Source organism: Mycobacterium sp. 2YAF39, assembly GCF_052114565.1.
GTDB lineage: Bacteria > Actinomycetota > Actinomycetes > Mycobacteriales > Mycobacteriaceae > Mycobacterium.
Genome location: NZ_JBFREZ010000003.1, coordinates 687,789 through 737,128 on the forward strand (window position 1 = coordinate 687,789; position 49,340 = coordinate 737,128).

The following is a 49,340-nucleotide window of genomic DNA, read 5'->3' on the forward strand; positions in this document are numbered from 1 at the left end:
CGGCAGCTCCAGAACGATCACGTCGTCGTCCCGAAGCGCGCGCTCGGCCTCGTCGAGGCGGGTCCTGGCGTCGGTGACGCGGGCCGCGTTGACCCCGTCGATCCGGCCCGCCGACTCCTGCGCACTGCGCTTGCGCGCGCCCGCGATGATTTTCGGCAGCCCGGCATCCTTGACATTCCGGGCTGCCGTCGAGGATCGCCGGGCCGCGCGCTCGCGAGCCTGCTGCATCTCGCGCTTCTCGCGTTTGAGTTGCTGTTCGGCATTGCGGATATTGCTCTCCGCAACACGTTGGGCGTTGCCGAGTGCTTGCTCGTACATCGTGAAATTACCGCCGTAGAACAGCATTTCGCCGCGTTCGATGTCGCCGCCGGGGCGGCTCCGGCGGTGCAGCTCGGCGATGCGGTCCACCCGGTCGAGCAGCATCCGGTCGTGGCTGACCACCAGCAGGCATCCGGTGAAGTCGTCGAGCGTGTCGTACAGCTTGTGGCGCGCATCGGCATCGAGGTTGTTGGTCGGCTCGTCGAGCAGAAGCACGTCGGGTTGCGCGAGCAGCTGCGCGGCCAGTCCCACGGAGACGACCTCGCCGCCGGACAGCGAGCCGAGGCGCCGGTCGAGGTCGAGGTGGCCGAGGCCGAGCCGGTCGAGCTGGGCGTGACTGCGCTCCTCGACATCCCAGTCGTCACCGATGGCGGCGAATACGGCGTCATCGGCGTTCCCACCGGCCAGTGCATCGAGCGCGTCGACGACGGATGCGACGCCGAGCACTTCGGCGACCGTCTTGTCCGCGGCGAACGGCAGCGTCTGCGGCAGGTAGGCGATCGTGCCGTCGGCGCTGATCGATCCGCCGGTGGGCGTGCGCTCGCCGACGATCAACTGGAGCAGCGTGCTCTTGCCTGCGCCGTTGGGGGCAACCAGGCCGGTGCGCCCATCGCCGAGGGCGAAGGACAGATCGGTGAACAGCGTTGTGCCGTCGGGGAATGCGAACGACAAACTCGAACAGGTGATCAAAGACATGCGAGAGATCTCTCGATAACAGAAACGACTTTCGGACACCGGAGTCGTTGTCTCACCGCATGCTTCCAGCGTACGGATTCGGTCAACCGGTTAAATATCTCCGCAGCATGTCCGTGGCGGCAGTGATGGCCGTGGTGTCGACGCGCTCGTCGACGCGGTGGGCAAGGTTCGGGTCGCCTGGTCCGTAGTTCACCGCCGGGATGCCGAGCGCGGCGAATCGCGCGACGTCGGTCCAGCCGTACTTCGCACGCACCTGGCCCCCAGCGGCGTCCACGAGGGCCGCGGCGGCAGGTGCGGTCAGACCCGGCAGCGCGCCGTTCGCCGCGTCGGTCAACTCGATCTCGACATCGAGCCCGTCGAACACCTCGTGCACATGGGCGGTGGCCTCATCGACACTGCGGTCGGGTGCGAAGCGGAAGTTCACCGTCAGCGAGGCGGCGTCGGGAATCACGTTGCCCGCGATCCCACCGTCGATACGTACCGCCGACAACCCCTCGCGGTAGGTGCAGCCGTCGATGTCCACGCTGCGCGCCTGATAGGACGACAGCCGATCGAGCACGGCACCGAGCTTGTGGATTGCGTTGTCGCCCAACCAGGATCGCGCGGAGTGCGCCCGGGTGCCCGAGGCGCTGACGACGACGCGCAACGTGCCCTGACAGCCAGCCTCGATGTAGCCGCCTGAGGGCTCGCCGAGAATCGCGACATCAGCCTGCAGCCACTCGGGAAGTTCACGTTCGATGCGGCCGAGACCATTGGCGGCGGCCTCGATCTCCTCGCAGTCGTACATCACCAGCGTGATGTCGTGTCGCGGTTCGGCCACCGTCGCGGCCAGGTGCAGGAACACCGCGTCACCCGATTTCATATCCGAGGTCCCGCAGCCGTGCAGTTGGCCGTCGGCCAGGCGGCTCGGCACGTTGTCGGCAGCGGGAACGGTGTCGACGTGTCCGGCGAGCAGCACCCTCGACGGCCGACCCAGGTTGGTGCGCGCAAGCACGGCGTCGGCGTTGCGCACGATCTCGAATCCGCTGGTCTGATCGCGTAGGGCGGCTTCGATCTCATCGGCGATGCGCCGCTCGTTGCGCGATTCGCTTGGAATGTCCACCAGCGCCGCGGTCAGGGCGATCGGGTCGCCGTGCAAGTCCAGGCCCACTCCCCTGACGTTAGTCTGAGCGGCGTGACTTCTGCTGCAGGTATAGGCCTTGCGACCCTCACGGCCGACGGGACGGTCCTCGATACGTGGTTCCCGGCGCCGGAACTCGGTGCCGACGGAGAGTCGGGCACCGTACGGCTGTCGGTCGCCGAGATTCCCGAGGAACTGGGTGTGCTGACCGGACCCGACGAGGCCCGCGGCGTCGAGATCGTCGCTGTCCGCACGGTCATCTCGTCGCTGGACGACAAAGCCACCGACGCCTACGACGCATATCTGCGGCTGCACCTGTTGTCTCATCGGCTGGTGGCGCCGCACGGACTGAACGCCGACGGCTTCTTCGGCCTGTTGACCAATGTGGTCTGGACCAATCACGGGCCGTGCGCGGTCGAGGACTTCGAGTTCGTGCGGGCCCGGCTGCGCCGCCGCTCTCCGGTGACCGTGTACGGCGTTGACAAGTTCCCGCGGATGGTGGACTACGTGCTGCCCGCGGGGGTGCGCGTCGCCGACGCCGACCGCGTGCGCCTTGGCGCGCACCTGGCTACCGGCACCACCGTGATGCACGAGGGCTTCGTCAATTTCAATGCGGGCACACTGGGAAACTCGATGGTCGAAGGCCGTATCTCGGCAGGCGTGGTCGTCGGTGACGGTTCCGACGTCGGCGGCGGTGCGTCGATCATGGGGACGCTGTCCGGCGGTGGTACGGAGGTCATCTCGGTGGGCAAGCGCTGCCTGCTCGGCGCGAACGCCGGGCTCGGCATCTCATTGGGCGACGATTGCGTCGTCGAGGCAGGCCTGTATGTCACCGCAGGCACCAAGGTGGCCACCGCCGACGGTCAGACCGTCAAGGCTCGCGAGCTCTCGGGCGCGAACAACCTTCTCTTCCGGCGTAATTCGGTCACCGGCGCGGTCGAGGTCGTCAAGCGCGACGGCACCGGCATCACGCTCAACGAGGCACTGCACGCCAACTGACGTCAGACATCCTGCCGGGCAACCCAATCGGCGATGCCTGAGGCGCTGACGACGTGGTCGAGCGCGAGTTCGACTGCGCCGTGCAGCGGTCCGTCCTCACCATGGACGCCGTCCCGCACGGGCGGCGGCGCCGGCTTGCGGAACGCCATCAGTGCGTCGCGGTACGCATCGTCGAAGGCTTCCGGTGCAGCGGCCCTAAGCAGCACAGCCGCACCGCCCAGCGTGACGACGTCGGGATCGTGCAGGTTCACCAGGCCGCCGATACCTCGCCCGAGAGAGCCGGAGACGGCGTCCAGTGCGCGGCGCGTGCGTGCGTCGCGGCCGGGACGGTCGATGATCGCGTGCACGTAGCCGACCGCGTCCCCGGGTGGCGCGTCACCGAGATGACGGGCCAGGGCACGTCCGTCGATGGTCAGATCCCAGCAGCCGCGCGCCCCACACGGACAGACCAGATCCGGTTCGGCGAAGGGGATGTGGCCGTATTCGCCCGCCGCACCATGGGCCCCGGTCACGGGCTCGCCGTTCACCACCAGCGTTCCGCCGATACCCTGCGCGACGATCAGGTGAAGCGCGGTACCGGCGGAACGCGCCGCACCGGTCCGCGCCTCGGCCAGCCCGGCCAGCGTGGCGTCGTTGCCCACCTGCAAGCCGATGTCAGCACGGTCGGGAACCTTCGCCGTCAGCACCGAGAGATCGACGTCGTTCCATCCGCGAGAGGGGAACTGCCCCAGCCGGGCACCGCTGACCGGCCCCGCGACCGCTATTGAAATCGCCCTGAGCCGCTTGGTGTTTCGTCGATAGACGGCGCCGATCGCCTTGGCCACCTGCGCAAGGGCGGCGTCGGGATCATCCGCGTACCCGGACTCGGTGATGACGTCCGGTCGCCCATCGATTCCCGCCAGCGCCAGCCGCCAGTCACTCGCCCGCAGATCCACCGCGAGTACCAGCGGACCTTCGGGGTGGGGTCCGAGCATCGTCGTCGGACGACCGCGACCGTGAGCCGGCGCCGGTTCCTCGTCGAGCAACCGGACCCCGCGGAGCCGGGTGGCAAGCTCGGTGGCGTTGCCGCTGCCGATGCCGAGGCGGTGGGCGGCGGCGGTCCTGGTGATTCCCGGCTCGGATCGCACCACCGCGAGCAGCGCAGCGGCGCCCAGCCAGCGCGAGTGCGCCGACTGCCTCGGATCGTGAGCCATCAGCGGAAGTATCTCATTTTATTTGCTCGCCCTACGAGTATATTCTAGATCGCGTGACCCTGACCGCCGATCGTGCCGCCCCGCACGGGCTTCGCAGCCGCCTCCCCGGACTGCTTTCGCTCGCGACGGCCTCGTGCCTGGCGGTGACCACCGAGATGCTGCCGGTGGGCCTGTTGCCCGATATCGGTGCGACGTTCTCGAAGCCCGAGTCGGTCACGGGTCTGCTCGTCACCCTCTACGCGGTGATGGTGGCGACGCTTGCGGTGCCGTTGACCATCGCCACGACGCGGTTCAGCCGGCGTCCCCTGCTACTGGCGACCTTACTCGGCTACGTCGTGAGCAACGCCCTCGTCGCCGCCGCACCGACATTCGCCGTCGTGGCCGCCGGCCGTGCGATCGGCGGCCTCACACATGCGCTGTTCTTCTCCCTCACGATCGGATACGTCCCGCGTTTGGTCGCGCGCGCCGACGTCGGGCGTGCGCTCGCGATCGTGTCCGGCGGCGCATCGGCGGGATTCGTTCTCGGAATGCCTCTTTCGACCTCCGTCGGCACCGCTGCGGGGTGGCGGGTGTCCTTCGCGGTCCTGGCGGCGCTGTCCTGCCTGACGGTCGTAGCGGTATACAAGTTGCTGCCCCGGGTGGATCACGCCCCGCGCGAGGATCGCCGCGATAGAAGTGGCCGTCGTGCACTTGTCGCCGTCTCGGCATCGAATCTGCTGACGTTCCTCGGGCATTTCACGGCGTATACGTTCATCAGCGTGCTTCTGCTGTCCAGCGGAGTCCGCCCGGTATTGATCGGCCCGATTCTGTTGGCGTGCGGCGCCTGTGGGCTCATCGGCCTGTGGTGGGTCGGGCGCAACCTCGACCGCAGTCCACGTCGCACCGCGGCAGCCGCGTTGGGCGGTGTCATCGTCGCGGTCGTCGTGCTCGGCGTGTCATGGCCGACGCTCATCGCGGTGCTCGCCGCGACAGCGTTGTGGAGCGGGGCATTCGGCGGTATTCCATCGATCTACCAGGCGACCGCGGTGCGCACCCATGCACTGCCACCGGAACAGGCCGGAGCCTGGGTGAACGCCACGGCGAACGTCGGTATCGCCGGTGGGGCGGCGATCGGAGCGGCCCTGCTGCAGACCGTCGGCGTCACGTCGCTGCCCTGTGTCGCCGCGGTGCTGGTCGGGCTGGGGCTCGCGGTGGCACTTACGGCACGAAAAGCGTTCCCGCAGAGCCTTTGACGCTCCTCAGCCCGCAGCGTTCGGCTTCAGCGGCGGGCAGCGGCCCTGGCCGTCGACAGCGAGCTCGAAATGCCATGTCTCGTTCGCGTAGATCTGGCACAGCCCGAACTGCCTGCCGTTGGCGATGAGCCACTTGTCGGCCTCGACGGGTGCGATGTCCACGGCCCTGCCCTGGACGTGCATGGAGGCGTCGGGCGATGCGACGAACTGGCCGGCGATGTCCGCGCTGCCATAGGAACGGACCGCGTCGTCGAACAGCCTCTGCTGGAAACCCCTCGACCGCCACCCCGAGTTGATCCGGATGTCGATGCCCACGGCTTGCGCCTGCTTCGATGCGTCCTGGACCGCGGTGAGCAACGCCGGATCGAGCCATCCCACAATCGGATTGGAGGTGTCGAACGGCGAGAGCGTCGTCCCGTCCGGCAGAAACCCGCCGAAGGTGTCGACGGCTCCCGGACCGACGTCGGGCTGCGCGATGTCGGTCGGCGTAGCAGGCCCCGGCGGCTGGGCCGATGACACAGGCGAGCCACCAATCGCGATAACCAGTGTCAGCGCTGCCGCGGAAGCGCGCGATATCAATCGTCTGCGGCGAGGATGCAGAATTCGTTGCCCTCCGGATCGGCCAGCACTACCCAACTCTCGTCGCCACGCTGTCCGATGTCGACTCGGCGCGCACCCAGAGCCAGGACCCGGTCCACCTCGGCCTGCTGGTCGTCGGGCCGGAAGTCGAGGTGGATGCGGTTCTTGACCACCTTCTCGTCGGAAACGGCGATGAATATCCAGTTCACGCCCGCACCCGGCGGAGCCTGGAGCACGACGTCGCCGTCATCGTCCACATCGTGCGGCCAGCCCAGCACCTGCGACCACCAGCCACCCAACGCGGTGGCATCGCGGGCGTCGATACAGATCTCGTCGAACCTCAAAGTCATTTGGCCAGTTCCTTCTTCAGCACCTTGCCCATGGCATTGCGCGGAAGATTGTCCACCATCCGCACCTCCCGAGGCCGCTTGTGCACCGAAAGCTCTTGTGCGACATAGTCGATCAGCTCCTGCGGATCGGCGTCGCCGACGACGAACGCCACGATGCGCTGACCGAGATCGTCGTCGGGCATGCCGACCACCGCCGCTTCCGTGACGCCGGCGTGCCCCAGCAGTGCGGCCTCGATCTCACCGGCGCCGACGCGAAAGCCACCGGTCTTGATCAGGTCGACCGATTCACGGCCGACGATCTTGTGCATGTCGTCCTCGCCGATGACCGCGACGTCACCTGTGCGGTACCAGCCGTCGGCGTCGAGCACCTCAGCGGTGGCGTCCGGCCGGTTGAGGTAGCCGTCGAACAGGGTCGGGCCCCGAAGCTGAAGCTGGCCAATGGTTTCGCCGTCATGCGCCACGTCGGCTCCGGATTCGTCGCGCAGCCGTGTCTCGATTCCGGTCAAGGGCAGCCCCACCCATCCGGGACGGCGTTCGCCGTCGGCGCGCGTACTGAGGGTGATCAGGGATTCGGTGGATCCGTAGCGTTCGACGGGCGTGTGCCCGGTCAACTCGGCGAGGCGCTCGAACACGGGCACCGGCAGCGGGGCGCTTCCGGACACCAGCAGGCGTGCTGAGGTGAGCGCCTTCGCCGCGGCGGCGTTCTCGGTGATCCGTGACCACACCGTCGGAACAGCGAAATACAACGACCCGCCCGCGGCTGCATACGCGTCGGGCTTCGGTTTTCCCGTGTGCACGAACCGATTCCCGATACGCAACGACCCGAGCAGCCCGAGTATCAGACCGTGCACGTGATAGAGGGGCAGGCCGTGCACCAGGGTGTCCTCGGGCGTCCACTGCCAGGCCTGCGCCAGCGCGTCGATGTCCGCGGCGATCGCGCGCCTGCTCAGCACCACGCCCTTGGGGGGACCAGTGGTGCCGGAGGTGTAGATGATCAGGGCCGTCGCATCGGGGTGCGGCTCGGCGTAACGGTGCCAGGACCGCGCGTGCAGCCGCACGGGGATGTGCTGGAGACCGGCGGTGTCCGACGGTTTCTCCCCAAGCCACGCCTGCGCCCCTGAGTCGGTGAGGATGTGGGTCCGCTCGGCGGCGCCGACGTCGGCGGGCACCGGGACCACTGGCACGCCGGCGATCAGGCAGCCGGTCACCGCCATCACGGTCGCGGCGGTCGGTGTCGCGAGCACCGCGACCCGGTGCGCGCCCGCCACCCGCTCCGCGACCGAGGTCGCGGCGCCGACCAGGTCGCTGCGGCTCAGCACCGCACCGTCGATGCGCACCGCGTCGCCGATGTCGGCGCCGGCCGCCACCGTCGCGGGGTTCAGAGAGGACAGCAGCACGTTCGTGAGGATACTGGGCTGGTGGATTCGATCCAGACGGTTGCGTCGCGGGAGATCTACCGAAATCCCTGGTTCTCACTGCGCGAAGACGATATCCGGCGGCCAGACGGCAGCAACGGCATCTACACGGTCGTCGACAAACCGACGTATGCGCTGGTGATCGCCCAGGACGGCGATCGTTTCCACCTGGTCGAGCAGTTCCGCTACCCGCTGGGTCTGCGGCGATGGGAGTTCCCCCAGGGCACCGCGCCGGACCGCCTCGAGCCGGCCGAGCTCGCCGCGCGGGAACTGCGCGAGGAGACCGGCCTGCGTGCAAAGACCATGACGCTTCTCGGTCAGCTCGACCTGGCGCCGGGTCTGAGCAGCCAGCGTGGCTGGGTGTTCCACGCCACGGGCATCACCGAGGGCGATCACGCGCGCGAGCATGAGGAACAGGACATGCGCAGCGCATGGTTTCACCGCGCCGAGCTGGAGCGGATGATGCGCGACGGCGAGATCACGGACGCCCAGACCATCGCGGCGTTTGCGCTGTTGTTGCTGTCCGAGCGCTGACTTTCCGATGAGATTTGAACCCTGTGGGTGTCTACCCCGTTGTAAAGACTGAGCACACGGAAGCGGCACGAGAGGGGTGATCCCAATGGACCTGATTTCTTCGATGGTGTTCGGAATGATCGCCATGGTGCCCGTCCTGTTCGCCAGTGCCGGTTATGTCCTGGTGTCCGCCGCGGGCACCGACGAAAGCAAGGGCTATCGATCCGTTGACCGATGAGACGGCCATCCGCGAACTGATCACCGGATGGGCCGACGTGCCCCCGCCTCATCGCGGCGTGCGGGGCATCGACGACTACGAGGAGGAGTCAGCTCCTGCGTTCGGCGAGTGCGCGCAGGAAGAACGTCAGGTTGGCAGGCCGCTCGGCCAGCCGGCGGACGAAATATCCGTACCACTGCGTGCCGAACGGTACGTACACGCGGACGTGATTGCCGTCGGCGGCGAGCCTGCGCTGCTCGGGATCGCGGATTCCGTAGAGCATCTGATACTCGAAATCCTCGACCCCCCTGCCGAATTCGCCGACCATCGCGGGCACCGCGTCGATGATCTCCGGATCATGCGATGCGACCATCGGATAGCCGTCGCCCGCCATCAGCACCCGTAGGCACCGCAGATAGGAAGCGGTGACGTCCTCACGGTCCCGGTACGCCACCGACGCGGGCTCGTCGTAGGCGCCCTTGCACAACCGGATACGCGCACCGGAGGCCGCGAACTCCTCGCAGTCGGCCTCGGTGCGCCGCAGGTAGGCCTGCAGGACCGTGCCGAGCCACCCGAACTCGGCACGCAGATCGCGCACGATGGACAGTGTCGAGTCCGTCGTCGTGTGATCCTCGGCGTCCACGGTCACCCATATGCCTGCACGCTGCGCTCGTTCGCAGATGGTGTGGGCGTTCTCCAGCGCGATCTTCTCGCCGTCGCGCGGCAGCGCCTGCCCCAGCGCCGATAGCTTCAGCGACACCTCGAGCGGTCGCACGGCCTCCGCAGGCTCCGCACGGCGGTCGAGCGCGTCGAGCAGCGCGAGGTAGGCGTCGACGGTGGCGTTGGCCGCGTCGGCGTCGGTGACGTCCTCGCCGAGGTAGTCGATCGACACCAGACGATTCGAATCTCTCAACTGTCCAACGGATTCCAGTACGTTCGGCACCGTCTCACCGGGGACGAAGCGATGCACGACGCGCCGGGTGACCGGCAAGCGTTCCGCGGCGCGGCGCATTCCGCCCGAGCGGCTTGCGGCCATGATCGCCGGACGTGCGACCCGCTCGAAGACACCCACGTCACGCCTCCATGTGCGGATAGTCGTGGCCGGTCGGCGGGACGAACGTCTCCTTGATCGACCGGGCCGACGTCCAGCGCAACAGATTCAGCGGTGAGCCCGCCTTGTCGTTGGTACCCGACGCGCGCGACCCGCCGAACGGCTGCTGGCCCACGACCGCGCCGGTGGGCTTGTCGTTGACGTAGAAGTTGCCCGCGGCGTGACGCAATCGCCGTTCGGCGGTCAGCACTGCCGAACGGTCGTCCGCGATCACCGCCCCGGTCAGGGCGTAGCGGGCGCCGGTGTCGACGACGTCGATGATGCGTTCGTAGTCGTCGTCGGGGTAGACATGCACCGAAAGGATGGGCCCGAAGTACTCGGTGGAGAACGACTCGTCCGCCGGATCGTCGGACAACAGCACCGTGGGCCTGACGAAATACCCTTCGCTGTCGTCGTATTCGCCGCCGACCGCGACCGTGACGCCGGGGGCGCTCTTGGCGCGCTCGATCGCCGTGACGTTCTTCGCGAACGAGCGCTCGTCGATGAGTGCACCGCCGTAGTTGCTCAGGTCGGTGACGTCGCCGTAGGTCAACGCCTCGGTGGCCGACAGCAGGTCGTCACCCATCTGTTGCCACACCGAACGGGGAACGAACGCGCGCGACGCCGCCGAGCACTTCTGCCCCTGGTAGTCGAAAGCGCCGCGAATGAGCGCGGTGCGCAACACATCCGGCCGCGCCGAGGTGTGGGCCAGCACGAAGTCCTTGCCGCCGGTTTCCCCGACCAGTCGCGGATACGTGTGGTAGCGGTCGATGTTGGTCCCGACCTCCCGCCACAGATGCTGGAACGTCGCCGTCGACCCGGTGAAATGGATCCCGGCAAGTCGTGGATCGGCAAGTGCCACATCGGAAACCGCGATCCCGTCACCCGCCAACAGGTTGATGACGCCGGGCGGCAGACCTGCCGCCTCGAGCAGCTGCATGGTCAGGTACGCGGCGAACGTCTGGGTGGGCGATGGCTTCCACACGACGGTGTTACCCATCAGCGCGGGCGCGCTCGGCAGATTGCCCGCGATCGCCGTGAAGTTGAACGGCGTGATGGCGTAGACGAAACCTTCGAGTGGCCGATAGTCGGTGCGGTTCCAGACGCCCCGCACACTGATCGGCTGCTCGGCGTGGATGTCGCGGGCGAATCCGACGTTGAACCGCCAGAAGTCGATCAGCTCACACGCCGCGTCGATCTCGGCCTGATACGCCGACTTGGATTGGCCCAGCATGGTCGCGGCGGATAACTTCTCCCGCCAAGGTCCGGCGAGCAGGTCGGCGGCGCGCAGGAAGATCGCGGCGCGCTCGTCGAACGGGGTGGCTTCCCAGTCGGCCTTGGCGGCGATGGCGGCATCGATGGCCGCGGTCGCGTCCGCGTGCTCGGCGTTGGTGAAGGTGCCCAACCGCGCGCTGCGGCGATGCGGCTGGACCACGTCGGTGCGGGTTCCGCCACCCATGCGGTGGACGCCGCCGATGACGTGGGGCAGGTCGATGGGCTCAGCGGCAAGCGTCTCGAGGGCGTCGGTGAGCCGGGAGCGCTCCCCCGAACCCGGTGCGAAATCTCGGACCGGCTCGTTGACCGGAGCGGGTACGTCGGTGATGGCGTCCATCCATCAAGGATCCCCGTTTTCGGCGTTTCGAACCGATGGCTGATCGGACAAAGAGCATGCGGCTCTATAGTCGGATTGGACAAAGGAGAGCGCGATGGCGGCATCGTCTTCCGGCCTCGGGCTCGGACAGCTGCTGCTGACCCTGGACCGCACGATGGTGACGCTGGTGCAGGCCCCACGCGGTCTCGATATGCCGGTCGGCTCGGTGGCCCTTGTCGACGCCGACGACGTGCGGCTGGGCCTGGCGGTCGGCGCCGGGTCGGCAGACCTGTTCTTCCTGCTCGGTGTCGCCGACGCCGACGCGGTGCGCTGGCTCGAGCGGCAGTTCGCGGGATCCGGGAGGGTGCCTGCGGCCATCTTCGTCAAGGAACCCACCGACGCCGCGGTGGCCCGGGCCGTCGCGCTGGGCACCGCGGTGGTGGCCGTCGATCCGCGGGCGCGCTGGGAGTCGCTCTACCGACTCGTCAACCACGCCTTCGAGCACCACGGCGACCGCGGCGACCGTGACTCGGGGACCGACCTGTTCGGACTCGCCCAGTCGATCGCCGACCGCACCCGCGGAATGATCAGCATCGAGGACGACCAGTCGCACGTGCTCGCGTACTCGGCGTCCAGCGACGAAGCAGACGAGCTGCGGCGGTTGACGATCCTTGGCCGTGCCGGACCGCCCGAACACCTGGAGTGGATCGGCCAGTGGGGCATCTTCGACGCGCTGCGCGCCGGCGGCGATGTCGTGCGCGTCGCCGAACGCCCCGAGTTGGGGCTGCGCCCGCGCCTGGCGGTCGGCATCCAGCTGCCGGACACCGATGCGCGTCGTGCGCCCGCGTTCGCGGGCACGATCTGGCTGCAGCAGGGCTCCGCACCGTTGGCCGACGACGCCGAGGACATCCTGCGCGGCGGAGCGGTGCTGGCCGCGCGGATCATGGCGCGGCTGGCATCCACACCGTCGACCCACGCGGTGCAGGTGGCCGAACTGCTCGGGCTGGCCGGTGACGACGTCGACACCGCCGCGATCGCCCGCGAACTGGGAATCATTGCCGACGGCCGGGCTGCGCTCGTCGGATTCCAGGGAGCAGGCACGTCGTTGCCCACCGGTGTCATCGCGTTGAGCGCCAGTGCATTTCGCGCTGATGCCCAGGCGGTGTCAGTCGGTCGGCGGGTATACGTGGTGCTGCCCAAGATCGGCGCGCCGTCCTCGGTGATGTCGTGGGTGCGCGGCGTCGTGGCCGCGATGCATCGCGAACTGGGCCTGACACTTCGCGCCGTTGTCGCCGCCCCACTTGGCGGACTGACGGGTGCCGCAGCGGCCCGCGTCGAGGTGGACCGCGTCTTCGACAGCGCAGATCGCCACCCCGGTGCGATCGGGCAGATCACCTCGCTGGACGAGGCGCATACGACTGTGCTGCTGGATGAGATCGTCGCGCAGGTGGCGCAGCGGCCCAGGCTTGTCGACCCCCGGGTGCGCCTGTTGCGCGACGAGGACCCGATGCTGGCCGAGACGCTGCGCGTCTACCTCGACGGCTTCGGCGACGTATCCGCCGTCGCCAAGCACCTGCACGTGCACCCGAACACCGTGCGTTACCGGGTGCGCCGCATCGAGAAGTTGATGTCGACCTCGCTGGACGACCCCGACGTGCGACTGGTGCTTGCGCTGGGCCTACGAGCCACCGAAAGCTGAGCGCATCGTTTCTGCAACGACTGGGTACAAACTCCTGGTGGTCGAGGCAACACTGAGCGGTACCGAGGAACTCGTCGTTCTCGTCGACGAGCGCGGCAACGCGATCGGCGCTGCCGCGAAGGCATCGGTGCACCACCGGACGACCCCGTTGCATCTTGGATTCTCGTGTTACGTGTTCGACGCGGACGGTCGGGTGCTCATGACCCGGCGGGCGTTGGGCAAGCGGACATTTCCCGGCGTATGGACCAATTCATTCTGCGGCCACCCGGCCCCCGGGGAACGGACAGAGGACGCGGTGCACCGCCGCGCTCGCGGAGAGCTGGGACTGGCGCTCCACAACGTCGTCCGTGTGCTGCCCGACTATCGGTATCGCGCTGTGGCGGCGGACGGCACCGTCGAGAACGAACTGTGCCCCGTGTTCTGCGCAGAAGCTATCGGGCCCGTCAACCCCCTCGTCGACGAAGTCATGGAGTACGTCTGGGTGCCGTGGCAGGACGTGACGACTGCGGCCGCACTGTCATGGGCGATCAGTCCGTGGGCAGCCGAGCAGATTCCACTACTACAGGCGGCCATTCGTTGACGTCATCTGCCGGTGAGCGCAGCTGACCAACGGTCAGCTCGACTTGTCGAGCGACTCGGGCTTGTGGACGGCATCGCGCCCACTCTTGTCGCTGCGCACCCGGTATTGCGGCTCGTCCTGCGACGCTCGCACCGTTCGTCCGGCGGCCTCCGTGTCGGAGGTGATCTTCTCCTCGACCTTCCCAGAGACGTTGGTACCGTGGCTCTTCCATTCGACCTTGTCGCCTTTGCGGAGCTGTTTACTCATGGTCATCGGTTACCCGGGCCATCGATGCACAAACGACGCGGCGATTGCGAAGTGTGAAAAGACGTTCGGCGTAGATGAGGTCGTCTCGCCAGAGCCGAGCCGCCGCTTGCCTCATGACGGGCTTGATCAAGGGCGCGGCGTGCAGGGCGCGCACGAACCCGGGCCGGTCCGAGTGTGCGATCACAGCCTCCAGTACCGCGGTGCGGGGCAATCCGTCTGGGCCCGCCCCCAACGGGGTGGCGTGAGTTTCCACCACGCTGCCGGTGCCCTCGCCCTCGACGATGCGCATGACGATCGTTCGAGGCTCTGGGCTGGTGAATTCTGCCACCACGGGGATGCCCAGCCTGCCGACGCGGAACGTCACCGCTACCAGAAAGCGGTCGAGGTCTTCTGGGACCTCGTCAACCGGCGGAGCGGACAACACGTCCAATTGCGCGAACGAGTACGGGTGGAACCAAGACCCATGCCACGGATCCATCCGGTTTGCGATGATGTCCCGCGGTTCGCACGTTCCGACGAGACGCGTGACGGCGTCGACCTGGACGCCGCTCGGTCGCAGCGGCAGAACCGGAGCCTCAGAGGGCGATTCGCCTCCGACCGCATCCAAACGCACCCATGCGAGCACGCCGTCGTCGTGGGACGGGTAGGCACGCCAGCCGAGTTCGCGTCCCCCGTCCAGGCGCAGGCCGTGCCACGGACAGATCAGCGCACCGCAGTCCACCGTCCCGGTCGAAAGGTCGGCACCCAGGTGCGGACACGCACCCGGACCGACGTGCAGCATGCCGTTCTCTCCGCGCCACGCAACGAGTTCCCTGCCGGCCACCTTGGCGCCGACCGGGCGATCGCGTATCGACGCGCTCGCCTCGAAGGCATACCAGTTTCCGCTCGATCTGGTTTGTGAGCGACGCAACGCGGCATCGATCACCGCCGGCGCGGCATCGCGGTACGAGGGACGTTGGCCAGACCACCGCAGGCGCGGAAGTACCTCAAATGGACTGGCTTTCGACAGCTGTACGGCGATTGCGGTGATCCTGCTCATTGCTACTGCCTTTCGCGTCCGGCAACGCGACGTAGGAATCGAGAGCGGCCCTGGGTGGGGACACTGTGCAGAACATGGCCGCGGACACCGAACCGCGTCAGCAGGCTGTTGGCCGCAGACCATCCCGTGGTCGCGGCGCGTTCCATCAGCGCGACCGGCAGATCGATGCGGACGCCGTCGCCCGCCAGCACCACACCCTCATGCGGTGTCTGCACCCCGGGTCGATCGGCGAAGTCACCCGGCGCGAACCGCGGACAGTCGTTGTGGCACAGCACTTTCTCGGCTACCACGCGGCAGTCCGCGGTTTCCGGGTACAGCTCGTGAAGTCGCTCCGACAATTCACGCCGCAGCGTGTCGGAAGGGGAGGTCACGGCGTACGAATGCAGTTCGACCACCGACCCGCCGGTGCGGCGCGACCACATCACCGCCTCGCGTTCGTAGCGCTCCAGCACGCTGATGTTGTCGAGCGGTTCTCGACCACCCGTCCCGACGAACGCGGCGCGATCGGTGTTCACAGGGCGGTCGAGCCACAACCGCTGCACCACGAACGGCGGTGCGGTGCCCAGCTTGGCCACGCTCTTGCGCCAGTCGTCGTTCCCGATGCCCGGCGAGTTCTCGACGATCCGCTGCAGGCCGGTGACGTCGGCTGCCAGCACGACGCCGTCGGCCTCGAATCGCCGTCCATCGTCACACCGCAGGCTCAACCGATCGTCACCGTGCACCTCGTTCACCGACGTGTCGGTGTGGAAGGTCACGCCGTTCGACTCCAGGTACCCGCGAAGCGGATTCCACAGCGCGACATCGAAGTTCGCGTTGGCCACGTCGAACACCAGACCCTCGCTCGACCCGAGGAAGTAGATGTGGAACATCGTCGCCAACTCGGCCGCCGACAGGTCCTCCGGCCGGGAGAAGAAACTGCGGGAGAAGACCTCGAACGCCAGGTGCCGGGCGGCGTCGGGGAAATTGATCTCGCGAAGGAACGTCGCAGCGTCCTGATGGTCGAGCCGACGGTAGATGTCGGGTACCGATACCGCGGCCAGCGGTGCTGCCGCACGTGCATTGAGGCGCGCGAGATCCCGCAGTCGGAACGTCGGGCTCCGCAGCGCAAATGCCAAGGCGTTGAACGGTGGTGTCTGCGGCAGACCGCGAAAGGTGTCGCGCCTTCCGTGTCCGTCGATGAGCGGGTAATCGTCGACCGGCGTCAGCATCGACAACGTCGGATCGATTCGCCGCAACAGGCTGCGCAGGTTGTAGTACTGACGGAAGAAGGCGTGGAAGCCGCGGTTCATCGCCGCGTGGGATCCATCGGGCAATTGCTCTGTCCAGCCCCCGACCCGGCCGCCGACGTACCCGCAGCGCTCGATGACGTCGACGGTGACGCCTCGCTCGGCCAGACCCGTGGCGGCTGCCAGTCCCGCGATGCCTGCACCGACCACGACGGCGTGCGGGCGAGCGGGCAATGCCGCGGCGTCGGGCGCGCCGGTGGGCGCGTCGTGGGTGACGCGGAGTCGATCGGTCACAGAGGCGCCCCAGCGAGGAACGTGTGCACGATGTTGGTTTGCCAACCGGGCATCGTCTCGCTGTGAACCGAGTCGAAGCCGTTGGCTCGCAGCCGATCCCGGAAGACAGCCGCCCCGTCGAACTCGTTCACACTGCGCCGGAGATACGTGTACAGCGAGGCATCACCGCTTCGCAGCCGGCCGCTGGGAATGATGATCGTCGCGCTCACGAGGTTCCACACCGCGGTCGCCAGCTTCGAGTCGCGCACCGAGTATTCGTGTACCGCAAGCGTCCCCCCGGGCCGCAGCAGCTCGCGGAAACGTGTCAACTGTCCGTCCTTGTCGTCGACATTGCGGATCAGGTAAGCGGCGAGGATGGCGTCGAACGGCCCGCTGACTCCGGCGTCGGCGAGGTCTTCGATCCGGCTGTGCACAAAGCTCACCCCCGACGGCCACGGTTTCGCTCTGGCCTGCGCCAGCATTCCGTCCGATGCGTCGACGGCCACGATCTCGGCCCGCGGTGCCGCAGCGAGGAGCGCCGCTGTCGACGCGCCCGTCCCGCATCCGGCATCGAGCAGGCGTAACCCGGCGCCGCCGTTCGGGATCCGCATGCGTTGCGCCGAGAGCCGCAGGTGTGTGTGATAGCCCGGATTGGCGTCGACCAGCCTGTCGTAGGCAGGCGCCCCGTCGTCGAACGCCCGGGGTATGTCATTGAACGACAGACTCACGTTGTCTCCTTTGGCTGGTCGCGGAGGCGGCGGCGCTCCCACAGCAGCAGCACCGCGGTGACCATCGCCCAGCCGAAGAGGAAGTCCTCCACAGGGATGTCGAACGGAAACCGCACGCCGCTGGTATGGGCGTCGTCGTAGATGACGATCGGTGCACTCAGTTTGGTGAGCCAGCCGTCGACCGGAATCTGGAAACCGACCACGATCACCATCGACACCCAATACGCCACGCGCCGGAACAACCCGGTACGCAAGACCGCGAGTTCGAGCGCGATCACGACGATGACTGCCACAACGGCAGGCACGGTGTAGCCGAGGCCGGTCACGACAGGCGCGCCGCACGTGTCCGGGACAGCCCGCGCACCCATTCGATGATGGTGTCGACGGCGTTGTAGGTGAGCAGCCCACACAGCGGGATCACGACGAAGAAGGCCAGCTCCTCGATCGGGATCTGCCCGGGCAACTGCAAACCGGTGACGTAGCCGGGGTTGTAGGTCCACACGTGTGCGGCGATGGCGATGACATCCCAGATCACGAAGACTGCGGCCACCGGGAGAACAGCTCCCGCGGTGCGCCAGGCTTGCCGGTATACGCCCGCCCCCAACAGCTCCAGTGGCGCCGTGATGGCCAGGCACGCTCCCAGGACGATCAGATACTGCCATTGGTCCATGGTCACACCTTGGCACCTCGAGCCCGTGCGGCCCAGGCCCTGACAAGACCCCGGCCCGCAACCCGCAGTCGTCGTGCGGTGCCTACCGTCGCCCGCTGGCTGAAGACCGCGAAGTCGAGTTCCTCGATGCGGTCCAGGATTTCGGAGTACAGCGTCAGCGCGGCCTCGATACATGGCCTCGACCGCGGATGCAGCATGCCGATACCGCGGCGGGCGAAGTCGTATACCCGCCGTGTCTCGGCATGCTGGTCGATCAGCGCCTCGCGGACACGGGGATCAGTGCGCTTGTGCATGTGGCACCACTCCAGCAGCTCCCGGTCCACTCCATGTGCGGCCAGTTCGTCGGCGGGCAGGTACACACGACCGCGTCGCAGGTCTTCGTCGATGTCGCGAAGAAAGTTCGTGAGCTGGAACGCTTTTCCGAGTGCGGCCGCGAACGGTGCGGCTTCGTCGCGAGTCGACACCGTGCCCAGCACTGGCAGCATCTGCAGACCGATCACCTCGGCGGACCCGTACATGTACGTGTCGAGCGCAGCGCGATTCGGATAGTCGGTCGTGGTCAAGTCCATGCGCATCGAGGCCAGGAAGTCGTCGAACAGCCCCCAGGAGATGTCGTACCTGCGCGCGGTGTCGACCACCGCGGCCAGCACCGGGTCGTCGCCGTCATCCTTTCCCGCTGTCAGCCTGTTGAACAGTTCGGTGGCAAGGCGCTGCAACAGGTCTGCGCGCTCGGAGGTCGTCAGTGCAGGATCGAAGTCGTCCAGGATGTCGTCGGAGCGGCGGGCGAAACCGTAGAGCGCGTGCACCGCAGGCCGCTGCTCTGGAGCCAGCAGTCGGGTGGCCAGGAAGAAGGTGCGCCCGTGCTGCGAATTGAGTAAGCGGCACTGGCGATACGCCTCGCGCAACGCCCGATCGTGGACACCGGCCGCGTGGAGTTCTGAGCTGATCATGGTTGCACCACCCGTAGTCGGCGATTGGTCACGGCGCCGGTGACCCTGTCGGCGGCCAGGCGCCCCGACATCAACGCGGTGGGGACACCGACGCCCGGCACGGTCGAAGAACCGGCGAGGACCGCGTTGTCGATGCCGCGCACGGTATTGGCCGGCCGGAATGGTCCGGTCTGCCCGAATGTATGGGCCAACGCGAACGGGGTCCCCGCGAGCATGCCCTGCTGCGCCCAGCCCGCGGGGTCGACGACGTGCAGCACTTCGGCGTCGACACCCACCGACGGTAATCGGTCCGACACCGCCCGCAACATGCTCTCGGTGTAGGCCGGGCCCACTGCAGCCCAGTCGATTTTGCCCACAGCGGTATTCGGCGCGGGGGCAAGGACGTAGAGCAGGTCGCGGCCGTCCGGTGCCAGCCGCGCGTCTCCCGCGGTCGGCCGGGTGACGAGCAGCGACGGGTCGGCCATCACCTGCCCGTCGTCGATGATGTCGTGAAACGTCTGCTTCCAGGCATCTCCGAACAGGATGGTGTGGTGGCCGACATCGGGGCCGACTGCGCGGCACCCGACGTGCGCAACCACCGCCGACGGTGCCGGCCGCAGCCGCAACAGCCTGCGTGGTTCGCGTCCCAGCAGCCGATACGTCTCGGGCAGCTCGGTGGTCAACACGATTGCGTCTGCCGGCACGCGGTCACCGGCGCTGGTGTGCACGGCCCTCACCTCTGATCCGCTGCGCTCCAACGCCGTAACCGCGGCACCATAGCGGAATTGGACACCGGCATCAGCGGCCGCCGCGGCCAGCGCATCGGGGAGCGCCCGCATGCCGCCGCGCGGGAAGAACACACCGGAGATGGTGTCCATGTAGGCGATCACGGCATAGACAGCCAGGGCGCGGTGCGGTGGCACTCCGGCATACAGCGCCTGAAACGTGAAAACACGCTGCAGTCGCTCGTCGCTGATGTACTTGCGCACCATGCGCTCCCAGCGGCGAAATCCGCCGATGGCTGTCAACCGCGCGAGTTGCGGGGTGAGCAATGACAACGGCGAGTCGAAGTTGGCGGCGATGAAACCGTCGAACTCGACCTCGTAGAGGCGGGTCAGCCAATCGCGCAACCGCAGGTAACCGTCCGCCTCCCCGCGGCCCGCGAACCGCTCGATCTCAGCGGCCATCGCATCACGGGCACTGTGCACGTTCAAGGAGCTACCGTCGGCGAACATCGCGCGGTAGGCCGGCTCGACCCGCACCAGATCCAGCCGGTCGGACAATGATTCGCCGACCGCTGCGAACGTGTCTTCGATGATGTCGGGCATCGTCAGCACGGTCGGGCCCGTATCGAGGAGATACCCGTCGATGTCGAGTCGTCCGACTCGCCCGCCCGGATGCTGCTCCCGCTCGACGACGGTCACCTCGCGGCCCCGACCCGCGAGATGCAGCGCCGCCGACAGCCCGGCGAGACCGGCACCTATCACGACGATGCGCTGGGCGTTCTCTCCGATGGTCCGCATGATCACGCTGTCCGTTCGGTGCAGGCGGCGGCCATGGCGGCCAGGGTGATCCGGACTTCCGGTCGCACATCCGCGGCGTCGAGGAGCGTCAACGCGTGCGTGACCCGGGCGTCGATCAGCTTCTCGATCCAGTCGACGGCGCCGGTGGCCGCGATCAGGTCACGCCACCGGTGGATGTCATCGGCATCGAGGTCATCCGCGCTCATCAAGTCGCGCAGCTGCCTGCGCAGCGCACGGTCGGCCAGGTGGTAGGCGGCCGCCACAACGGTCGTGGCCTTGCGCTCCAATAGGTCGCTGCCGCTCGGCTTTCCGGTCACCGACGGCGACCCGAAGATGCCGAGCAGGTCGTCACGCATCTGAAAGGCCTCACCGATCGCGTCGCCGTAACCACCGAGCATCGCCAGGACGGGCTCGTCGCAACCCGCCATTGCCGCGCCCATCTCGAGCGGCCGTCGCACCGTGTAGTTGCCCGACTTGCGCCGCGACACGTCGAGCACATGGTCGAGAGTCGGAAATCCGCCCGCGTCGTTGATCAGGTCGGCGAACTGCCCAACCGCGAGTTCGGTACGCATCGCGTCGTAGCGGGGCCAGACCCTCTCGAGCGCCGCGGCGGACACACCGCTTTCCCGCATCATCTGCGCGGCCCAGACCAGACACAGGTCCCCGAGCAGGACCGCGGCGGACTCGCCGAATCGGTCGGGCGACCCGGACATCCCCCGACCGCGGTGCCACAGGGCGAACGCGACGTGTCCAGAGGGGCGACCTCGACGGATTGCCGAGCCGTCCATGACGTCGTCCTGAAGCAGCGCGAATGCGTGCAGCAACTCCAGACCTGCCGAGGCACGCAATGCCGCTTCATCGTCGGCGGCGCCGCACAACCAGCCCAGATACATGAAGGTCGAGCGCACACATTTGCCACCGTCGACGAACTCTCGAAGGACATCGGAGGCAATGTCGATCCCTGCGGCGTCCAGTTGCGGCGCACACCTGCTTGCGACGAATTCTTTGAGGGTCGCCTGCACGGCATCACGCACAGCCACGCGCCAGTAGCGCTCGGAGTCAGAGGCCGGCCGCGCGCGTGTGCGCGTCTGTCCACCGATCGCAGTCACATACCGCACCCTTCTCGCACCTATGCGCGTACGCGCCTTGTTACCCAATTTTGCATCGTTTATGCATCGATAGCTCGGTCGGTCTGTCAACCGGTCGACGGACATCGAAATCAATCCTCAGGATGTCCCCAAAGTGCCTCGTGACGGCGCACGATCAAGGCATGACAACCGCAGCACTCAGCCGCACCTCAGAGAACCCGTATCTGAACGGCAACTACGCGCCGGTGCAGGAAGAGATCACCGCACTCGACCTCGAGATCACCGGCACCGTTCCGGACTACCTCGACGGTCGCTACCTGCGGACCGGGCCGAATCCGCTCGACGATCCCGATCCCGCCAGCTATCACTGGTTCCTCGGAGCGGGGATGGCCCACGGGCTGCGCCTAGGCGACGGGAGGGCGCACTGGTATCGCAATCGCTGGGTGCGCTCCGCAGAGGTGGCACGCGCGCTCGGCGAACCGTGGTCCGGCGGCCCGCACGATGGCGGCTTCGACTTCGCCGCCAACACCAACATCATCGAACAGGGCGGCAGGACGCTGGCCATCGTCGAGGCCGGCGCGCGTCCCTACGAGCTGACCGACGAGCTGGAGACTGTCGGTCCGTCCGACTTCTGCGGCACCTTGTTCGGTGGGTACAGCGCCCATCCCAAGAGGGACCCGGTCACGGGTGAACTGCACGCCGTCTCGTACAACCCGATGCGCGGAAACATCGTGCAGTACACGGTGACGGGCGTCGACGGAAAGGTGCGTCACACGGTCGACATCCGCCTCGACGCGCAGACGATGATGCACGACTTCTCGCTGACCGAGAAGCATGTGGTGATATACGACCTGCCTGTGGCCCTGGATCTCCGCGGACGTCTGCACTCCTGGCCCGCGAAGGCCGCCAAGGGTCTGCTCACACGCTTGGTCGAGCGCCACGCCGCGCCCGACTTCGTTCTCCGGAAGGCCATGCGCAGTTCCGAGCAGGGCGGCGGCGCGCCCTCCAGCGGCATGCCCTATCGCTGGGCGCCCGAACGCCGGGCCCGCGTCGGTGTGATGCCCCGTGAGGGAACGGCTTCCGACATCCGATGGTTCGAGGTGCAGCCGTGCTACGTGTTCCACCCGCTGAATGCCTATGACGTGGCTTCTCCCGAAGGTGATCGGATAGTGCTCGACGTCGTCCGCCACTCGTCGGTGTTCACCACCGGCACGAGCCTGGTGCCCGGTACGCAGTCGCTGGACCGCTGGACCGTCGACCTGACCACGGGCCGCGTTCGCGAGGAGCGTCTGGACGACACGACGCAGGAATTCCCGCGCGTCGACGAGCGACGGGTCGGCCGTCCCCATCGGTACGGGTACGCGGTCGGCTACACCGCCGGCTCGTCGGGGATTTCCGCGCCGGACGCCATCCTGAAGCACGATCTCGCGACCGGGGATGCGCACTCGGTGTCGTTCGGGACCGGTCGCGAACCCGGCGAGTTCGTGTTCGCCCCGTCCAGCCCCGACGCCGCCGAGGACGACGGCGTGGTGATGGGATTCGTGTACGACAGGTCCACCGACCGCAGCGATCTGGTGCTGCTCGACGGACAGACCATGGAAACGGTGGCGACCGTGCACCTTCCGGTCCGTGTGCCACACGGTTTTCACGGCAACTGGGTGCCTACCATCGACGCATGACCCACGACGTGCCCGAAGGCTGGCCGCGCGGGGGTGAATGGAACTGGTTGTGGGAGGTCTACGTCGTCGGCCTGGCCGTCGCGGCCATCGTCGCCGTGATTCTGCTGGACCAGCGGTATCCCGGCAATGTGATCGGCGCTGCGATCGCGCTGTCGGCGATGACCGCGGTCGTGCTGATCTTCGGCCGCCGCGTCACCCCGCTGCCCGAACACGACTGGCGCACATTCGCGTTCGTCGGCGCCGTCGTCGGTCTGTGGATCCTGGCGATGCTGGCGTCACCGGTCTCGGTCGCCGCGGTGCCCGCGATCTATCCGATCGTGTTCTCGACTCTCCCGCTGCGTACCGCGTTGGTGGTGACCACCGCCGTCAACATCGTCCCATTGGCAATGTTGTTGCTGAGCAAGGGCTTAGGGTCCCCGAACCTTTCCATGGCCGTCGCGATCACGCTCGTCGGCGTGGTGGCCACCCCGGTGATCGGCACCGTCATCATCACGTCGATGCGGCAACGCAGGCAGCTCGCCGAACTGGTCGCCGAGCTGGCGGCCACCCGCGCCCAGAGCGCCCGCTTGTCCCGAGAAGCGGGTACCGCCGCCGAGCGCGAACGGCTGGCGCGTGAGATTCACGACACGCTCGCGCAGGGGTTCACCAGCATCGTCATGCTCGCCCAGGCCGTCGAGGCCGAGTTGGCGACCGATACCGCGGCGGCGGGCAAGCACGTCGAGTTGATCGGCGCCACCGCGCGGGAGAACCTCGCCGAGGCGCGGGCGATGGTGACCGAACTGTCTCCGAGCCCCCTCGAGGAGTCCCTGCCTGCCGCACTCCAGCGGCAGGGCGACCGACTGGCCGCCGAGACCAATGCGACCGTCACCGTGCGGATCGCCGACGACCTGCCCGCGCAGAGCATGGCCTGCGATGTGGTCCTGCTGCGTGCCGCACAAGAGGCCTTCGCCAACATCCGCAAACATGCGCACGCCAGTACGGTCACGGTTGAACTGTCGTCGTCGGCTACGGGAGTCCGGCTTGCGGTGACGGACAACGGGATTGGACGCAACGACGGGCAACGCGAGGGATTCGGGCTGCGCGGGATGCGCGCCCGGGTGGCGCAGGTGGGTGGTGCGATGACCGTTTCTGCGGCTGCGGGCGGGGGGACGACACTGACGATCGAGGTGCCGTCGTGACCCCGACGAAAGTACTGCTGGTCGACGACCATCCCGTCGTCCGCGAGGGCTTGCGCGGCATGATCGACGCCGAAGCCGATCTCACCGTCGTCGGCGAGGCGGGATCGGGCGCCGAGGCGATCGTCATGGCCCAATCCCTGCAGCCTGACGTCGTTCTGATGGATCTGCGGATGCCGGACACCGACGGCGTCACGGCGACCGAGCGGATCCTCGCCCTGCTGCCGGGAACACGCATCGTCGTCGTCACCACCTATGAGTCCGATACCGACATCCTGCGCGCCGTCGAGGCGGGCGCGGCGGGCTATCTGCTGAAGGACGCGTCCCGCACCGAACTCGCAGAAGCCATTCGCGACGCGGCGCGCGGGAAGACGGTGCTGGCACCGTCCGTCGCCGATCGGCTGGTTCGCTTTGTGCGCCAACCCGCTTCGGCAGCGCTGTCGACGCGCGAGATCGAGGTACTCGGCCTGGTGGCCGTCGGTAAGACCAACGCCGACATCGGACGTGAACTGCACATCAGCGAGGCGACCGTGAAGACCCATCTCCTGCGGACGTTCAACAAGCTGGGCGTATCGGATCGCACGGCGGCGGTGACGACTGCGATGTCGATGGGCCTGCTGGGCTAGCGCCGGTCACGGCCGAGGCGGCAACGCAGCGAGCCAGTCATCGGCGAGCACTTCGATCAACTGACCATCGGGATCTTTGATCATCGCCGAGAATTCCGACACGGTGCCCCTCACGACGGAGCCTCCCAATTCTTCGACCATGGCCAGCGAGCCGCCGAGATCCGGTACGGAGAACGACAGATGGGTCAGTCCTGAGTCGTCCATGCTCCGTGAGGGTCCCGAGTGGACCTCGCGGCCCCGGTAATCCAGTAACTCGAGGACCAGTCCGTCGCGCACAAGGTAGGTCGCGTGCAACTCGATCGGACCGTCGAGCTGCAGAAGCTTGTCGGTGCCTTCGTCGGGCGGCTCGAGTTCCCACCAGAATTGGAATCCGAGCAGACTCTCGTAGAACCGGCGAGAGCGGGCACTGTCGGTGACACAGACGCCCACATGGTTGAACACCGACCGGTGACTGCTCATCACGACCTCCCGGAGCGCGTCAGCATCGTCGGACGCGCTCTGTCGATTCTCACCGTGGCGCGTTCCAGGCAGCCACCGACACCCTCACGGGTGACCCACGCGCTGACGGTGAGGACCATCCCCTCGTCGAGCGTCGCGGAACTTCCGCGGCCAAGGCCGATCAGCGGTGGTTCGGCGCCGAGTCCCACTCCGTGAGCGAGCGGCACCTGCGATTCGGGGTTGCCGGCGTCCTGCCACGCGCGATACAGATCTGCGCCCGTGCTTCCCGGCAGGCACGCGGCGAGCAAGGCGTCCATGGACCTGGCGCACTGATCGGCCAGTTCCGTGGCGCCCGCAGTTGATGCGCGCCCAGCGATCCTCGTGCGCGCGAGGCCGGCCTCGTAACCGGCATACAGCGCACTCGGTGCGAGGACCACCAGCTCGCCGTCGCGGACGGTCCGGTCGGAAGCCAGGTGCCGAAACCGCACGGGGCCAGTGGATTCGGTGGCAAAACACACGCTCTCCGACGGCGCGACCGGCGCTCCGCGAGTTGCGATTCGTTCGTAGTAGACACCAAGAAGTTCTCGTTCGGTCACGCCGGGAGCCAGGGCGTCATCGAGCGCACTCAGCGCGGCTTCCGCGATGGCGGCCGCGACGTCGATGCACGTCACCTCGTCCGGTGTCTTGATGCGTCGCGCCGCCGTCATCACGTGTGCGGCATCGACGATTTCGGCGGACGGCAGCGCGGACGAGACCATCTCGGCGAACATCGGCGTCAGTCCGTCGGTGCCGATGCGGCGCGATTCGGCCATCCCCGGAATCGCGGCGACGGAGTTCATCAGGATCGCCGGATTCCAGGTCAGCCCGTAGAGGCATTCGCGGCCGATCTCCGGCGGCACGCCCTCATCCCATGTCGAGAGCAGATGTACACGCTCAGTCGATGCGATGGCCACTGCGACCGGCGCGAACGGAAGGACGCCGGCGCGTCCGAGTTGGCGCGCACCCGAGACATACCGCACGTCGCCGACTCCACCGAGCAGCAGTGCGTCCAGATGCCGGTCCGCCATGGCGGCGAACACCCGGGCGCGACGAGCATGGCGCAGGCGCGTGAAGTCAACGCGCGCACCGTCTTCCAGCGCCATCACCCCGACCGACAACCCTCGGTCGCGGGCGACGGGGCTCACGCGGACGCCCCAAAGGGCTCGTAGTTCGAACCGCTCAGCTTGACCCAGTCCGTATCGGTCACGGCGACGATGTCCTCCGACCGGTATCCGGCCGCGCCGTCCTCCCAGATGACGGGTTCGAACACGATGACCATTCCGGGCTCGACAATGAGCTGCGAATCGAATTGCTCACCCAGATCTGTTCCTATCAAAGGCATTTCGGCGCTCTCGGTGCCGACACCGTGCGCGAGGTAGAAATGCTCGATCCATGGCCGAGTGCCGCCGTTGGCCTCAGTGGCGACCCTGCCGAGCTCCAGTGCCGACACTCCGGGCTCGAGGATCTGCAGCGCTGCATCCACCACCGTTCGCCAGCGGTCGAACTGTGCAAGCTGTTGCGCATTCGGCGCAGTACCCGTGATCCAGGTGCGGCCGTAATCGGACGCGTAGCCCTGCCACGTGATGCCGGCGTCCACCCAGATGACATCGCCTTCGCGCAGTAACCGATCGCTGGTGACGGTCGGATAGGCCAGCCCGCCGTGTAGCGTCCACGGACCCAGCTCCAGGCTGGGCGCCATGACCTGCCAGATCGGATCGATTCCATTCGCGGTGGCTCCGAGCTCGAAGATGCGGCGCAGAAACACCGCGCTCAGGTCGACCTGCCGGACGCCTGGCCGCAGCGCGTCCAGGGCGTCGGCCATGGCCAGTTCGTTGATCCGTTGCGCCTCGCGGATACACGCCACTTCATCGGGTGTCTTCGCGATCTTGGCCGCGCCCAGCACAGTTGCGGCGTCGACCCAGGCGAATCCGTCCAACCCTCGCAACATCGCCGGGGTCTGGTCGTCCACACCGATGCGCGAACCCGGGGAGAAATGCGCACCGAGCGCCGCGGCGAAATGATCCATCCCGTCGTCGAGATCCGGAAACAGCGGGCCGTGCAGATGATCCGCGGGCAGCTCTTCCGGAACCCCGTCGGCATGAAGTGTGTAGACGTGAGGTGCCGGGTCACCCGTCACGACGACCACCACGGTCCGGAACAGCGCGGCGGTGTCGCCGTCGCGCGCCGGCTCGCTGACGCCGCCGGCATACGCCACCGAGGCGGAACCGAGTAGAACGAGTCCGTCGACACCCTGGCCGTCGAGCTGTGCCTGAAGTCTGTCGAATCGCTGGGCACGCATTCGGGCGAGGTCCGGCGACGCCGGGATGGCCAGCCCGCCGATCGTCGCTCGTGTCGAGCCCTCGCTCCAGTCGTCGATGGTGCTTCCTCCTGCGCGCAAACCATAAACATATAAAAATAGTTGTTTAGAGGTGCTAGCCTAGTGGTAACGCCGTTCTCGCAGTGCCGGAATGCGTTGATTTCCCTGTGCAGGAGGACTTTTCGATGGCTGTCCGTCCCGGACTCGATCCCGACATCGTCGTCGACTTCGATCACCATTCTGATGACTTCAACAAGAACGAACTGACGGTCAACGCGGACCTACGCCGTCGGTGCCCGGTGGCGTGGAACGAGAACTACGGCGGCTTCTGGTTCGTGTCCAGCTACGACGAGGTGTCGCAGATCGCCCGCGACGGCGACTCGTTCGCGCACAAGTACGAGCCGGACTCCCCCGACGGCGTGAACTACCAGGGCGAACTCGGCATTCCCCGGCCTCAAGGTCAACCTGCCCTGGGTATCGGCGAAGTCGACGGGCCCTATCACCAGGCCTTGAGGAGGGCGCTGGCGCCGTTCTTCTCGCCACGCGCCGTCGAAGCGATGCGGCCGTTCATGGAGCAATCGGCACACTGGTTTCTCGACCAGAAGGTCGGCGACGGGCAGATGGATCTCGTCCTCGATTACGCGAGCCCGGTCCCGGCGATCCTGACCATGCGGCTGATGGGACTGCCATCCGAGAACTGGCAGCTCTACGCCAATCTGTTCCACGCGGTGATGGCGGTGCCCCAGGACAGCGACGAGTACGCCGCGGCCGTCGGCGAGGTCCCGTCGATGATGGACGGCCTGGCGTCGACCCTGACGGAGCGTCGCGCCGACCCGGGTGACGACCTGACCAGCTTCCTCGTCCAGTTCGAATTCGATGGTAAGCGTCTCGATGATGCGCAGCTGCTGAACATTCTGTGGAACCTGATCGGCGGAGGTGTCGACACCACGACGTCGCAGACCGCGTTGAGCCTGCTTCATCTGGGCACGCACCCCGAACTGCGACAACAACTGATCGATCGCCCGGAGCTCTACGCCACCGCCGGCGACGAATTCCTCCGCTACTTCTCCGTCAACCAGCAGTTGAGCCGCACCGTGACACGTGACATCTGTGTCGGCGGGCAGGAGCTCCGGCGCAATGACCAGCTCATCATCAGCTGGCTCGGCGCCAACCACGACGAGCGGCAGTTCGACCAGCCGGGTGACGTCGTCCTGGACCGCACCCCCAATCCCCACGTCGCCTTCGGACTCGGACCGCACCGGTGCATCGGCTCCCACCTGGCACGGCTGATGTTCGAGGTGATGGTGAAGGCGGTGCTCGATCGCATACCGGACTACCGCGTCGACGTCACCGGAGTCGACGAGTACCTGGGAAACCCGAGCATGACCGGCCTGGCGAAGCTTCCGGTCAGCTTCACCCCGGGGGTATCCACCCAGACGGCTCGCCCGTTCTGAATCGGCAGGCGTCATGAATCAGAAGCCGACCGTCGCGGTGATCGGGGCCGGGCCCGGCGGCATCGCCACCGGTATCCAACTGCGCGCCGGCGGCTACGACTTCACCATCTTCGAACGGGGCGAAGGATTCGGCGGTACCTGGCGGAACAACACCTATCCGGGCGCGGCCTGCGATGTGCCGTCGCATCTGTATTCGTTTTCCTTCGCGCCGAACCCGCGGTGGAGCAAGACGTTTGCCAACCAACCGGAGATACTCGCCTATCTCGAGCGGGTCGCCCTCGACCACGGTCTCGCCGACCATCTCCGCGCACACACCCGCGTGAGCGCGCTGCGGTGGTCGGACTCCGACCGGCGGTGGGCGGTGACGACCAGCGACGGCGTCACAACCGAATTCGATGTGGTGGTGAGCGCGGTCGGCATGCTGGACAAGCCCTTCACCCCCGATATCCCAGGGGCCGAGCGCTTTACGGGCCGGATCTTCCATTCGTCCGAATGGGATCACTCGAAATCGACAGCGGGTGAACGCGTCGCGTCGATCGGCACAGGCGCGAGCGCCATCCAGTTCGTACCGGAGATCGCACCAGCGGCGGCGCAGCTGACGGTGTTCCAGCGCTCACCCACCTGGGTGGGGCCGCGCTACGACGAGCCGTTCACCTCCGAACAGCAGGAGCTGTTCGAGCGTGAACCCGCCGAAGCGCAGAAGGTCCGGGATGCGGCGTTCATGGCATATGAGTCGGGCGACTTCGCCGTCGATTCACAGATGACGAGAGAGCTGACGAAGTTCGTCAGCAAGTTCGTCGTCGACAGCGTGAAGGATCCCGACCTGCGCGCCAGGCTCACTCCCTCACATCCCGTCGGCTGCAAACGACCGCTCTTCTCGCAGAACTGGTTTCCGACATTCGACCTTCCCAATGTCACGCTGGAGACAAGCCCGATCGTGGAGTTCACCGAACGCGGCCTTCGCACGGCGGACGGCGTCGAACACGAAGCCGATACCGTCATCTATGGAACCGGCTTCCGGGCCGCGGACTACCTCGGCAGCCTCGACGTCTACGGCCGCGGCGGCCGCAGGCTTCACGACGATTGGAGCGCAGGCGCCGAGGCGTATCTGGGCACGGTGGTGCCGGGCTATCCGAACCTGTTCACGCTGTACGGCCCCAACACCAATGGGGTGCAGTCGATCATCTACATCCTCGAGGTGCAGACCGAGTTCGTCCGTCGCCTGCTCGATGCGATGGTGCTGCGCGGAGTGCAGGCGGTGGACGTCGACCGGAAGGTGCACGAAGCCTACAACGACGAAATCCAGGACGCGCTCGCAGGGACGGTCTGGCTCGCCGGATGCAACAACTACTTTCAACACCCAAGCGGCAAGGTCGTCACTCAATTTCCCTACCATGGAAGGGAATTGGCCGTTCGCCTCGCCGAGGTCGACCTCGAACACTTCGACTGTCATCCGTACAACGGCCACCGCCAACAGGAAGCAGGATCGTGCGAGGAATCCACCATTCGGCAATAGCCACCTCGGACGTCGGACGCTCCAAGCGCTTCTGGCAGGATGGGCTGGGCTTGACCGAACTGTTCGACATCGAGTTCGAGGGCGACTGGCCGACGCTGTTCGGCGCGCAGACCGATCGCCTCCGATCGGTGTTCCTGGCCGATCCGGAGTATCCGGAGACCGGGATCCTCGAATTGGTCGTGTTCGACGGCGCACAGCAAGCGGCACCATCACCGGAGGCTCCGCGGATCGGTTTCTTCCTCCTGTCCCTGCAACGCGACGTCGGCGCGACGCTGAGCACTCTGGCCGACCTCGGCTTCGCCGATGGCGTGCGGCGGATTTCGGTACCTGCGCCCAATCACACGTCGGTGGAGATGGCGGTGATCACAGCGCCGGACGGCGTGCTGGTCGAGTTGATCGGACCGGCACAGTGACGACAGTCGTCACCGGGGGCGGCTCCGGCATCGGTCAGGCGGTGGTGGCACGGTTGCGCAGCGCCGACGATCACGTCGTGGTCTGGGACATCGCAAACGGGGATATCGACTGCGACATCAGCGATCCCGACGCCGTGGCCGCCGCGATCGAGGCCACCGTCACCCGACACGGCGTACCGGCTCGGCTTGTGGCATGCGCCGGGATCGGGGCGGGTGAAACCCTGTTGGAGCAAAGCCTGGACGGCTGGCGACGGGTGCTGGACACCAACCTCACCGGCACCTGGCTGACGATGCGCGCGGTCGCGGCCGCGATGATCGAAGCCGGCAGGGGCGGATCGATGGTCGCCGTATCGAGCATCAGCGGAACCGTCACCGATCGGGCGATGGGCGCGTACTGCGTATCGAAGGCCGGCCTCGACATGCTCGTGCGCGTCGCCGCCGCCGAGTGGGGCGCCCATCAGATTCGCGTCAACGCGGTCGGACCGGGCGTGACGCGGACACCGATGCTCGCAAGGCCCGAACAACTGCCCGGCTGGGTCGACGGCCTGACCGAACGCACACCCCTTGGCCGGCTCGGCGAAGCCGACGACATCGCCGAGGCGATCGTCGCGGTGCTCGGAATGTCCTGGGTCACTGGACAAACCGTGTTTGCCGACGGTGGCCTTGCGCTGCACAGTCCGATCGACGCCTATGGCCAGGCGCAGCGACTCGCTAGGCCGTGAGTCGCTGCACGGCAGCGGCAATTCGCTCGTCGGTCGCGGTCAGGGCGACCCGAACGTACTGTGCGCCTGCAGGACCGTAGAACTCGCCGGGTGCGACGAGGATCCCGCGTTGCGCGAACCAGCCGACGGTTTCGCGGCACGGCTCGCCGCGGGTGGCCCAGATGTACAGACCAGCTTCGGAATGATCGACGGTGAGCCCGGCCGACTTCATGGCGGGCATGAGATCGGCCCTGCGCCGCTCGTAGCGTTCGCGCTGCACGCGTTCATGGTCGTCGTCGTCGAGTGCGGCCACCATCGCAGACTGCACCGGCGTCGGCATCATCATGCCCGCGTGCTTGCGCACGGCAAGCAGTTCGGCGACCACAGACGGGTCTCCGGCGACGAATCCGGCGCGGTAGCCGGCGAGCGACGACGTCTTCGACAGCGAGTGAATGGCCAGCAGTCCGGTGTGGTCGCCGTCGCAGACCGACGGATGCAGCACCGAGACCGGCTCCTCGTCCCAGCCCAGTCCCAGATAGCACTCGTCGGAGGCGACGAGCACACCGCGTTCGCGTGCCCAGCCGACCACCTTGCGCAGATGGTCCACACCGAGCACCTTGCCGGTCGGGTTGCTTGGCGAGTTCAGAAAGACCAGCGCGGGCGACTGCGGGCCCAGCTGCGTCAGTGAGTCGGCGCGCACGAACGGTGCGCCCGCCAGCCGCGCACCGACTTCATATGTCGGATAGGCCAACTCCGGCACCACGACCAGGTCGTCGGCGGCGAGCCCGAGCAGCGTCGGCAGCCAGGCGATCAGCTCCTTGGTCCCGATGACCGGCAGCACGGCATCATCCGACAGCCCGGTGATGCCGTACCGGCGCTGCAGCGCCGCCGCCGCGGACGCCCGCAACGTGGGCGTGCCCGCGGTCGTCGGGTAGCCGGGCGCAGAACTCGCGGCGGACAGGGCGTCCTGGATCACCGGAGCCACGTCATCGACGGGTGTGCCTACCGACAGGTCGACGATGCCATCGGGATGCGACCGGGCCAGCCCGGCCACGTCGGCCAGGGTGTCCCAGGGGAACACCGGTAACGACGCCGATACGCGCTGCGAGCGAGCCGTTCTCAGTCCTTTTCCTGCGGGGGCAGGTCCTTGACGGACTGCGGGTCGTTGTCGGTCTGGCCGACCTTCGACGCGCCGCCCGGAGAGCCGAGTTCAGCGAAGAAGTCGGCGTTGATCTGGGTGTACGCGGACCACTGGTCCGGCACATCGTCCTCGTAGTAGATGGCCTCCACGGGGCAGACCGGTTCGCAGGCTCCGCAGTCCACGCACTCGTCAGGGTGGATGTAGAGCATGCGCGCGCCCTCGTAGATGCAGTCCACGGGGCATTCCTCGATACACGCTTTGTCTTTGAGGTCGACGCAGGGTTCGGCAATCGTGTACGTCACAGGTTGCTCCTCGATCTCCTGTCCAAGTGGGCTGTTTGAGGTTAGGCCCAGAGAGTTCCCGCAAGTATGCGTAGTCCATACCGGGACGGTCGTCTCAGTGTCCCCTAACTTCACGCGCCGCACGGTTAGGGGTGGCGCGTGGTTACTGATACTAGACGTCGCAGATACACCTAGACCAGTCGCCACACCCATCACGTGAGGAGTGCTGGTCAAGTGCTCAGCAGCAGATCCGCCCATGGGTCGTCGCGGGCCCTTTAAGGAAGTTCCAAGCGTGCCCCAACAGTCTTCCCGTCATGACCTCTCCGACGTACGCACGACGCACGCCCGTCCGGCCCCACCCCGCGCCGGGAGGCGGGTTTCATTCCGCGCCTACGCAGGAGTTCCACATGGCGTCCACGCAGACCTTTCATACGGTGCCGACGCAGGCCTACCGAATTCCGGTCGCTCCCCCAGTCCAGCCGCCGGCCGCCCCCGCGAAGCCGCCCACCAAACGCAAGCGCGGTCGCGGTGCGCTCGCGATCCTCCTCATCCTCGTGATCGTTCTCGCCATCGCCGCCGCAGGTCTGGTGGGCGCTGAGTTCTACGCACGCGCCTTCGCAGTCGACAAGATCAAATCGGCCACCGCCTGCTTCATCGAGGCTTCCGAGGACTCCGTGGACGTGACGTTCGAAACCTCGCCGCCGGTTCTCATGCAGTACCTCAACGACAAGTACACGGGGTTCACGATCGCCACCAATGGCTCTCGCATTCGCAGCGTCGAAGGCATCACGGGGGACATCACGGTCTCCGACCTCGACCTGAACGGCGGCGCGAACGGGCAGGGCACCGTCGGCGCGATCAGCGCGAACGTCGACTGGACTTCCGAAGGGATGCGGGAGTCCGCCAACAACGCCCTCAAGGAGGCCATCGACGAATACCTCGACAACAGCTTCCTCAGTTTCCTCTCGGACTGGATCTCGACCGACGAAGTCGTGACGAACATCCAGACCGACCCGTCCACCGGCATCGTCACTTTGGAGGGGATGTTCGACAGCACCATCGCCGTCAAGCCGGAGAAGACGACCGACGGTGGCATCCGGCTGGAAATCCAGCCCGACAGCTTCTCGCTCGGCGGAGGCCTGGATCTGCCTCAGGAGGATCTCCAGGAGAAGCTCGACGAGATGACGAGCGAGCTCACCAACAACGAGTACCACCTCCGCGTTGATTCGCTCGAGGTCACTGCCGCCGGTGTGGTTGCCAAGTTCTCGGCGACCAACGTGGACATCCCGGCAAGCGACGGGACCAGCAGCTGCTTGGACATGTGAGCGCCAACCGCAGCCAGCGCGTTATGCCTGCTTGAGCGCCTCGATCTCGAGCGTGATCGTGATCTTGTCGCCGACGACGGCGCCACCGGTTTCCAGCGGCATGTCGACGTCGATGCCGAAGTCCTTGCGGTTCAGCACCACTGATGCCTCGAAACCTGCGACCTCACCGTGTCCCATACCGGGGTTGACTCCGTTGAACTCCAGCTCGAGGGTGACCGGCTTGGTCACACCCTTGAGGGTGAAATCGCCATCCACGAGGTAGGTGTCGCCGTCGGGCCGGACGCCGGTCGAACTGAAGGTGGCGGTGGGGTACTTCTCCGCGTCGAAGTAGTCCGCCGACCGGACGTGCACGTCGCGCTGCTCGTTGCGGGTGTTGATCGAGTCGATGGCGATCTCGGCGGTCACCGACGGAGTGCCGTCCTCGGCGACGACGATCGCGCCGGTGAAGGTGTCGAACGTGCCGCGCACCTTGCTCACCATGAGGTGACGTACAGAGAACCCGACGGTGGAGTGCACGGGATCGATGGCCCATGTTCCTGTCGCGAGCTGAGCGGTTCCGGTCGCTTTAGCGGCAGTAGTCATATTCGTGAATCTCCTCGATCAGAGCGCCGGCCTGCCCGGCGCCTTCGCAAGGTTTAAACGGACCGCAGTCCGATAGTATTCCGGGTCAGCTTCTATCACCCCAGACGGCCTGCGCGCCGGCGTCACCGATCCGAACCACGGTGACGATCGACGACACCCCGACGACAAGGGTGACGACGGCGAGTACTGCCGTCGCCACCTTCCGTGGTTTGTCCGACCGGCCTTCCGCCCAATGCAGCGCCGCTAATGCCACCGCGACGATCAGCATGGCGACCGAGAAGTAGATCATCCACTCGGCACGGTCGGCATGTTCCTGCAGAATCGGCCGCGGCGGCCCACCATGTGCCAGGAGCCATTCGCCTGCCGACGTGGTCAACGGCGTGAGCACCGTCGTCACGACGGCGAAAGCCAAGACCAGCCACACCAATCGCCGACGGGCCGCGGGCCAGAATGCACACAGGATCTCGAGGAGCGCGGTCAGGGGCGCGAGCACCACCATTCCGTGGACCAGCAAGGCGTGCGCGGGGATTCCGGAGATGGTGTCCATGACAGCTCCTCAACTCAAGATCGACTCCTATACGTATACGTGAAGAATCTGGAGTTGGTTCACTAAGACACACTTCTTGTCGAAGTCGTGCAGTGCCATTAAATCCGTTTGGCCACAGCCGGTTTCGATATCCTATGTTAGGTAAGGCTAGGCAGCCAACGGAGCGTACGTCGTTGAACGCTGCCGCGCCGGACGGCCGATCCCCTCGGCGATCGCGACGAGTTCTTCGACGCTCTTGGCCGAACCGAACTCCGAGCCGGCCATCCGCGAGATGGTCTCCTCCATCAGCGTGCCGCCCAGATCGTTGGCGCCACCGTTGAGCATCACCTGCGTGCGCTCCGTGCCGAGCTTGACCCAGCTCGTCTGGATGTTGGCGATCCTGCCGTGCAGCATGATCCGCGCCAGTGCGTGCACGGCACGGTTATCGCGGTGCGTCGGACCGGGCCGTGCCCCACCCGCGAGGTACAGGGGGGAGCTCTGGTGAACGAAGGGCAGCGGCACGAATTCGGTGAAACCACCGGTGCGGTCCTGGATCTCGCGCAGTACGCGAAGGTGCCCGACCCAGTGCCGCGGTTGGTCGACGTGGCCGTACATCATCGTCGAACTCGAGCGCAGCCCGACTTCGTGTGCGGTGGAGACGACATCGATCCACATCGACGTCGGCAGCTTGCCCTTGGTCAGCACCCACCGGACCTCGTCGTCGAGGATCTCGGCGGCGGTGCCGGGAATCGAGCCGAGCCCGGCCTCGCGAAGACTTGTCAACCACTCACGGATCGAAAGTCCGCTCTTGGTAACGCCGTTGGCGATCTCCATCGGCGAGAACGCGTGCACGTGCATCGACGGGACCCGCTTCTTGACCGCCCGCACCAGATCGGCGTAGCCGGTCACGGGTAACTCGGGATCGATGCCGCCTTGCATGCACACCTCGGTCGCGCCCGCGACGTGCGCCTCCCACGCCCGGTCGGCGACCTCGTCGACCGAAAGCGAGAATGCGTCCGCGTCACCCTTGCGCTGGGCGAAGGCGCAGAACCGGCAGCCGGTGTAGCAGATGTTGGTGAAGTTGATGTTGCGGTTGACGACGAAGGTCACATCGTCGCCCACAGTATCCCGCCGCAATGAATCAGCCAGTGCGGCAACAGCATCCATCGCCGGGCCGTCCGCCATCGCGAGCGCCAGATACCCGTCGTCGGAGAGTCCGGCCGGATCGCGCTCGGCCGAACGCAGCGCCGCCAGGACGTCGGTGTCGATGCGCTCAGGAGCCCGCGCCGCAAGTTCGTGAACCTTCTCGCGGATCGACTCCCAGTCGCCGAACGCGCTCCCCAGATCGCTGCGGGTCTCGGTGAGCCGGCCCGCATCGTCGATGGCCGAGTGAAGATCGGTACGGCCGAGGGACTCCCACGACTCGTCGGGTTCCTGCCACGGCCGCCCGACGGGATTGACGTCGCGCGCGAGACCGGTGTCGGGATCGGCCAGCGCATCGACGTGGCCACGCACCCGCGGGTCGATCCACGCGGCGCCGGCCTGCACATACTGCGGCTGTGCGGTCAGTCGCTGCACCAGGTCGTAGCCGGCCTCGGCCGTGACGACGGACAACTCATCGAGGGCGGGCCAGGGCCGTTCCGGATTGACGTGGTCCGGGGTCAGCGGCGACACCCCGCCCCAGTCGTCGACTCCCGCGCCGATCAGCGCCAGACACTCCGCACGCGACACCAGGTTCGGCGGCGCCTGGATGCGCACCTTCGGCCCCATCACCAGGCGGGTGACCGCCACCGTCGCCAAGAAGTCCTCGAAGCCCGTATCGGGCGTGGACGCCATCGCGGTGTGGTCCTTGGCGCGGAAATTCTGCACGATCACTTCCTGAACGTGCCCGAACTCCTTGTGCGAACGCCGGATCGCGTGAATGGTGTCGGCGCGCTCGGCAAGTGTCTCCCCGATGCCGACCAGCAGTCCGGTGGTGAACGGAACCGATAACCGGCCCGCGTCGGCCAGCGTGCGAAGCCGGACGTCGGGGTCCTTGTCCGGGCTGCCGTAGTGGGCCTGGCCCTTGGTCTCGAACAGCCGCCGCGACGTGGTCTCGAGCATCATGCCCATCGACGGCGCCACCGGCTTGAGCCGGGAGAGCTCGGACCAGCTCATGACGCCGGGGTTCAGATGCGGCAGCAATCCGGTCTCCTCCAGCACCCGGATCGCCATCGCGCGCACGTAGTCCAGCGTCGAGTCGTAGCCGCGCTCGTCAAGCCACTGCTTGGCTTCGTCCCATCGGGCCTCGGGCCGGTCGCCGAGTGTGAACAGGGCCTCTTTGCAACCCAATTCGGCACCGCGACGGGCCACCTCGAGGATCTCGTCGGGCTCCATGTACATACCGGCGCCCTGCGCGCGCAGCTTGCCGGGAACGGTGACGAACGTGCAGTAGTGGCAGGTGTCCCGGCACAGATGGGTGATCGGGATGAACACCTTGCGCGAATAACTCACCGGCAGCCGTCCGGTGGGTCCGCGGCGGCCTGCCGCTTCCAGGCCGGCGTCGCGCACCCGGGCCGCGCTGGTGCACAGATCCGCGAGGTCATCGCCGCGCGCGGTCATCGCGATCGCGGCTTCCTCCACGTTGAGTGCCACGCCGTCGCGGGCTCGTCGCAGTACGCGCCGTAAGCCGGCAGTGCTGGGCGCAGAAGATTTCGGTGGGACCACCGGGCTGGGCAGATCGGCGCCGTGCTGGGGGTTCAGAGCCACTCCCGTGTAACCCCGCGTTCGTTGAGGATCATCCGCACGTCTCACATTCTGAAACATCGGCGCCTGACATATCGGTCACAGTAGTCCGCTCGTCGACGGCCGCGGCGCCCCGCCAGCGGCCGGGTCGCGGCCAGCAAACGCGTGGTAGCGTCATACCAGTCGGGGCCGACTTGGAGGTCCACATGAAACACTCATTACGCTCGGCAACGCTGCCCGGGGTGATCATGCTGGTAGTGAGCGCTGTCGTGCTCGCTCCGGTGCGCCCCGCTCCGGCGCCCATGCCGGTGCCCGCGGTCCGGTTAGTGGCGGCCGTCCTACCCACGCAGCAAGCGCCGCAACCGCCCACGCAAAGTACCCAGCTTGGTGCACCGGGAATGCTGCTGGCGCCCCCGACGGCAGCTACCGACCTGCCGAATCTGCTCGTCGGGTGGCTCGAACGAATCATCGTGCCGCCAAGTGCCAGTGCTCCATTCCCCCAGCCGAACTTCCCGCCGGTCGTTGCGGGCAGCTCGATCGACAGCGCGATCAAGAACGTCTACAACGCCGTCGAGCCGTGGGTGCAGTACGGCTTCGAGCTCGCCGCCTACGCCGTCGGCTGGGTCCCGTACGTCGGCTGGCTGGCGCCGCAGGTCATGATCTTCTACAACCTCGTCGAACGCATCGTGCGAAGCATCACCTTCAACATCGCCGACTGGCTCGGCGGGAGCGTCAGCTTCTGGGACGGCCTGGCCAACGTCGTGGTCGACACCGTCAACTCGTTCATCTACTTCGCGAACGACCAGATCGCCTTCTGGTTGCCGCCGCTGCCGCCCCTGCCGCCGATCGGTCCCTTCGCCGCAGAGGACATGGACGCCGGCTTGATGATGGCGTCCTCGCTGGACGAGTCGAGCGAGCTGACCGGAACCGAGAACGGCGAAAAGGACGAACTCACCACCCAAGGGGACGAACTCACCACCCAAGGGGACGAACTCACCACCCAAGGCGACGAACTCACCACCCAAGGCGACGAACTCACCACCCAAGGTAACGAGCTCACGACCCAAGGTGACGAGCTCAACGCCGACGGTCAAGCGCAGATCGAGGTCGTCACCGACGAGCAGGACAACCGGATCGACCCCGACAAGATCGACGCGCAGGGCGCCGACGACCTGACGACGACCGACTCGTCCGGAACAATCCAGGCGCAAGGTGAGATCCGCGAGTCCCCTGTCGCCACCCCGACGGGAGCGACGTCACCTCAATCGCAGAGCCCGAATGGGGACCCCACCGAGCAGACGCCGACTACACCTGACGTCGAGCCGCCGAACACGGCCGATCCGGACCCGGGCCAGGACTCGGGCGAGGGTTCCGGGAACACGGCAGGCACGGAGTAGAGCTCAGGCGTTCATGTGACGCCACAGCACCGCCGCCGGTGGCAGCGTGCCGAGGACGAGCAACAGCAAGGCCCCGTATTCCATGACCCCGGGCCCGCCGTACACGATGTCGTCACCCGGCCCGCCCAGCGACAGCACCGCCACGGTCAGCAGCCAGGTGCCCAGCGGTAGCGCCGCAGTCCGCGGCGATGTGGCCCAGTGCAGCGCTGCCCACACCAGTGCGGCATTCACCAGGCCGGCGATCAGCGCGCTGACTGGGAAAGGCCACGAGCCGATGTAGGTCGGGAGAAACAGCGACGCCAGAATCGCGCAGAGGGCACCGTCGATAGCGAGCAGCGTGAGAACAAGGAAGCGCGGATAGTCAGCGCCGGGTGGAGACGAACTCAGGTCGGGATGCTGTCGAGCAGACCGGAGATGGAACCGAGAACCCACTGGAAGTTGTCCAATCGGTCCTGCCAGTGCTGCAGGTTGGGATCCAGGTCCGGGTCCATTGCAATCCCTTCCACGTGCCGCTGGGGTTGTCGGGGAGCTTACCCTTTCTCGACACCGCTATTCGAGGTTCAGGCCCGCCAGCAGATCGGTTTCCCATCCGCGCTCATCGCGCGCACCCGCCGTGCCCGATACCAGGATGTAGTGCTCGAGCGCGGCGATCGGCAGCGCGATGTTGTTCGACAGCGCCAGCGACCGGCCGTCGGGCGCGACAGTGACTTGCGTGGCGTGCGCCCGCAGCGCATCCACCTTGGCTCCCAGCTGGTCGGGGACGTCCATGACCGCATCGATCGCCTCGTCGGGGTGAACGAATGGCACATCGTCGACGGACACCCGAACCCACTCCTGGGGCGCGTCGCCGATCTCGTCCAGGCCTACGGCCAGCGCGGTTTTCGACAGCACGGTCCAGTACACCTTCGGGACGGTCCACGGTTCGCCGGGATATTCGTCGGTCGCCGACGCCGCGACCGCGGCCATCGTGACGTCGTGGGTGTGAATGTGATCGGGATGGCCGTAGCCACCCGCCGGATCGTAGGTGACGACGACGTGCGGGCGTAGCTCGCGGATGATCGCGACCAGCGCCCCCACCGACTCACGTCGATCGGCGTCGATGAACCTCTGATGGTGCCGCGGCGGTGTGCCCGCCATTCCCGAGTCGCGCCAGCGGCCCGCGCCGCCGAGAAAGGTCGGCTCGTCGACGCCGAGCGCGTGCAGTGCGGCGGTCAGCTCACCCACCCGGAACCCGCCGAGCTGATCGGCCGCGTCGACGGCCAGGTGCGCCCACCTGTCGCCGATCACCTCGCCCTCCTCGCCGAGTGTGCATGTGACCACCTGCACGCGCGCCCCGCGCGCGACGTAGTGCGCGATCGTCGCGCCCGTCGTCAAGGTCTCGTCGTCAGGATGCGCGTGTACGAACAGCAGCCGCGGACTCTCCATTGCGACAGCTTGCATGACGACCGGCATATAGATTCACCTGGTGTCGCGCCGGGCAGTCGAATTCGGATGCGCGATCGTCATCGTCGGCCTGCTCGCCGGGGTGGCGGGCGCCGCCACCACGCAGCTGCTGCACGCCATCGAACACCTGACGTACCACTACACATTCGGCACCCTGCTGTCCGGCGTCGGCGGCAGCAGTCCGGTGCGGCGCGCGGTGGGACCGATGATCGGCGGTGCGCTCGCCGGTTTCGGATGGTGGATGTTGCGGCGACGAACGACCGTTCCGCCGCTGGCCGCGACGATCGCCGCGCATCGGCAGATCCCCCGGCTGTCGATGTCCATCGACGCGGGGCTTCAGGTTCTGCTCGTCGGCACCGGCGCGTCGCTGGGACGCGAAGGCGCGCCCCGCCAACTCGCCGCTGCGATAGGCGATTTCGGCACCAGCCGGCTCGCGCTCACCGCGCGCGACCGCGAGATCCTGCTCTCCTGTGCGGCCGGTGCCGGGCTGGGGGCGGTGTACAGCGTGCCGCTGGGCGGGGCGTTGTTCGCCGCACAGATTCTGCTCGGCAGTTGGCATCCCCGTGTGGTGGGCACGGCCTTGATCACCTCGAGTCTTGCGGTCGCGGTCGCGGCGCCCGTCACACATCTCGAACATCCGCTCTCGTGGCCGGACGCGAAGACGTCCTATCTGTTCGGGTTCCTCGCGCTGGCGATCGCGCCCCTCGCCGTCGCCGTCGGCCTCGCGTTCGACAAGGTGATGTCCGGCGCCCGCCCGAAAGTTCAATACCAGTCCTGGATCCTGATTCCGGCGATCGCGGCGGCCGGTCTGCTGGTCGGCGTCTGCTCGATCTGGTATCCGGAACTGCCCGGCAACGGGAGGAGCATTCTGACGGTGGCGGTGGACACCGAGATGACGCTCGGCACCGCTCTCGTCCTCCTGCTGATGAAACCGTTGGTGACGGCGGTGTTCCTGCGCGCCGGGGCAGTCGGCGGTATGCTCACCCCCGCGCTGGCCACGGGTGCGGCAACGGGATCGGTTGTCGCACTTGCTCTCAACCAATTCGCCGGGACGAACATTCACGTATCGGCGCTGTCGCTGACATGTGCTGCCGGGGTGCTGGCGATCACCCAGAGGTCGCCGCTGTTCGCGGCCCTGTTCGTGTGGGAACTGGCACATCCGCCGGTGTGGATGCTGATCGTGTTCGCCATCGCCGCGTTCGCCGCGCACGGCCTGCGCCTGTTACGTGAACGCCACCAAGCCGCCACCGCGTGACATTTCAGCGGCGGGTTCGAATTACCCTGTCACTGACGGGTTTTCACCCATGTACCGGCGTCGCCGACGATCCCGACCGGTACAGCGCCCGACAGCTTGACGTTCTCCACGCTGGGGCCCGCCGCGACGATGGTGGTGTCCTGCAGGATCGGCAGCACCGTCGACATGTTCCAGAGCCGCGGTTCGACGGCGGTGATCACGCTGTCGATGGACTCGCTGCCGTCCAGTGCCGCATCGATCTTCGGCTGGAGGCTGCGGTCGCAGATGCCGGTGATATTGCTTGGCGCCTGGACCAGTTCGTCGGATTCCGGTGCGGGGCTGGCGATGGTCGTCGTGGGAGCAGTCGTGGTGGTCGGAGTCGGGCGTGCCGGCGTCGTCGACGTCGCGGAGGTCTGCGAGGGCTGCGAAGTTGAAGTCTGCGGTGGAGTCGTGTCGGGGTCTGACGTCGGCACCGGGGTCGCCTGGAGCGCGCGGCAGCCGTACCGCGATGCGAGCGAGGTCGCGAGGTCACCCCCGGCCTGATGCCAGCCCACCACGGCGTCGACGCGGTTGTTCGTCAACGCGTCGCCGTAGAGGGCCACCGGGTCGAGCGCGGACACCGAGGCGGCGATACCCACGTTGCGGAGTTGATCGGCAGCCGTGTTGGCGACCGCGACCGATGTCGGGTCGTTGGCGGCGACACCGATCACGAGCGACAGCGGTACGCCGTCCTTCATGATGCGGCCACGATCGGCGTCCGGGGCGGGCGTGCCCGGCGTCGGCGGCGCCGGTGTTTCGACGGGCTCGACCTGGTAGCCGGCGTCGATGAGCAACCCGAGCGCGACCTCTTTCGAGATCGCAGGCGGCGCCGTCGGCACGTAGCCCGGATCTGACGGTGAGCGCACCTGCGCCTGCGCAAGGGTCACCGTGTTGTCGTCGCCGGCGCCCACCGCGGCGAGCAGGTCGACGTCGAGGAGGCCGAAGATCGCCTTGCGCACCTGGGTATCGGCGAGCGCAGGCTGTTGCGCCCGCAGCGACACCTGCATAACCCGAGGGGTCACGATCCGCGCCGTGCGCACATCGGGAATCGCCGACAGTTGCGCGAACGTGGCCGCCCCGCCGTGGACCTGGGCCACCTGGGTGTCGCCGTTGCGGATCGAGTCCGCCAACGCGGCAGCGTCGCCGCCGCGCCGCAACAACACCAGATCGGGTTTGGCGGGCGCGCTCCAGTAACGGTCATTGCGGGCGAGCAGGATCTCGTCGCGCTGAGGGTCGATGCTCTCGACCCGGAACTGACCGCCGGTGACCGGCAGCGCGCGGGCCAGACCCGCCGCGAAGCCGCCGGGGACGTCCTTGACGATGTGCGCGGGCAGGATGTTGTTGAACAACTCGCGCCACGCCGGATACGGCTGCGAGAACGTCACCACCGCGACCTTGCCGCCCTCCACCGACTCCACGCCGGTGATGAGGTCGTACCCGGCGGGATCGACGACGCCGGGCTGGCTGACCATCTGCTGCCAGAGGTACCAGAAATCGTCGGCGCCGATCGGGGCGTTGTCCGTCCACGACGCCTCCGGACGGATCTTGTAGGTGACGGTGAACGGATCGTCACTGGTTACCTCGGCCGACTCCAGCAGTGTGTCGTCGAGTTCCCACCGCGATCCGGTCGAGGTGTCCGGATCAGGCACCGGCCGAAACGAGCTGGGCAGCACCAGCGAACTGATCGCGGCGTTGACCGGCGACTGATCGGCGAGCAGATGTGGGTTGAAGCCCGGCCCAATCCAGTCGATGGCCATGATGATCTGAGTCGCTTTGGAGGGAGGGGGTGGTGGCGACGTGATCGTGTCGGTGCTCTGCGGCGCGGGCGGCGGACTGACGGTGCAGCCTGAGATCAGCGTCATCAACGCGGACATCGCGAGAATGACGCGTACGGGCCTCGACACGCTGTTCAGGGTATCGGCAGCGCCGCAGCGGCTTCGGGTAGCGGGCTCTCGCCGTTCGGGTGGGTTCAATTACTATCGCGCGACTTGGCCCGTGCCTTGGCTCGTGCCCGCAGGCTGGCGACCAGTTCGACCTTGCGAACCCGCACCATCTCCGGCGTGACCTCGACGCATTCGTCCTCGGCGCAGAACTCCATGGCCTGCTCGAGAGTCAGCTCCAGTGGACGGGCCAGCGTCTCCATGACATCGGCGGTCGAGCTGCGCATATTGGTCAGCTTCTTCTCCCGCGTGACGTTGACGTCGAGGTCCTCGGCACGGGGGTTGATGCCGACGACCTGTCCCTCGTAGGTGTCATCGCCCGGCTCGACGAAGAACTGCCCGCGGTCGGCGAGCTGGATCATCGCGAACGGCGTCACCGAACCGGTCCGGTCGGAGACCAACGAGCCGGTGTGACGGGCCCGGATCTCCCCCGCCCACGGCCGATAGCCGTCGAATACCGCATTGGCGATACCGGTGCCGCGGGTCAGGGTCAGGAAGTCGGTGCGGAACCCGATCAGGCCGCGGCTGGGCACGATGAAGTCCATCCGGACCCAGCCCGCCGCGTGGTTGGTCATCTCTTCCATGCGGCCCTTGCGGCCGGCCATCAGCTGCGTGATCGCTCCGACGAACTCGTCGGGACAGTCGATGGTCATGGCCTCGAACGGCTCGTGCATCTTGCCGTCGATCATGCGGGTCACCACCTGTGGCTTACCGACGGTGAGCTCGAAGCCCTCGCGGCGCATCTGCTCGACGAGGACGGCCAGCGCCAGTTCACCGCGGCCCTGAACCTCCCAGGCGTCGGGCCGGTCGATGTCGACGACTTTGATCGACACGTTGCCGACGAGCTCGGTGTCCAGGCGCGATTTCACCATCCGGGCGGTCAGCTTGTGCCCCTTCACCTTGCCCGCCAACGGCGAGGTGTTGGTGCCGATCGTGACGGAGATGGCGGGCTCGTCGACGGTGATCCGCGGCAGCGCATGCGCATGCTCGGTATCGGCGAGGGTGTCGCCGATCATGATCTCCGGGATGCCTGCGACGGCGACGATGTCACCCGCAACGGCCTCATCGGTGGATGTGCGTTCCACACCCTCGGTCACGAGCAGTTCGGTGATCTTGGCGTTGGTGATGACCGGGTGGCCGTCGACCTCGCGCATCCAGGCGACCTGCTGGCCCTTGCGGATCCGGCCCTTGTAGATGCGGATCAGCGCGAGCCGGCCGAGAAACGCCGACGCGTCGAGGTTGGTCACCAGCGCCTGCAACGGCGCTTCGGGGTCGCCCTGCGGCGGCGGGATGTGCTCCAGGAGGACGTCGAACAACGGGTCGAGATTCTCGCCATCGGGATTCTCGCCATTGGCGGGTTCGGCGGTGCTGGCGATCCCGGCCCGGCCCGAGGCGTACAGCGTGGGCAGCCCGAGTGCGTCCTCGGCGGCCTTCTGAGCCTCCTCGTCGAGGTCTGAGGCGACGTCGAGCAGGAGATCATGGCTGTCGGAGACGACCTCGGCGATGCGGGCGTCGGGCCGGTCGGTCTTGTTGACCACCAGGATCACCGGCAGATGCGCGGCGAGCGCCTTGCGCAGCACGAAGCGGGTCTGGGGCAGCGGGCCCTCGGAGGCGTCGACCAGCAGAAGCACGCCGTCGACCATGGAGAGCCCGCGTTCGACCTCACCGCCGAAGTCGGCGTGGCCCGGGGTGTCGATGACGTTGATGACCGTCACGCTGCCGTCGGGGTGCGCGCGGTGCACGGCGGTGTTCTTCGCCAGGATGGTGATGCCCTTTTCCTTCTCCAGATCACCGGAGTCCATCAGGCGCTCGACGGTGTCATCGCCGCGATGGTGCAGGGCACCCGACTGGCGCAGCATCGCGTCGACCAGGGTCGTCTTCCCATGGTCGACGTGCGCCACAATGGCGACATTCCGGAAATCCACGTCACTAAGTGTCGCAGCGCGGGCACTCAATCGCGAAAACGAGACAGATCCGAGAGAGATAGGTCACTTGAAGCCCAGCCAGCTGCTCGACATCAAACCGAAGAAGAAATGCTGTCGAAGCAAGCCCAGGTGCAAGAAGTGCCCGGTGGTACTGCACAAGGTGCGTAAGGCCGAACTGATGGGCATCCGCGGCAAGGAGCTCAACAAGGTCTACAAGCGCGCCCGCAAGAGCTGAGGCCCCGGCGTACCGTTGAAGCATCCGCCGAGTTTGCTCAGGTGCGGTTTGGAGGTACCGGATATGACGGTTTACGAAGCTGCGACCTTCGCGCTGATCATGGTGTTGGCGTTGGCCGCGACGGTCGCGATCTACCTCGGGTTGCTGAACTGGATGGGCAGATTCCACGTGGTGCACTGCGCCGCATGCCATCACCTGACGACCGCGGCGGCCAACCAGCCGCAGGCGTCGTGCCCGCACTGCCGCCACCCGTTGCTGCTGCACCCGTTGTACGCGGCGACTCACCCCGACGCTCGGGTCCGGGTGGTCACCGACTCGCTGCGGTACTGAGCGCCCGCCCGGAAACGGTATTGCGCCGCAACGGTTTCCGTGTCGAAGGGACGGCGCCCCAGCGGCAAGACCGGACATCCGCAACAGATCGGTTAGGTCGACATCGCCTGGCGCAGATCGGCCAGCCAGGTGCGGTCGGCGGGCACCCATTCGAGGCCGTCGAGTTCATCGACGGTGATCCAGCGCAGCGCACGGTGATCGTTGGGATGCAGGGTGCCGCCTGTCTGCGTGACCAGGTAGGCGCGCAGTGCGGTGGCCGGGTTGAGCGCGACGTCGACGCCGAGGCGGGAGCCCACGGTCACGTCGACGCCGAGTTCCTCTTTGAGTTCACGGGCGAGGGCGGCCTCGTCGGTTTCGCCGGTGGCCACCTTGCCGCCGGGCAGCTCCCACAGGCCGGCGAGCGCGGGCGGCCTGGCGCGTTGTGCGACCAACAGCGCGTTGCCCGCGATCAGCGCACCGGCAACGACGATCTGGTTTGACATCGCGGCCGACGGTATACCTAACAAGCATGGCTGTATTGACGGACGACCAAGTAGATGCCGCACTGCCCGATCTCGACGGCTGGGAGCGCGCCGACGGCGCCCTGCGCCGGTCGATCAAGTTTCCCGCATTCCTGGAAGGCATCGATGCTGTGCGGCGCGTCGGCGAGAAAGCCGAATCGGCCGATCACCATCCAGATATCGACATCCGTTGGCGAACAGTGACTTTCGCGTTGGTGACACATTCCGAGGGCGGTATCACCGACAAGGACGTCGAGATGGCGAAAGAGATCAACTCGATCGTCGGCCAGTAGCGGCGATCCACGCCAACGTCGCCATCGTCGCGACGATGTAGATCAGCCCGGCCCAGGCCAGGTACCACGGCCGGGGAATGACCCAGATCGTCGGCTGCGCGAAGCTGAGCAGCCACGGCACCCCGATCAGGGTCAGCACCAGCCAGCCCCACCCCAACACGCGTGCGCCCGGTCGCTCGCACAGCGCCCCGTGCAGCAGCCAGATCATCAGCGGGATCAGCCACACCCAGTGATGCGTCCACGAGATCGGCGACAGCAGTAAACCGAACAACTGCACGACGACGATCGCCCCGAGCCGGTCCGACGCCCCGCCGATCGCGCGCCACGCCAGCACCGCAAGCACCGCCGTCACCGCGATACCGGCCAGCACGATCGGCCCGTAGCCGGCGTCGTGCCCGAGGATCCTGGAGATCCCGCCGCGCCACGACTGGTTGAACGACGTTCCGATCGGCCCCACCCGGGATGCGTCGCCCAGCAATTTCGTGAAGTAGTAACGGGTTTCGTCGCCGATGATCAACCACGAGACACCCACCGTGCCGAGAAAGACGACCGCGGAGAACGCCACGACCGCCCACCTCCGTGCCCCGACGAAGTACAGCCCCGACGCCGCGGGTGTCAGCTTCACCCCGGCCGCGAGCCCGACCAGTAGACCGGACACCCACCATCGCGTGCTGTAGACCGCGTACAGCACCGCAAGCACCAACAGCACGTTGATCTGTCCGTAGTCGAACGTGCTGCGCAGGGGTTCGATCCAGATGCCTACGGCCGTCCACACCATCGCGGTGCGGTGGTCCTTCAACCCCAACAGCCGCTGACTGGTCCACACCACTCCGTACAGCGCCGCAACGATGCCGAGTTGCCATGCGAACGCCACGAGTCCGAACGGCAGCAGGTGCAGCGGGTAGAACACGATCGCCGCGAACGGCGGATACGTGAACGGCAGCGGGAAATCCGGGGTCTGATCGGCGTAGACGTAGTCATAGAGCGTGCCCGGATGGTCGAGCATGCCCGCACCGCCGACGTACACGTGCAGGTCGACGAAGTTGGCCCCGTTGGGCACCAGGTATGTCCACGCCAGGCGCGCGACGACGCTGATCGCCAGCAGGATGGGCGCCGCGGCGGCCAGTCGGGCAGGCGTTCGCGCAGCGGTCGAGGCGGCGGTCGGCGTGTTTATCTGTCCGACTCTATCGATCGGTCACCGTTCGCCTTCGCATCCGTAACGGTTGAATAAACGCCACACGTGTCACTTGAGTCACATCAGTAACTCCGTAGCTTCGGGCAGAGGCCTGCCGACCAAACCTGAATGGGAGAACCATGCACAGCACCAGAAAACTCGCCGCGACCACGATGATTGCGGCCGCGGGAGCCGTCACCGCTGCGCTGGCGCTGAGCGCCACCGCCGGTGCACAACCTGCCGCACCCGCCCCGACTCCGGGGGTTCCAGGGCTTCCGTTCATCCAGCAGCTCGCATCCAACCCGGCCATGGCGACACAGCTCGTGCAGGGATTCACGTCGATGCTGAACACGGCCGCCACACCGGCCGCGCCCGCCACACCGCCGCAGACGGCGACCGCATCGATCACCCTCCCGCAGACTCCGCCGGCACTGCCTGGTGCGGCCGCTCCGGTCGCCGCGGCAGCTGCGCCCGCGGCCAATCCGGCCAACCTGCTGACCCAGGCCGCGTCGCCCCTGAGCGGTCTCGCCTCGTTGATGCCGGCGGGGACGCCGCTGGCCGGACTGCTGCCCTCGGCGA

Annotated in this window: 50 protein-coding genes (1 of these 50 only partly in view); 19 read left to right on the top strand and 31 right to left on the bottom strand. The window is 67.0% G+C overall.

Annotated elements, in window-relative coordinates; translation table 11 throughout:
* Positions 1-1,014: the 5' portion of an ABC-F family ATP-binding cassette domain-containing protein gene (locus AB4Z42_RS12705; protein WP_442009500.1), read on the bottom strand. The gene continues 624 nt to the left of window position 1, outside the view; only the first 1,014 of its 1,638 coding nucleotides appear in the window; it begins with the start codon at positions 1,012-1,014; its stop codon lies off the left edge, out of view.
* An 82-nt stretch (positions 1,015-1,096) separates the two neighbouring features.
* Complete coding sequence (gene dapE, locus AB4Z42_RS12710; RefSeq protein ID WP_442009501.1) at positions 1,097-2,164, bottom strand: succinyl-diaminopimelate desuccinylase; 1,068 nt, start codon at positions 2,162-2,164, stop codon at positions 1,097-1,099.
* A 15-nt stretch (positions 2,165-2,179) separates the two neighbouring features.
* Between dapE and dapD the strand changes: the two genes are divergently transcribed.
* On the top strand, positions 2,180-3,133 hold the full coding sequence (gene dapD, locus AB4Z42_RS12715) for a 2,3,4,5-tetrahydropyridine-2,6-dicarboxylate N-succinyltransferase (protein ID WP_442009588.1): 954 nt from the start codon (positions 2,180-2,182) through the stop codon (positions 3,131-3,133).
* Between the two features lie 2 nt (positions 3,134-3,135).
* Here dapD and AB4Z42_RS12720 read toward each other — a convergent pair whose 3' ends face one another.
* On the bottom strand, positions 3,136-4,326 hold the full coding sequence (locus AB4Z42_RS12720) for an ROK family protein (protein WP_442009502.1): 1,191 nt from the start codon (positions 4,324-4,326) through the stop codon (positions 3,136-3,138).
* Positions 4,327-4,379: 53 nt separating this feature from the next.
* Here AB4Z42_RS12720 and AB4Z42_RS12725 point away from each other — a divergent pair, with 53 nt between their 5' ends.
* Positions 4,380-5,558 (top strand): MFS transporter, encoded by a 1,179-nt coding sequence (locus AB4Z42_RS12725; protein WP_442009503.1) that lies wholly within the window; start codon positions 4,380-4,382, stop codon positions 5,556-5,558.
* Between the two features lie 6 nt (positions 5,559-5,564).
* Here the strand turns inward: AB4Z42_RS12725 and AB4Z42_RS12730 are convergent, their stop codons facing one another.
* Genes AB4Z42_RS12730 through AB4Z42_RS12740 form a run of 3 tightly spaced genes read right to left on the bottom strand, consistent with a single transcriptional unit; the run spans position 5,565 to position 7,884 of the window.
* Positions 5,565-6,077, bottom strand: a complete 513-nt coding sequence (locus AB4Z42_RS12730) for a M15 family metallopeptidase (RefSeq protein WP_442009504.1) — start codon at positions 6,075-6,077, stop codon at positions 5,565-5,567.
* 56 nt (positions 6,078-6,133) lie between these two features.
* Positions 6,134-6,487 (bottom strand): VOC family protein, encoded by a 354-nt coding sequence (locus tag AB4Z42_RS12735; protein WP_442009505.1) that lies wholly within the window; start codon positions 6,485-6,487, stop codon positions 6,134-6,136.
* Positions 6,484-7,884, bottom strand: a complete 1,401-nt coding sequence (locus AB4Z42_RS12740; RefSeq protein WP_442009506.1) for an acyl-CoA synthetase — start codon at positions 7,882-7,884, stop codon at positions 6,484-6,486. Before AB4Z42_RS12740 ends, AB4Z42_RS12735 begins: the two co-directional genes overlap by 4 nt.
* Before the next feature lie 21 nt (positions 7,885-7,905).
* Between AB4Z42_RS12740 and AB4Z42_RS12745 the strand changes: the two genes are divergently transcribed.
* Positions 7,906-8,436 (top strand): NUDIX domain-containing protein, encoded by a 531-nt coding sequence (locus tag AB4Z42_RS12745; protein WP_442009507.1) that lies wholly within the window; start codon positions 7,906-7,908, stop codon positions 8,434-8,436.
* Positions 8,437-8,521: 85 nt separating this feature from the next.
* Positions 8,522-8,653 (top strand): hypothetical protein, encoded by a 132-nt coding sequence (locus tag AB4Z42_RS12750; RefSeq protein WP_442009508.1) that lies wholly within the window; start codon positions 8,522-8,524, stop codon positions 8,651-8,653.
* Between the two features lie 88 nt (positions 8,654-8,741).
* On the opposite strand, the gene AB4Z42_RS12755 is transcribed toward AB4Z42_RS12750, so the two are convergent.
* A complete protein-coding gene (locus AB4Z42_RS12755) occupies positions 8,742-9,704 on the bottom strand; it encodes a proline dehydrogenase family protein (RefSeq protein WP_442009509.1) in 963 nt (320 codons plus the stop codon).
* A gap of 1 nt (position 9,705) precedes the next feature.
* Positions 9,706-11,334: an L-glutamate gamma-semialdehyde dehydrogenase gene (gene pruA, locus AB4Z42_RS12760; RefSeq protein ID WP_442009510.1), complete on the bottom strand. Its 1,629-nt coding sequence runs from the start codon at positions 11,332-11,334 to the stop codon at positions 9,706-9,708.
* A gap of 94 nt (positions 11,335-11,428) precedes the next feature.
* Between pruA and AB4Z42_RS12765 the strand changes: the two genes are divergently transcribed.
* Both AB4Z42_RS12765 and idi read left to right on the top strand, forming a co-directional pair.
* Entirely contained in the window at positions 11,429-13,012 is a 1,584-nt protein-coding gene (locus tag AB4Z42_RS12765) for a PucR family transcriptional regulator (RefSeq protein ID WP_442009511.1), read from the top strand.
* 37 nt (positions 13,013-13,049) lie between these two features.
* Positions 13,050-13,592, top strand: coding sequence for an isopentenyl-diphosphate Delta-isomerase (idi, locus tag AB4Z42_RS12770; protein ID WP_442009512.1), 543 nt, complete (start codon positions 13,050-13,052; stop codon positions 13,590-13,592).
* Positions 13,593-13,625: 33 nt separating this feature from the next.
* Here idi and AB4Z42_RS12775 read toward each other — a convergent pair whose 3' ends face one another.
* Genes AB4Z42_RS12775 through AB4Z42_RS12815 form a run of 9 tightly spaced genes read right to left on the bottom strand, consistent with a single transcriptional unit; the run spans position 13,626 to position 21,326 of the window.
* The gene (locus tag AB4Z42_RS12775) at positions 13,626-13,838 is read right to left on the bottom strand and encodes a DUF2945 domain-containing protein (RefSeq protein ID WP_442009513.1); all 213 of its coding nucleotides are present in this window, start codon (positions 13,836-13,838) and stop codon (positions 13,626-13,628) included.
* Positions 13,831-14,877 (bottom strand): DUF5914 domain-containing protein, encoded by a 1,047-nt coding sequence (locus tag AB4Z42_RS12780; RefSeq protein WP_442009514.1) that lies wholly within the window; start codon positions 14,875-14,877, stop codon positions 13,831-13,833. The genes AB4Z42_RS12775 and AB4Z42_RS12780 overlap by 8 nt, the downstream gene beginning before the upstream one ends.
* A 2-nt stretch (positions 14,878-14,879) precedes the next feature.
* On the bottom strand, positions 14,880-16,397 hold the full coding sequence (locus AB4Z42_RS12785) for an FAD-dependent oxidoreductase (protein WP_442009515.1): 1,518 nt from the start codon (positions 16,395-16,397) through the stop codon (positions 14,880-14,882).
* Positions 16,394-17,104, bottom strand: a complete 711-nt coding sequence (locus tag AB4Z42_RS12790) for a class I SAM-dependent methyltransferase (RefSeq protein ID WP_442009516.1) — start codon at positions 17,102-17,104, stop codon at positions 16,394-16,396. Before AB4Z42_RS12790 ends, AB4Z42_RS12785 begins: the two co-directional genes overlap by 4 nt.
* Positions 17,101-17,430, bottom strand: a complete 330-nt coding sequence (locus AB4Z42_RS12795) for a lycopene cyclase domain-containing protein (protein WP_442009589.1) — start codon at positions 17,428-17,430, stop codon at positions 17,101-17,103. Before AB4Z42_RS12795 ends, AB4Z42_RS12790 begins: the two co-directional genes overlap by 4 nt.
* Positions 17,427-17,774, bottom strand: coding sequence for a lycopene cyclase domain-containing protein (locus AB4Z42_RS12800; RefSeq protein ID WP_442009517.1), 348 nt, complete (start codon positions 17,772-17,774; stop codon positions 17,427-17,429). Before AB4Z42_RS12800 ends, AB4Z42_RS12795 begins: the two co-directional genes overlap by 4 nt.
* A 2-nt stretch (positions 17,775-17,776) precedes the next feature.
* The gene (locus AB4Z42_RS12805; protein ID WP_442009518.1) at positions 17,777-18,724 is read right to left on the bottom strand and encodes a phytoene/squalene synthase family protein; all 948 of its coding nucleotides are present in this window, start codon (positions 18,722-18,724) and stop codon (positions 17,777-17,779) included.
* Positions 18,721-20,226, bottom strand: coding sequence for a phytoene desaturase family protein (crtI, locus tag AB4Z42_RS12810; RefSeq protein ID WP_442009519.1), 1,506 nt, complete (start codon positions 20,224-20,226; stop codon positions 18,721-18,723). Before crtI ends, AB4Z42_RS12805 begins: the two co-directional genes overlap by 4 nt.
* Positions 20,227-20,228: 2 nt before the next feature.
* Complete coding sequence (locus AB4Z42_RS12815; protein WP_442009590.1) at positions 20,229-21,326, bottom strand: polyprenyl synthetase family protein; 1,098 nt, start codon at positions 21,324-21,326, stop codon at positions 20,229-20,231.
* 170 nt (positions 21,327-21,496) lie between these two features.
* On the opposite strand from AB4Z42_RS12815, the gene AB4Z42_RS12820 reads away from it, so the two are divergent.
* From AB4Z42_RS12820 to AB4Z42_RS12830, 3 genes are read left to right on the top strand one after another with little or no spacing between them, the layout of a single operon-like run.
* Positions 21,497-22,993 (top strand): carotenoid oxygenase family protein, encoded by a 1,497-nt coding sequence (locus AB4Z42_RS12820; RefSeq protein WP_442009520.1) that lies wholly within the window; start codon positions 21,497-21,499, stop codon positions 22,991-22,993.
* A complete protein-coding gene (locus AB4Z42_RS12825; RefSeq protein WP_442009521.1) occupies positions 22,990-24,171 on the top strand; it encodes a histidine kinase in 1,182 nt (393 codons plus the stop codon). Before AB4Z42_RS12820 ends, AB4Z42_RS12825 begins: the two co-directional genes overlap by 4 nt.
* Positions 24,168-24,794, top strand: coding sequence for a response regulator (locus tag AB4Z42_RS12830; RefSeq protein WP_442009522.1), 627 nt, complete (start codon positions 24,168-24,170; stop codon positions 24,792-24,794). The genes AB4Z42_RS12825 and AB4Z42_RS12830 overlap by 4 nt, the downstream gene beginning before the upstream one ends.
* Before the next feature lie 6 nt (positions 24,795-24,800).
* On the opposite strand, the gene AB4Z42_RS12835 is transcribed toward AB4Z42_RS12830, so the two are convergent.
* From AB4Z42_RS12835 to AB4Z42_RS12845, 3 genes are read right to left on the bottom strand one after another with little or no spacing between them, the layout of a single operon-like run.
* Positions 24,801-25,253 carry a VOC family protein gene (locus AB4Z42_RS12835; protein WP_442009523.1) on the bottom strand — a complete coding sequence of 151 codons (453 nt, stop codon included), beginning with the start codon at positions 25,251-25,253 and terminating at the stop codon, positions 24,801-24,803.
* A complete protein-coding gene (locus AB4Z42_RS12840) occupies positions 25,253-26,416 on the bottom strand; it encodes a M24 family metallopeptidase (RefSeq protein ID WP_442009524.1) in 1,164 nt (387 codons plus the stop codon). Before AB4Z42_RS12840 ends, AB4Z42_RS12835 begins: the two co-directional genes overlap by 1 nt.
* Positions 26,413-27,669, bottom strand: a complete 1,257-nt coding sequence (locus AB4Z42_RS12845) for a M24 family metallopeptidase (RefSeq protein WP_442009525.1) — start codon at positions 27,667-27,669, stop codon at positions 26,413-26,415. The genes AB4Z42_RS12840 and AB4Z42_RS12845 overlap by 4 nt, the downstream gene beginning before the upstream one ends.
* 104 nt (positions 27,670-27,773) lie before the next feature.
* On the opposite strand from AB4Z42_RS12845, the gene AB4Z42_RS12850 reads away from it, so the two are divergent.
* Genes AB4Z42_RS12850 through AB4Z42_RS12865 form a run of 4 tightly spaced genes read left to right on the top strand, consistent with a single transcriptional unit; the run spans position 27,774 to position 31,693 of the window.
* Positions 27,774-29,042: a cytochrome P450 gene (locus AB4Z42_RS12850; protein WP_442009526.1), complete on the top strand. Its 1,269-nt coding sequence runs from the start codon at positions 27,774-27,776 to the stop codon at positions 29,040-29,042.
* 13 nt (positions 29,043-29,055) lie between these two features.
* The gene (locus tag AB4Z42_RS12855) at positions 29,056-30,558 is read left to right on the top strand and encodes a flavin-containing monooxygenase (protein ID WP_442009527.1); all 1,503 of its coding nucleotides are present in this window, start codon (positions 29,056-29,058) and stop codon (positions 30,556-30,558) included.
* Entirely contained in the window at positions 30,531-30,971 is a 441-nt protein-coding gene (locus AB4Z42_RS12860; protein WP_442009528.1) for a VOC family protein, read from the top strand. The genes AB4Z42_RS12855 and AB4Z42_RS12860 overlap by 28 nt, the downstream gene beginning before the upstream one ends.
* Entirely contained in the window at positions 30,968-31,693 is a 726-nt protein-coding gene (locus tag AB4Z42_RS12865; RefSeq protein WP_442009529.1) for an SDR family NAD(P)-dependent oxidoreductase, read from the top strand. The genes AB4Z42_RS12860 and AB4Z42_RS12865 overlap by 4 nt, the downstream gene beginning before the upstream one ends.
* On the opposite strand, the gene dapC is transcribed toward AB4Z42_RS12865, so the two are convergent.
* Together dapC and fdxA are read right to left on the bottom strand one after the other, a co-directional pair.
* Positions 31,683-32,795, bottom strand: coding sequence for a succinyldiaminopimelate transaminase (dapC, locus tag AB4Z42_RS12870; RefSeq protein ID WP_442009591.1), 1,113 nt, complete (start codon positions 32,793-32,795; stop codon positions 31,683-31,685). The genes AB4Z42_RS12865 and dapC overlap by 11 nt on opposite strands.
* On the bottom strand, positions 32,792-33,115 hold the full coding sequence (gene fdxA / locus AB4Z42_RS12875; RefSeq protein ID WP_442009530.1) for a ferredoxin: 324 nt from the start codon (positions 33,113-33,115) through the stop codon (positions 32,792-32,794). Before fdxA ends, dapC begins: the two co-directional genes overlap by 4 nt.
* 293 nt (positions 33,116-33,408) lie before the next feature.
* Here fdxA and AB4Z42_RS12880 point away from each other — a divergent pair, with 293 nt between their 5' ends.
* Positions 33,409-34,419 carry an LmeA family phospholipid-binding protein gene (locus AB4Z42_RS12880; RefSeq protein WP_442009531.1) on the top strand — a complete coding sequence of 337 codons (1,011 nt, stop codon included), beginning with the start codon at positions 33,409-33,411 and terminating at the stop codon, positions 34,417-34,419.
* A gap of 21 nt (positions 34,420-34,440) precedes the next feature.
* Here AB4Z42_RS12880 and AB4Z42_RS12885 read toward each other — a convergent pair whose 3' ends face one another.
* The 3 genes from AB4Z42_RS12885 to AB4Z42_RS12895 form a co-directional block, all read right to left on the bottom strand.
* Positions 34,441-35,001 (bottom strand): YceI family protein, encoded by a 561-nt coding sequence (locus AB4Z42_RS12885; RefSeq protein ID WP_442009532.1) that lies wholly within the window; start codon positions 34,999-35,001, stop codon positions 34,441-34,443.
* Between the two features lie 85 nt (positions 35,002-35,086).
* The gene (locus AB4Z42_RS12890; RefSeq protein ID WP_442009533.1) at positions 35,087-35,548 is read right to left on the bottom strand and encodes a DUF2231 domain-containing protein; all 462 of its coding nucleotides are present in this window, start codon (positions 35,546-35,548) and stop codon (positions 35,087-35,089) included.
* Between the two features lie 147 nt (positions 35,549-35,695).
* Positions 35,696-38,275: a bifunctional FO biosynthesis protein CofGH gene (locus tag AB4Z42_RS12895; RefSeq protein WP_442009534.1), complete on the bottom strand. Its 2,580-nt coding sequence runs from the start codon at positions 38,273-38,275 to the stop codon at positions 35,696-35,698.
* 182 nt (positions 38,276-38,457) lie between these two features.
* Here AB4Z42_RS12895 and AB4Z42_RS12900 point away from each other — a divergent pair, with 182 nt between their 5' ends.
* Positions 38,458-39,648, top strand: coding sequence for a hypothetical protein (locus AB4Z42_RS12900; RefSeq protein ID WP_442009535.1), 1,191 nt, complete (start codon positions 38,458-38,460; stop codon positions 39,646-39,648).
* Between the two features lie 3 nt (positions 39,649-39,651).
* Here the strand turns inward: AB4Z42_RS12900 and AB4Z42_RS12905 are convergent, their stop codons facing one another.
* Both AB4Z42_RS12905 and mshB read right to left on the bottom strand, forming a co-directional pair.
* Positions 39,652-40,080, bottom strand: coding sequence for a hypothetical protein (locus tag AB4Z42_RS12905; RefSeq protein ID WP_442009536.1), 429 nt, complete (start codon positions 40,078-40,080; stop codon positions 39,652-39,654).
* Between the two features lie 117 nt (positions 40,081-40,197).
* Entirely contained in the window at positions 40,198-41,073 is an 876-nt protein-coding gene (gene mshB, locus AB4Z42_RS12910) for an N-acetyl-1-D-myo-inositol-2-amino-2-deoxy-alpha-D-glucopyranoside deacetylase (protein WP_442009537.1), read from the bottom strand.
* 40 nt (positions 41,074-41,113) lie between these two features.
* On the opposite strand from mshB, the gene AB4Z42_RS12915 reads away from it, so the two are divergent.
* On the top strand, positions 41,114-42,346 hold the full coding sequence (locus AB4Z42_RS12915) for a chloride channel protein (RefSeq protein ID WP_442009538.1): 1,233 nt from the start codon (positions 41,114-41,116) through the stop codon (positions 42,344-42,346).
* A gap of 29 nt (positions 42,347-42,375) precedes the next feature.
* Here the strand turns inward: AB4Z42_RS12915 and AB4Z42_RS12920 are convergent, their stop codons facing one another.
* Positions 42,376-44,238, bottom strand: a complete 1,863-nt coding sequence (locus tag AB4Z42_RS12920) for an ABC transporter family substrate-binding protein (protein ID WP_442009592.1) — start codon at positions 44,236-44,238, stop codon at positions 42,376-42,378.
* A gap of 95 nt (positions 44,239-44,333) precedes the next feature.
* Entirely contained in the window at positions 44,334-46,229 is a 1,896-nt protein-coding gene (gene typA / locus AB4Z42_RS12925; RefSeq protein WP_442009539.1) for a translational GTPase TypA, read from the bottom strand.
* Positions 46,230-46,527: 298 nt separating this feature from the next.
* On the opposite strand from typA, the gene AB4Z42_RS12930 reads away from it, so the two are divergent.
* The gene (locus AB4Z42_RS12930) at positions 46,528-46,794 is read left to right on the top strand and encodes a hypothetical protein (RefSeq protein WP_442009540.1); all 267 of its coding nucleotides are present in this window, start codon (positions 46,528-46,530) and stop codon (positions 46,792-46,794) included.
* 92 nt (positions 46,795-46,886) lie between these two features.
* Here the strand turns inward: AB4Z42_RS12930 and AB4Z42_RS12935 are convergent, their stop codons facing one another.
* Positions 46,887-47,276 (bottom strand): (deoxy)nucleoside triphosphate pyrophosphohydrolase, encoded by a 390-nt coding sequence (locus tag AB4Z42_RS12935; protein WP_442009541.1) that lies wholly within the window; start codon positions 47,274-47,276, stop codon positions 46,887-46,889.
* A 26-nt stretch (positions 47,277-47,302) separates the two neighbouring features.
* On the opposite strand from AB4Z42_RS12935, the gene AB4Z42_RS12940 reads away from it, so the two are divergent.
* Entirely contained in the window at positions 47,303-47,587 is a 285-nt protein-coding gene (locus AB4Z42_RS12940; RefSeq protein WP_442009542.1) for a 4a-hydroxytetrahydrobiopterin dehydratase, read from the top strand.
* Here the strand turns inward: AB4Z42_RS12940 and AB4Z42_RS12945 are convergent.
* Positions 47,565-48,761 (bottom strand): mannosyltransferase, encoded by a 1,197-nt coding sequence (locus tag AB4Z42_RS12945; RefSeq protein ID WP_442009593.1) that lies wholly within the window; start codon positions 48,759-48,761, stop codon positions 47,565-47,567. The two genes, AB4Z42_RS12940 and AB4Z42_RS12945, sit on opposite strands and share 23 nt — an antisense overlap.
* Before the next feature lie 140 nt (positions 48,762-48,901).
* On the opposite strand from AB4Z42_RS12945, the gene AB4Z42_RS12950 reads away from it, so the two are divergent.
* A partial coding sequence (locus AB4Z42_RS12950; protein WP_442009543.1) for a hypothetical protein occupies positions 48,902-49,340 on the top strand: 439 nt, incomplete at its 3' end.

Coding starts and splice junctions, on each gene's coding strand:
- AB4Z42_RS12935 (WP_442009541.1), bottom strand. CDS start 47,276: ATGTCAAACCAGATCGTCGTTGCCGGTGCGCTGATCGCGGGCAACGCG.
- AB4Z42_RS12780 (WP_442009514.1), bottom strand. CDS start 14,877: ATGAGCAGGATCACCGCAATCGCCGTACAGCTGTCGAAAGCCAGTCCA.
- AB4Z42_RS12775 (WP_442009513.1), bottom strand. CDS start 13,838: ATGAGTAAACAGCTCCGCAAAGGCGACAAGGTCGAATGGAAGAGCCAC.
- AB4Z42_RS12880 (WP_442009531.1), top strand. CDS start 33,409: ATGACCTCTCCGACGTACGCACGACGCACGCCCGTCCGGCCCCACCCC.
- AB4Z42_RS12805 (WP_442009518.1), bottom strand. CDS start 18,724: ATGATCAGCTCAGAACTCCACGCGGCCGGTGTCCACGATCGGGCGTTG.
- AB4Z42_RS12890 (WP_442009533.1), bottom strand. CDS start 35,548: ATGGACACCATCTCCGGAATCCCCGCGCACGCCTTGCTGGTCCACGGA.
- AB4Z42_RS12765 (WP_442009511.1), top strand. CDS start 11,429: ATGGCGGCATCGTCTTCCGGCCTCGGGCTCGGACAGCTGCTGCTGACC.
- AB4Z42_RS12800 (WP_442009517.1), bottom strand. CDS start 17,774: ATGGACCAATGGCAGTATCTGATCGTCCTGGGAGCGTGCCTGGCCATC.
- AB4Z42_RS12920 (WP_442009592.1), bottom strand. CDS start 44,238: ATGTCCGCGTTGATGACGCTGATCTCAGGCTGCACCGTCAGTCCGCCG.
- AB4Z42_RS12820 (WP_442009520.1), top strand. CDS start 21,497: ATGACAACCGCAGCACTCAGCCGCACCTCAGAGAACCCGTATCTGAAC.
- crtI (WP_442009519.1), bottom strand. CDS start 20,226: ATGCGGACCATCGGAGAGAACGCCCAGCGCATCGTCGTGATAGGTGCC.
- AB4Z42_RS12855 (WP_442009527.1), top strand. CDS start 29,056: ATGAATCAGAAGCCGACCGTCGCGGTGATCGGGGCCGGGCCCGGCGGC.
- AB4Z42_RS12940 (WP_442009542.1), top strand. CDS start 47,303: ATGGCTGTATTGACGGACGACCAAGTAGATGCCGCACTGCCCGATCTC.
- AB4Z42_RS12930 (WP_442009540.1), top strand. CDS start 46,528: ATGACGGTTTACGAAGCTGCGACCTTCGCGCTGATCATGGTGTTGGCG.
- pruA (WP_442009510.1), bottom strand. CDS start 11,334: ATGGACGCCATCACCGACGTACCCGCTCCGGTCAACGAGCCGGTCCGA.
- AB4Z42_RS12720 (WP_442009502.1), bottom strand. CDS start 4,326: ATGGCTCACGATCCGAGGCAGTCGGCGCACTCGCGCTGGCTGGGCGCC.
- AB4Z42_RS12750 (WP_442009508.1), top strand. CDS start 8,522: ATGGACCTGATTTCTTCGATGGTGTTCGGAATGATCGCCATGGTGCCC.
- AB4Z42_RS12850 (WP_442009526.1), top strand. CDS start 27,774: ATGGCTGTCCGTCCCGGACTCGATCCCGACATCGTCGTCGACTTCGAT.
- AB4Z42_RS12885 (WP_442009532.1), bottom strand. CDS start 35,001: ATGACTACTGCCGCTAAAGCGACCGGAACCGCTCAGCTCGCGACAGGA.
- AB4Z42_RS12735 (WP_442009505.1), bottom strand. CDS start 6,487: ATGACTTTGAGGTTCGACGAGATCTGTATCGACGCCCGCGATGCCACC.
- AB4Z42_RS12835 (WP_442009523.1), bottom strand. CDS start 25,253: ATGAGCAGTCACCGGTCGGTGTTCAACCATGTGGGCGTCTGTGTCACC.
- AB4Z42_RS12825 (WP_442009521.1), top strand. CDS start 22,990: ATGACCCACGACGTGCCCGAAGGCTGGCCGCGCGGGGGTGAATGGAAC.
- mshB (WP_442009537.1), bottom strand. CDS start 41,073: ATGGAGAGTCCGCGGCTGCTGTTCGTACACGCGCATCCTGACGACGAG.
- AB4Z42_RS12900 (WP_442009535.1), top strand. CDS start 38,458: ATGAAACACTCATTACGCTCGGCAACGCTGCCCGGGGTGATCATGCTG.